A 53736-nucleotide genomic window follows, 5' to 3' on the forward strand; every position below is an offset into this window, starting at 1 on the left:
GCCGACGTCGATGGTGATGGCGGTGTCGGTGGGGGTGACCTTGAGTTCGCGGGCGGCGGCCTTGAGGGCGCTGTGGAAGCAGGCGGCGTAGCCGGCGGCGAACAGCTGTTCGGGGTTGGTGTGCTCGCCGCCGGGGCCGCCCATCTCCTTGGGCACGGACAGGTCGAGGTCGAGGACGCCGTCGCTGGAGCGGACGTGGCCCTGGCGGCCGTCGCCGGAGGCGGTGGCGGAGGCGGTGTAGAGCGCGGACATGGTGGTTCCTTTCAGGCTTGGGCGCCGCGGACGCGGCCGAGCAGGTGGTGCAGCTGCCGGAATTCGTCCTCGGTGAGGTCGGTGGCGCAGGCGATGCGCCGGGGCAGGTCGGTGAGCTGGTCGCGCAGGGCGGTGCCCTGGGGGGTGAGGCTGATCTGGACGGTGCGTTCGTCGGTGGTGCCGCGGGCGCGGCGGACGTGGCCGGCGGTTTCGAGCCTTTTGAGCAGCGGGGAGAGGGTGCCGCTGTCGAGGTCGAGGAGTTTGCCGAGGTCGCGGACGCTGGTGTCGCCGCGGTGCCAGAGGATGCGCAGGACGAGGTATTGCGGGTAGGTCAGGCCGAGCGGGTCGAGGGCGGGCCGGTAGACGGCGGTCATGGCGCGGCTGGCGGCGTAGAGCTGGAAGCAGACCATCTGCTCGAGTCCGGTGGCGTCGACCATGCGAAAACGGTAGCGCACAACCTAGTTGCGCACAACAGGAACGTGGCGTTGATCGCCACGGTGTGTGATCATGCCTGGCGTGCCGGATATCCGATTCGTACAGTTGTCCCCCGCGACGCTGGCCGCGCTGGTCGACGGCGACCTGGCGGCGGCGAGCGCGGCCGCGGGCATGCCGCTGACCCCCTACCTGGTGGAAGAGGCCTGGTTGTGGCGCATCCGCCTGGAGGAGGTGCGCGCGGAGCCGTGGCGGGCGGAGTGGATCGCGCGGGCGGCGGTGGCCGACCCCGAGGGGTACGTGGTCGGTCACGGAGGGTTTCATGGCCCGCCGGACGCGGACGGGGTCGTCGAGGTGGCGTACTCGGTCGCGCCGGAGCACCGCCGCCGCGGGTACGCCAAGGCGATGCTGCGCTCGTTGCTGGAGCGCGCCGACGCGCACCCGGACGTGACGGCGGTGCGGGCCAGCATCCGGCCCGACAACGTGGGCTCGCGCCGTACGATCGCCGGGTTCGGCTTCCGCAAGGTCGGCGAGCAGTGGGATCCCGTGGACGGTCTGGAGGACGTGTACCTGCGCCCGGCCGGCCGTGGCGGGTCTTAGCGGTCGAGCTGTACGAGCAGCGGCAGGTGGTCGGAGACGGCGGGGCGGGTGGTGGCGACCTGCACGACCCGGCCGAGGGCCTCGAAGCCGCGCCGGTCGGCGAGGATGTGGTCGAGCTGGGCGCGCGGCATCGGGCTGGGGAAGGTGGCGGCGCGGGCGAGGGTGCGCCAGCCGGTGACGGCGCGCACCGGGCGGGCGGGCATGTTGAGGTCGCCCAGCAGCACCCGCGGCGCGGGCAGCTCGCGCAGCGCGCGTACGGCGTGGCGCAGCTGGCGCAGGTTCCAGCCGGGCACGAACGACAGGTGGGTGGTGGCCACGGTCATCGGCCCGCGCGGGGTGTCCAGCACGGCGGCCAGCAGCACCCGGGGCTCGTCCTGCAGCAGCCGCAGCCCGTTTTCGGGGTCGTAGATCGGCGAGCGCATGGGCGCGCCGGGCAGCGAGGTGATCTGCCAGCGGGTGACCGGGTAGCGGCTGACCAGGGCGATGCCGTACAGCGGGTGCTGGTTGTCGGCGTCGCTGCGCCACGGCTGCCAGGTCTCCCCCGGCGTGCCGACCACGGCGGCGGCGAAGCGGTGGACCTGCGCGCCGAGCGCCTCGGCGGCGATGGCGGTCAGGTCGAGCAGGCCGCTGCGGGGCTGGGCCCGGTCGACCTCCTGCAGGCCGAGCACGTCGGCGTCGAGGTCGGCGACGGCCGCGGCGACGCGGTCGGCGTGTACGGTGCCGTCGGACAGCGATCGCCCGTGCAGCAGGTTGAAGGTGGCCAGGCGCACGGATACGTACTTAACCAGTTCGGAGCCGAAGATGTTCATCAAGGCCCTCTGCTGCTCCGCGATGATCTTCATCGCAGTGGCGGCGCTCGGCGTCTGGCTGCGGCGGCGGCGGGGCCGATAATGCCTGCCATGAGTGATGATCTGATCGCCGAGCTGCAGGCGCAGGAGGCCGAGCTCGAGCTGACCCGCTTCGACAACACCGACGCGTGGCGGCTGGGCAGCCTGCTGGTGGAGCTGGCCACGCGGCGCTCGCTGCCGGTGGCGGTCGACATCCGGCGGGGCACGCAGCAGCTGTTCCACGCGGCCCTGCCGGGCAGTGTGGCCGACAACGACCGGTGGATCGAGCGCAAGGTGCGGGTGGTGGAGCGCTTCGGCGTGTCGTCGTACCTGATGGGCCGGCGGCTGGCCGCCAAGGGTCAGGAGCTGGACGCGGGCATGGGCGTCGACCCGGCGCAGTACGCCACGCACGGCGGGGCGTTCCCGATCCGCATCCGCGACGTGGGCGTGGTGGGGGTGGTGACCGTGTCGGGTCTGCCCCAGGCCGACGACCACGCGCTGGTGGTGGAGGCGCTGCGCGCGTTTCGCTCCTAGCGAGAAACGCTTGGCCGGTGCCGGGCGTGGCGGGCAGGCTCGGGCGGCATGAGACTGCTGATCCTGGGCGGGTCCGGCTTCGTGGGCCGGGCGCTGGCCGACGAGGCCGTACGCCGCGGCGACGAGGTGAGCGTGTTCAACCGCGGCAGGCGGGCGGCGCCCGCGGGTGTCACCACGCTGACCGGTGACCGGCTCGGTGATCTGAGCGCGCTGCGCGGCGGCGAGTGGGACGTGGTCGTCGACACCTGGTCGGCGGCCGGGGACGCGGTGCGGCGCACCGCGCAGCTGCTCAGCGGCCGGGCCGGGCAGTACACGTACGTGTCGAGCCGCTCGGTGTACGCCGATCTGGACCCGGGCAGGCTGGTCGGCGAGGACGAGCCGGGGTACGCCGGGGACAAGCTGCGCGGTGAGCTCGGCGCGGCGGCGTTCGACGGGCCGGTGCTGCTGGCCCGCGCCGGGCTGATCCTCGGCCCGTACGAGGACGTCGGCCGGCTGCCGTGGTGGCTCACCCGGCTGGCCCGCGGCGGCCCGACCCTGGCGCCGGGGCCGCGGGAGCTGGCGTTGCAGTACATCGACGTCCGCGACCTGGCGATCTTCCTGCTCGACGCGGCCCGGGCGGGCGCCGGCGGCCCGGTCGACCTGACCAGCCGGTCCGGGCACACCACCATGGGTGAGCTGCTGACGGTCGCCAACGAGGTGACCGGCGGGCACGCGCGGCTGCGCTGGAGCGATCCGGCGGTGATCGAGGCGGCCGGGATCGAGCCGTGGACGCAGCTGCCGATCTGGTTGCCGCCGGGTGAGCTGCACGCGTTCATCCACGGCTTCGACGTGCGGCAGGCGTACGCGCTGGGTCTGGTCTGCCGCCCGGTGCGCGAGACGGTCGCCGACACGTGGGCGTGGCTGCGGTCGCTGCCCGGCGACGCGCCGCTGCGCCCGGACCGCACGCGCGTGGGTCTGGACCCGGCGGTGGAGGCGCGGGTGCTAGGCGAGCAGTTCGGCGAGGCGGGCCGCGCCGACGTTGCCCCCTGAGATGATCACGCCGATGCGCTGCGGTGGCGCCTCGACGCGCCCGGCGAGCAGCGCGGCCAGCCCGCTGGCGCCGCTGGGCTCCATGACCAGCTTGAGCCGGTCGACGGCGAAGCGCAGCGCGTCGCGCAGCTGCTCGTCGCTGACCAGCACGATCCGGTTGACCAGCCGCCGGGTGATGCTGAACGTCAGCTCGCCGGGGGTGGGGGCGGCCTGCCCGTCGGCGATGGTGCGCGGCACTTCGATGCGCACCCGCTCGCCGGCTGCCAGGGACCGCCGGGTGTCGTCGCCGGCCTCGGGCTCGACGCCGATGACCTCGATGCCGGGCTGCAGGCCCTTCGCGGCGACCGCGCTGCCGGCGATGAGCCCGCCGCCGCCGACCGGCACGACGATCGCGTCGAGCTCGCCGACCTCTTCGAGCAGCTCCAGCGCGGCCGTGCCCTGCCCGGCGATCACGTCGGGGTGCTCGTACGGCGGGATCAGCGCCAGGCCGCGCTCGTCGGCGAGCCGGCGGCCCAGTTCCTCGCGGTTGCCGGTGTAGCGGTCGTAGGTGATGATCTCGGCGCCGTAGCCGGCGACGGCGTCGAGCTTGGAGCGCGGGGTGTCCTCCGGCATGACGATCACCGCGGTGGTGCCGAGCTCCTGCGCCGCCAGCGCCACCGCCTGGGCGTGGTTGCCCGAGGAGTACGCGGCGATGCCGCGGGCGAGCTGGCCGGGGTCGAGCTTGCGGATGGCGTTGTAGGCGCCGCGGAACTTGAACGCGCCGATGCGCTGCAGGTTCTCGGCCTTGAGGAAGACCTGCGCGCCGACGCGGGCGTCGAGGGTGCGCGAGGTGACGACCGGGGTGCGGTGGGCGACTCCCTTGATCCGCTCGGCGGCGTCCCGGACGTCCTGCAGCGTGACCATAAGTCGTTTCCCTCCGGGTCGTCGGCGCCGGTAGCCTGCGCGGCGATGACGCTATCGCATGACGACGAGGGTTCCGGCCCGGCCGTGCTGCTGCTGCATTCCACGGTGGGCGACCGGCGCATGTGGGATCCGCAGGTGGCGGCGCTGACCGAGGCCGGGTTCCGGGCGGTGCGCTGCGACCTGCCCGGCTACGGCGACTCCCCCGTGCCCGTCGGTGAGCTCGACACGGCGGCGCTGGTCGCCGCCCTGCTCGACGAGCGCGGCGTCGGTGACGTGGCGCTGGTCGGGTCGTCGGGCGGCGGCCTGGTGGCCCTGGAGGTCGCCGCGCGCTGGCCGGGCCGGGTCGCCGGGCTGGCGCTGCTGTGCTCGGCGTCGCCGCAGCTGAGCCCGGGCCCGCAGCTGCGGGCGTTCTGGGAGCGGGAGCAGGCGCTGCTGGCGGCCGGTGACGTGCCCGGCGCGACCGAGCTGAACGTGGCCACCTGGCTGGGCCCGCGCGCCGGCGAGCAGACCCGCGCGCTGGTGCGGCGGATGCAGCGGCACGCGTTCGAGGTGCAGCTGGCCGCGGGCGATCCGGTGGAGGCGGGCCCGGCGTGGCAGCCGGACACGATCACCGCGTCGAGCCTGGTGGTGGCGGGCGCGCACGACCTGGACGAGTTCCGGGCGGTGGCCCGCGACCTGGCCGCCCGGCTGCCGCACGCCCGCCACGTCGAGCTGGACTGGGCCGCCCACCTGCCGAGCCTGGAGGACCCGCCGGTGGTGAACGCGCTGCTGCTGGAGTTCCTCGGCGGGCTCAGGCGGCGGTCCGCAGACCCTGCACGTCGGTGGCGCTGAGCCGCGAGGCCAGCGTCGAGCGGGCGGCGATCTTCGCGGCGTAGACGGCGCGGCGGCGGGCGACGACGCCGTCCTTGGCGGCGGCGCCGGTGTCGCGCTGCTCCATGTGGGTGCTCAGCCCGTCCTTGAGCAGGGCGAGGGCCTCGCTGCGCAGCTGCGAGACCCGCGACTCGGTGACGCCGAGCTCGGCGGCCACCTCGGCCAGCGGGCGCTCGCACAGAAACGACGCCTCGACGACGAAGCGCAGCCGCTCGGGCAGCACGGCGACGGCGTCGTGCAGGTAGCCGATGCGCTCGCGGTGCAGCAGCATCTCCTCGGGGTTGAGCGCCGTCTCGGCGATCATGTCGTCGGTGTTGCCGGCGGCGAAGCCCTGCAGCGACAGCACGGCGGCGCGCTGCACGTCGTCGTGCACACTGGCCAGCTCGCTGACGGCGACGCCCAGCAGGGTGGCCAGCTCGGTGTCGTCGGGGGTGCGGCCCAGCCGGGCGGTGAGCTCCTGGCGGGCCTGCTCGGCGCGGCGGGCGCGGGCGCGCACCGACCGGCTGGCCCAGTCCTGCCCGCGCAGCTCGTCGAGCAGGGCGCCGCGCACGCGGGTGGCGGCGAACCGGCCGAACGGCACCCCGCGCTCGGGGTCGAAGGCGCGGGCGGCGGTGACCAGCGCGGCGTAGCCGGCGGAGGCCAGGTCGTCGCGGTGCACGTGCGGCGGCACCTTGAACAGCATCTCGCGCACGAGGTGGCCGACCAGGGCCATGTTGTCGCGGACGAGCGTCTCGGTGGTGGCGTGCATCGGTGGTTCCCCCCTGTCGGTGCTGACAGGGAGGTACTTTTCTGGGCTGCGGGTGCAGGATCCGGTTACTGCCGGTTGCCGTACGGTTGCACCCGCGCCGGTTCTCTCAAGTGAGCAGCCAGCCGTTCTCCACGGCCAGCCGGACCGCCTCGGCGCGGGTGCGCGCGCCGGTCTTGCCGATCGCCGCGGACAGGTGGTTGCGCACGGTGCCCTCGGACAGGTGCAGCTCGCGGGCGATGTCGGCGACCGTGCCGCCGTCGCGGGCGGCGCGCAGCACTCCGGCCTCGCGGTCGGTCAGCGGGGACTCGCCCTGCGCCAGCGACTGCGCGGCCAGGCCCGGGTCGACCACGCGCAGGCCCTCGTGCACCCGGCGCACGGCGTCGGCGAGCTGCCGGGCGGGGGTGTCCTTGACGATGAACCCGCCGGCGCCGGCGGCCATGGCCTGGCGCAGGTAGCCGGCCCGGCCGAAGGTGGTGACCATCAGCACCCGGCAGCCGGGCAGCGCCTGCAGCAGCGCGCGGGCGGCGGCGACGCCGTCGAGGCCGGGCATCTCCACGTCCAGCAGCGCCACGTCGGGGCCGGTGGCCAGCGCGGCGGGCACCACCTCGTCGCCGCGGCCCACCTCGGCGACCACCTTCAGGTCGGGTTCCATGTCCAGCAGCGCGGCCATCGCGCCGCGCACCAGCGCCTGGTCGTCGGCGAGCAACAACTTGATCATGTCGGTACCTCCACGCGTACCCGGAAACCCGGCTCGTCGTCGCGGGCGCCGGCCACCAGCCGCCCGCCCAGGGCCTCGGCGCGCCGGCGCAGCCCCGCCAGGCCCTGCCCGGGCTCGCCGCGCCCGGTGGCGCCGACCCCGTCGTCGAGGATCTCGACGCTGCCGGGCGCCAGCAGCACCCGCACGTGCGCGGCCCGGCTGTGCCGCACGACGTTGGTGACCGCCTCGCGGATGGTCCAGGCGAACAGCTCCCGGTTGCGGGTGGGCACCTCGTCGGCGGCGCCGGGCAGGTCGGCCTCGACGTTGGCGGCGGCCAGGGCCTCGCGGGCGGTGGCGATCTCGCCGGGCAGGCTGATGCCGCGCACCCCGAGCGCGGTGGTGCGCACGTCGGCGAGGGCGTCGCGGGCCAGCGACTCCAGGTCGGCCAGCTCCTTGCGGGCGCGCTCGAGATCGACGTCGAGCAGCCGCTGGGCGAGCTCGGCCTTGACGGTGACCACGGTCAGCGAGTGCCCGAGGATGTCGTGCAGGTCCGCGGCGATGCGGGCCCGCTCGTCGGCGACCGCCCGGTCGGCGAGCTCGCGCTGCGCGGCGGTCAGGCGGCCCTGGCGTTCCCCGGCCATCCGGAAGCCGTAGGTGGCCAGCGAGCCGAGCAGCACGGCGAGCCCGTAGCCGCCGTCGGACCAGCCGTCGACGGTGCGCGGCAGGATCTCGGCCACGGTGAACAGCAGCAGCGCCGTCGGGATCGCCTGCCGGGCGGGCAGGTACACCATCGCCAGCGCGGCCACGTACACCAGGCAGGTCAGCGCGTCGTCGCCGGCGCCGGGCAGCTGCAGGCCGAACAGGGCCAGCATCAGCGCGATCGCCAGCCAGGTGTGCCGGGTCAGCTGCGGCGGGCGCTGGGTGAAGCGGACCGCCCGGGTGCGGCTGAGCATGAGCAGGTACACGCCGGCGAACAGCACGACCGCCGCCAGCCCGGTGACCCGCCAGTACAGGTTGGGCTGGGCGAGCAGCGCTTGGACGTTGTTGGCCAGGTAGTACAGCCAGACGGCGGCGAACAGCCACCCGAAGCGCCGGGGGCTGTTCGTCGCCGTCATGCTCCAGAACCTAGTACGGCTCACACGCGGGCCGTGTCGCGGCGGAAGCGCCACATCGCGCCGGCGGCGAACAGCGCCGTCCACGCCACCACGTTGAGCACCGCCAGCCACAGCGTGCCGTCGTGGGTCAGCGGATAGCGGGAGATCGCGCCCACCCCGTACACGGGGGTGAACTTCGCGATCGTGGCGAAGGTGTGCCCGAACTGGTCGACCGGGGCGAACAGCCCGCCGGCGAACGCGAGCAGCGCCAGCACCGGCCCGAGGATCTGCATGACGTTCTCGCTGGGCAGCAGGTAGCCCATGAACAGCCCGAACGCGGCGAACACCAGCGCGCACAGCCAGGCCAGCAGCCCGCACAGCACCCAGGCGGAGGCCGGCAGCTGCGCCCCCGAGAACGCGCCGACCACGAACGCGACGGCCACCGACACCGCACCGATGATCATGGCGAGGACCAGTTTCACGGCGATGTAGGCGCCCGGGCGCAGCGGGGTCAGCCGCAGCTGCCGGCTCCACCCGGCGGCCCGCTCGATCGACACCATCGCGCCGCCGGAGGTGGTGGCCAGCATCGCCCCGTACACGGCCATGCTGACCAGCACGTAGCCGGTGACGTTGCCGTCGCCCAGGCGCTGGCTGCGGTAGTCGCTGCTGGTGCCGAACAGCAGGAAGAACACGGCGGGCAGCACGAGGGTGAAGATGACGGTGCGCTTGTTGCGCAGCATCCGCCGCAGCTCGAGCGTGATCATGCCGGGGGTGAAGCCGCCCAGGCGCGGCAGGCTGCGGGACTCGACAACGGTCATCGGGGGGTCTCCTCGTCGGCGGTCAGGGTCAGGAACGCGTCCTCCAGGTTCCGGGAGGTGATCTCCAGGTCCCGGGCCCCGGTACGGGTGAGCAGGTGCCGGGCGATCTCGTCGGTGTCGCGCCCGTGCAGGTACACGGTGTCGCCGCGCACCTCGGCGCGTTCCACCCCGGCGATCGCGGTCAGCGAGGCCTCGTCGGCGCCGGGCAGCGTGGCCCGCACGGTGCGCCCGGCGGCCAGGGCCTTGACCTCGGCGGCGGTGCCGTCGGCGACGATGCGCCCGCGCCGCACGAACACGACCCGGTCGGCGTACGCGTCGGCTTCCTCCAGGTAGTGGGTGGCGAAGATGACCGTGCGGCCGCGGCGGGCGTCGTCGCGGATCGCGGTCCAGAACTCGTGCCGGCCGCCGACGTCCATGCCGGTGGTCGGCTCGTCGAGGATCAGCAGCTCCGGGTCGGGCAGCAGCGCCATCGCGAACCGCAGCCGCTGCTGCTGCCCGCCGGAGCACTTGCCGACCAGCCGCCCGGCGATCTCGGTCAGCCCGGCCCGGTCGAGGGCCTGCGCGACCGCCGAGCGGGGCTTGCCGAACAGCACCGCGGTCAACCGGACGGTCTCCTCGACGGTGTAGTCCTTGAGCAGCCCGCCGCTCTGCATGACGGCCGAGACCAGCCCGAGCGCGACCGCCTCCTGCGGGGTGCGCCCGTACACCTGCACCCGGCCGGCGTCGGGGCGTTGCAGGCCCAGCAGCATGTCCACCGTGGTGGTCTTGCCGGCCCCGTTGGGGCCCAGCAGCGCGACCACCTCGCCGGGGCGGATGCGCAGCGTGATGCCGTCGACGGCGGTCACCGGGCCGTAGCGGCGGACCACGCCGTCGAGGTCGACCGCGGCCACGTCGGCGGCGGTCGCAGGAGCGGTGGTGAGGGTCATGCGTTCATCGTGGGCCCGGCGGCGGCGCGCCCGGGCTGTCACGCGTCACCCGTCCGGCATGACATTCGTCAGGGGCCGGGCCTGGCGTACGGCGGCGGTTGCCCCGAGAATGCGGCGATGGAACCCTCGCGCAGCGCGCTGATCGTCGCCGTCGCCGAGGCGGAGCCCGTGGTGGCCGCCCACCGTGACCGCCTCGACCTGGCCGCGTCGTGGGGGGTGCCGGCGCACATCACCATCTGCTACCCGTTCCTGCCGCCGGCGGCCGTCGACGAGCGCGTGCTGGCCGGGCTGCGCCGGGTCGCCGCGGCGGTGCCTGCGTTCTTCTGCAAGCTCACCGAGGTCAGCTGGTTCGGGCAGCGGGTGGTGTGGCTGGCCCCCGACCCGGCCGAGCCGTTCCGGGCGCTGACCGCGGCGGTCGTGGCCCGCTTCCCCGCCGCGCGCCCCTACGAGGGCCGGCACGACGAGGTGGTGCCGCACCTGACGATCGGGCACGACCACCCGCCCGCCGACCTCAGGGCCGCCGCCGACGCGGTCGGGCAGCAGCTGCCGATCCACGCCCGGGTCGCCTCGATGCGGCTGGCCGCCGGCGGCACCGGCCCCGGCGCGAGCTGGTCGACGCTGGCGGAGTTCCCGCTGGGCTGAGCCCGCGCCGCGCTCAGGCGGCGGCCGGCTGGGACTCGGTGCGGCCCGGCCCGGCCGGCGGCTGCCAGGGCTCGCCGACCGGCGGGGGTCTGGCATGCTGGCCGGGTGGTGAGCGGGCGGGTCAAACGCGCGGACGCGCGACGCAACGAGGAGTCCCTGCTGGACGCGGCGGCGGCGGTGTTCGTCGCGGCCGGCGTCGAGGCCCCCGTGCGCGACATCGCCGCCAGGGCCGGCGTCGGCATGGGCACCATCTACCGGCACTTCCCCACCCGCGCCGACCTGATCATCGCCGTGTACCGGCACCAGGTGCAGGCCTGCGCCGAGGCGGGCCCGCGGCTGCTGCGCGAGAGCGCCACCGCGTACGCGGCTCTGGGCTCCTGGATCGGCCTGTTCGTCGACTTCCTGGTCACCAAGCACGGCCTGGCCGCGGCGCTGCGCTCCGACCAGGCCGGCTTCGAGACCCTGCACGCCTACTTCCTGGACCGGCTGCTGCCGGTCTGCGACCAGCTGCTGCAGGCCGCCGCGGCCGCCGGCGACATCCGCGGCGACCTCGACGCGCTGACCCTGATGCGCGGCGTCGGCAACCTGTGCATCGGCGCGGAGAACGACCCCGGCTACGACGCCCGCAAACTGGTCACCGTGCTGGTCGCCGGCCTGCGTCAGTAGTGCCCCACGGCCACGACCAGCGCGGCCACGGCGGTGACGGAGAAGACCGCCCAGCCGGTCAGCTTGCGCGAGCCCACCCGCAGATGCGCCACCAGCGCGCCGGCGAAGTAGAGCACCAACCCGGCCGCGGCCAGCACCCCCAGCAGCGGCACCACCAGACCGGCCAGCAGCCCCAGCGCGCCCGCGCCCAGCAGGGCGCCCAGCACCGGCATCCACGAATGCGGCAGGCGCTTCATGTCCAGCTGCGCCTTCGGATAGTCGTGCCCGATCAGATACGTGACGGCCGCGATCGCGGTGAACAGCGCGGCGACGACGGTGACAGCGACATGCACCAGGTTCTCCTCCCGTTTCCCCCCAGGACGAGCCGGCCCCGCCGGACGTGACACCGGCCGCCGCGCTCTTGTAGCCTGCTACCGGCCGTGACAGCCGTCCGAGGAGGTGAGACCCATGAACGCTGGACCGACGTGGGTGCTCCCCCGGGCCGTCACGGCCGGGCGGCCGAGGTAGCTGCCGCCGGGAGCGCCTGCACCCTGAGGCACCTCTCGGCGAAAGGCACCCTCCATGCCCACCCCCTTCGCGTACGACGTCGTCATCGCCGGCTGCGGGCCGACCGGCGCCATGCTGGCCGCCGAACTGCGGCTGCACGACATCGGCGTCCTGGTCCTGGACCAGCAGGCCGAACCCGAGCCGTACGAGCGCATCGTCGGGCTGCACATCCGCAGCCTGGAGATCATGGCAATGCGCGGGCTGCTCGACCGGCTCCTGCCGCACGGCCGCAAACGACCGGCCGGCAGCTACTTCGCCGGCATCGACAAACCCGCGCCGACGGGACTGGACACCCCGTACGCCTACCTGCTGGGCATCCCGCAACCGGTCGTCGTCCGGCTGCTCGAACAGCACGCCACCGACCGCGGCGCGCACGTGCGGCGCGGCTGCGCGGTGACCGGTCTCGAGCAGGACGACGACGGCGTGAGCGTCGAGCTGTCCGACGGCCGGGGGCTGCGCACCCGCTATCTCGTCGGCTGCGACGGCGCGCGCAGCACCGTGCGCAAACTGCTCGGCGTCGCCTTCCCCGGCGAGCCCGCCCGCACCCGCACGCTGATGGGCGAGATGGCAGCCGCCATGGCACCGGAGCAGATCACCGCCCGGATCCGCGCGCTCGGCGACACCGACCGGCGGTTGAGCCTGCGGCCCGCCGGCGCCGGCGTCTACCGCGTCATCGTGCCCGCCACCGGCGAACACGACCGCACCGCACCGCCCACCATCGACGACGTGCGCCGCAGCTTGCGCGCGGTCGCCGGCACCGACTTCGGCGTGCACTCCCCGCGCTGGCTGGCCCGCTTCGGCGACGCCACCCGGCTGGCCGAAAGCTACCGGGCCGGGCGGGTGCTGCTGGCCGGCGACGCCGCCCACATCCACCCGCCGCTGGGCGGGCAGGGCCTCAACCTGGGCGTGCAGGACGCCTTCAACCTCGGCTGGAAACTGGCCGCCCAGGTCCGCGGCCGGGCGCTGGCCGGCCTGCTCGACACCTACCAGGCCGAACGCCGCCCGGTCGCCGCGGACGTGCTGGACAACACCCGCGCCCAGAGCGAGCTGCTGTCACCCGAGCCCGGCGCGCGGGCCGTGCGCCGGCTGCTGGCCGAGCTGATGGACATCGACGCGGTGAACCGGCTGCTCCTCGAGAAGATCACCGCGGTGGGTGTCCGCTACGACCTGGGCGCCGGACCCGACCTGCTCGGCCGGCGCCTGCCCGACCTCGCCGTCACCGGCGGCCGGCTCTACGAGCTGCTGCACCACGGCCGCGGCCTGCTGCTGCAGCGCACCGGGCAGCTGAGCACCGCCGGCTGGTCGGACCGGGTCGACCACCTCACCGATCCGGCCGCGGCCCTGGACGCCCCGGCCGTGCTGCTGCGCCCCGACGGCCACGTCGCCTGGATCGGCGACGACCAGCACACCCTCGACGCCCAGCTCACCCGCTGGTTCGGCGATCCCACCCCGGACCGGTGAGGCCTGCCGGCGCCAGGAACTCGCGGGCGCCGCGCAGCCGGACCCGCAGCAGCGACTCGGCGCGCCGGGTCGTCAGCCGCACATCGGTCGGGCGGCCCGGCTGCACCTCGGCGCTGCGCGCGGCCGGGATCGACGCCGGGTCCAGGCCGTCGCGCCGCGCCACCAGCAGCCCCAGGTCGTACCGGCTGACCGCGTCCGGACCGGCGACGTTGAGCACCCCGCGGTACCCGTTGACCGCCAGCTCCAGCAGCGCGTCGGCCAGGTCCGCCCCGTGCACCGGCTTGCGGATCTCGTCGGTGAACAGGGCGCCGCGGATGCGGCCGCGGGCCAGCGCGTGGGTGAGCAGCTCGTGGGCGCCGCGCCCGTCGCCCAGGATGATCGAGGTGCGGACCACGGCGGCGCCGGGGTCCACCGCGCGGACCGCAGTCTCGGCGGCCGCCTTCGCCGAGCCGTACCGGTTGACCGGGTCGGGCGCCGCGTCCTCGTCGTAGTGCACGTCGCGGCCGGAGAACACTGCGTCGCTGGAGACGTGCACCAGCCGCGCCCGCACCGCCGCCGCGGCGACGGCCACGTGGGCGGCGCCGTCCGCGGTCGCCGCCCAGTCGTTACGGTCCCGGCCGGTCGCCGCGTGCACCACCACGTCGGGGCGTACGCGCCGCACCGTCTGGTGCACCGCCGAGCGGTCCCGGATGTCGAGCTGCTCGTCGCCGGTGTCCGCCGGGTCCGCGAAGTAGGTGCCGACCACGTCCCAGCCCGCCGCGCGCGCCCGCCGGGCGACGCTGCGCCCGAGCGACCCGGTCGCCCCGGTCACCATCATCCGTCCCGGCATCGGCTGCACGATACCGGGACGGATGCGGCCCCGTGGGCGGTGGCGCGGGTCAGTCCCGGCCCGGCACCAGCAGCACCTTGCCGGCGTCGCCGGTCAGCAGCTCGACGGCCTCGTCGACGCGGTCCAGCGGCATCCGGTGGGTGATCAGCCAGTCGAGGTCGAGGCGGCCGGAGTCCAGCAGCAGCATGGTCTGCTCCCAGGTGGTCCACAGCCGCCGGCCGAAGATGCCGCGCAGCGTGATGCCCTTCTTGTTGATGTGCGCCGCGATGTTGATCTCGGCGGGGCGGCTCGGGTGCCCGACGGTCACCAGCGTCGACTCGCGGTGCAGCGCCTCGAACAGCGGCGGTAGCGCGGCCGCCGCACCCGAGCACTCGAACGCGACGTCGAAGCCGCCGCGCCGGCCGGTCAGCTCGCGGCACCGTGCGATGACCTCGTCCCCGGGCGGCATCGCCTCGGCGCCGAGCTGCTCGGCCTGGCCGCGGCGGTACGGGTTGGGTTCCACCACGATGACGTGCGCGGCGCCCATCGTCCGCGCCAGGTGGGCGACGACCAGACCGACCGGCCCGCCGCCGCTGACCAGCACGGCGCGCCCGGCCACCGCGTAGTCGGCGCGCTGGATCGCGTGCACGGCGACGCCGGCGGCCTCCAGCAGCGACCCGGTCTCCAGGGAGGCGTCCGCGGGCAGCTTGACGCAGATGTCCTGCGGCGCGGCCATGTACTCGGCGAACACGCCGTCGATGTGCATGCCGATGATGCGGGTGCGTTCGCAGGTGTGCGCGTCGCCGGTGCGGCAGGGGAAGCACTGCCCGCAGATCAGGTGGCTCTCCAGCGCGACCCGGTCGCCGACGCGCAGCCCGCTGACGCCGGGCCCGACCTCCACGACGGTGCCCGCGCCCTCGTGCCCGAGCACGACGGGCAGGTCGAGCGCGAACGCCTGCGCCGAAGGTGTCCATTCGTACAGTTCCCGGTCGGTGCCGCACAGCGACGCCGCCGCCACCTCGATGACCACCTGCCCGTCGGCGGGCTTGGGGTCCGGGTAGTCGCTCACGTACTCGACGCCGCGCCCGGCGGTCTTCTTGACTACGGCCTTCACGATGCTTTCTCCGTTCGTCGTTGCGGGGGGTCAGGGGTGGGTGGTCCGGCCGGCGAAGCGGCGCAGGATGTCGGCGGGGCCGACCTGGCCGCCCTTGAGCAGCAGCCGGCAGCCGGCCACGGTGGCGTGCTCGTCGGTGCGGCAGATCGGCCCGGCGGTGACGAACTGGTCGGACACGCGCAGTTCCCGCACGCCCATGGCGATCAGGGCGTGGCTGGAGGTGTCGCCGCCGAACACGGCCACGTCGCGGGTCAGCCCCGCGGTGGCCATCCGCCCGGCCAGCGCGCCGATCAGCGAGCCGAGGTGGGCCGGGTCGACGGGGCCGGAGGTGACGTAGCGGGGGTCGCCCGTGCCGCGGGTGGCGTGCACGACCACGTCACGCCCGGCCGCCAGCGCCGCGGACACCTGCCGGTCGAGGTCGGCCAGCAGCGCGTCGTCGGGCCCGCGCAGCAGGCCGGCGGGCAGGGGGACGTCCTGCCAGCCGTGTTTCAGGGCGTCCTCGAGCTGGTCGGCGGTGACGGTGGAGGCCGACGCGCTGACCGCCAGGACGGGACCCGACGCCCGCTGGGGCCCGGGGGTGCGCGGCGCCTCGCCGGACGCGGTGCGCGCCAGCGCCGCCATGATGCCGCCCGAGCCCACCACCAGCGCGGGCCGGGCAGCGGTGCCGGGGTCGCGCAGGGCGCGGGCGATCGCGTCCATGTGCTGCTCGCCGACGGCGTCGACGACGAACGCGGTGGACCGCGGGTCGCCGCGCTGCTCGGCCCACCGGTCGCCGAACGTGCCGGTGTCGTAGCCGGGCAGGTGGACGGCGCCCACGGCCGCGCCGGCGGGCAGCTGCTCGGTGAGCACCCGCCGCAGGTCGGCCTCGTGCATGGGGGTGGACGGGTGCTGCGCCATCACGGGGTGCCGGTCCAGCCGGTACGTCGCCCCGGCGTACGCGGCGTAGTGGTCGCTGAACGCGGTGAACCGGCCGAACAGCGGCTGGGCCGGCGCCACCGGGACGGGCCCGTGGCCGGGGAACCGCTCGTGCAGCAGCTCGATGCCGCGGCCGATGCTGCCGACCGCCGGGGAGCTGTCGAAGGTGGAACAGACCTTGTACAGCAGCACGTCCAGGTCCAGCTGCGCGATGCGGGCCAGGTCGCGGCGCACCACGGCGTCGAACGCGGCGCCGCCCAGCGAGCGGGCGGGCCCGGCGATGCCGACGACGTCCACACCGGTCGGCAGCGGCGCGTCGCCGATGACCAGGGCCGCCTGCAGCCCGTAGCGGTGGGCCTGGGCGAGCACGTCACCGGCGCCGGTCAGGTCGTCGGCGACGAATCCGAAGGCCGGCATCACGCGCCGCCGAACTTCTGCACGGCGTGCAGCAGCGCCGGCTCGCCGGCGCCGGCCCGGCTGCGGGCGGCCTCGGCCAGCGGCACACCGGCGACCGCCGCCGCCCACGCCTCGCGCAGGCTGCGCACACCCGCGGCGGGACCGTCCGGGTGCGCGGCCACCCCGCCGCCGGCGAGCATCAGCAGGTCGGTCGAGCGCACCGCGGCGTACGTGGGGCCGGGGGTGGTGACGTTCTGCCCGGACGACAGGGTGGGCACCGGGGTGGCGGTCGCGCCCAGCGGCTCGAGCAGGCTGCGCACGTTGGCCGCCACCTCGTCGTCGCTCTCGTAGAACTTGCTGCCCAGCCCGCTGGCGTGCAGGTGGTCGGCGCCGGCCAGGCGGGCCAGCTGCTGCCACACCCGGTACGACATCCCGAGCGCGGGCGAGCGCATCGAGGCGGCCAGCCCGGCGCGGTGGCCGTGGATCGGGACCGCGGCGAACTCGCGCAGCCACGCCAGCGCGGGCAGTCCCATCACCGGCACGTTGAGCATCACGCACCGGCCACCGGCCTCGACGACCAGGTCGTGGCGCCGGCGCAGCCCCGCCAGATCACCGGTGATGTTGAACGCGTACATCGTGGGATGCCCGGTGACCTGCTCGGCCGCGCGGATCTCCTGCGTGGCGATCGCGACGCGCTGCTCCAGCGGCAGGTAGCCGGGGTCGGTCATCAGCTCGTCGTCCTTGATCACGTCGATCGAGGCGCGGGCGAGCTCGCGCACCACCGAGCGGAACTGCTCCGGCGCCAGGCCCACGTTCGGTTTGACGATGGTGCCGATCATGACGCCGTCGACGTCGCCGATCAGCCGCCGCGTCCCCGCGATGCCGAAGGCCGGCCCCGGGTGCGCGGCGACGAACTCCGCCGGCAGCTGCACGTCCAGCACCCGGCAGGCGAACAGCTCCTGCAGCTCGAACAGGTTCCCGGCGATCGTCGTCTGCAGCGTGGCCAGGTCGGCGCCGATGTTCTCCATCGGCCACTCGATGACCGCCAGCGCCGCGTGGACCTTCTCCGGCGACGTCCGCGACGGCAGCGACGGGCGCCGCCGGTCCCGATGCTGCACGTCCACGACCTGCGCGCCGTGCCGCTCGTGCAACTCAGCCGACTCGCCGGGCACCGCCACGAACGTCCCGCTGGACTGCTCCCCGGCCAGGATCGCCGCGGCCCGCGCCGGCTCGATCTGCGACTCCAGGTAGTAGGTGGCGCGTACCACCCGCCGGTCACGCATCGGCTTCCCGCTTCCCTCGGTCCCGGCGCAGGCCGCGGCCCGGGCGCCGGCGTCTGCGACCCTCCGGTGGATCGCTGTCGTCGAGCACCGTCAGGTACGCGGCCGCCAGCGCCGCCTCACCGGTGTCGGCGGGCACGTGGTCCAGGTGCGGATGCGCGTCGACCGCGGCGGCGTCCGGCTCCCGGCTGCCGCCGGCGGGCTGCTTGAGCACCAGCCGCGCCCACAGCACGGTGACGATCGGGCACAGGATCGCGGTGACCACGACCGACGAGGCGATCAGCACGGTGGCGCTCTGCGCGGCCGGGGCGTACACCGGGTTCGCCCCGGCGACGATCGTGGGCACGACGGCCGCGTTGCCCGCCGTGGTGGCCGCGGCCAGCCCCGCGATGCCGTCCCCGCCGGTCAGCTTGTCGGCCAGCAGCAGCACCAGACCGCCGACGAGCACCACGAACAACCCGAGCAGGATGCCGAGCAGCCCCGCCTTCCACACCGCGGTCAGGTTGATGGTCAACCCGAGGGTGAGCCCGAGGAACGGCACCAGCGCCGGCACCGCAGGGGCCAGGAACCTGCGCATCGCCGGGTCCAGGTTGCCCAGCACCATGCCCAGGATCAGCGGCAGGATCGCCCCGACCAGCGCCTGCCACGGGAACGCGGACAGACCCGCGATCCCCAGCGTCAGCATCGTCAGGAACGGGCCGGACTCCAGGCTCATCACGCTGTACGCGCCGACGTCGCGGTTGCGGCCGAACTGCCCCATCGGCGACATGTACAGCCCGCCGTTGGTGTCGTTGAGCGCCGCCACCACCGCCAGCACCGACAGACCGGCCAGCAGCCCGCCGGAGATCGGCGCCTCACCCAGGAGCCGGCCCAGCACGATACCCACGATCGCCGCGAACAGGATCTTGCTGCCGAGCAGCGCGCCGCCCTTCTTGGCGATGTACGGGGTGGCCTTCAGGTCCAGCGTGGCGCCCAGGCACACGTAGAACACGGCCAGGATCGGCGCCAGGCCGGTGAACATCGCCCCGGTGAACGACCCGAAGAACTTCCCCGCGTCCGGCGCCGCCGTGTGGATCACCGCTCCGACCAGCAAGGGAACCAGCATCAACCCGCCGGGCACCTTCTCGATGCCCGCCTTGATCCGTACCGCCATCTCACCCTCCCACCGCATGTTCGAACGAACATTGACTGCGGTGACAGTAGGGCGGCTCACTCGACCGAGTCAAGGGCCGAGTTTTCGCAAATCCGTTGATCTTGCCTGCTCAGAGCGGGTATCTATGAGCCGCCACCCCTCCACGTGGGGCCCGCATCTGGTATGTTCATTCGCACAGCAGCAGGGGGCAACCGACGTACGGGAGGTCACGTGAAGCCGGTACGCGAACGACAGGCCGCCGCCGTCGCGGGAGCAGGACCCGGTAGCGTTGCCCGCGTGTCGCAGGACAACGGCGCGGAAGACGCCCGCACGGCCCGGCAGCGCGAAATCCTCAAGACGCTGCAACAGGCCCGGCAGGTCGACGCCACCGAGCTGGCGCACCGCTTCGGCGTGTCCAGCATGACCATCCGCCGCGACCTCGCCGAGCTCAGCGAGGCCGGGCAGCTGCAACGCGTCCACGGCGGGGCGGTCATCCGCCGCGCCCCCGCCTACGGCTCCCGCGCCTCGGCCCGCGCCCCCGAGAAGGCCGCGATCGCCCGCGCCGCCGCGCAGCTGGTCGAACCCGGCGCCGCCGTCGGCATCGACACCGGCACCACCTGCCACGCCGTCGCCGCCGAACTGGCCCACCGCAGCGACCTCACCGTGGTCACCAACGCCCTGCACGCCGCCATCACCGTGCGCGAGGGCGGCAACCGGGTGATCGTGCTCGGCGGGCTGCTCACCCCCGAACTGAGCCTGGTCAGCCCCGGCACCACCCAGCAGGCTCCCCAGATCCACCTCGACCTGCTGATCCTGGGCTGCGGCGGCCTGGCCGTCGACCGCGGCATCACCTACTTCGACCCCACCGAGGTCGAGGTCCGGCGCCTGCTCGCCGGCGTCGCCGACCGGGTCGTCGTGGTGGCCGACCACAGCAAGTTCGACCACAAGAAGGCCATGGTCCTGGGCCCGCTCGACCTCATCGACGTGCTCGTCACCGACCGCACGCCGCCCGAGCCCCTCGCCGCCGCCCTCACCACCGCCGGCGTGGACGTCGTCGTCGCCTCCTGAGCCCGGGCGGCCTCAGCGCCCGGGGCGCCTCAACGCGCGCGTCGGTAGTGCATGGCCACCGCGCCATTGCGCAGCGGCTGCGCCGAGATCAGCTCGAGCCGGCGCGTGCTCGGCAGCCCGCCCTGGTACAGCGTCGGCCCGTGCCCCACGATCCGGGGATGCACGAGCAGCCGGTACTCGTCGATCAGATCCAGCCGGTCCAGCTCGGTCGCCAGCAGGCCGCTGCCCAGCAGCACCCCGTCCGGGGTCGCGTCCTTGAGCTGCTGCACACCCTCGCGCAGATCCCCGGCGATGTGGTGGCTGTTGGTCCAGGGGAACTGCGTACGCGTCGACGACACCACGTACTTGGGTTTCGCCTCCAGCTTGACCGCGCACTCCCGCAGGGCAGCAGGCGCCTGCACGTCGCCGCGGGCCACGGCCGGCCAGTAGCTCTCCATCATCTCGTAGGTGACGCGACCCCACAGCATCGCTCCGCCGCCGTCCATGAGATCGGTGAAGTAGGCGTGCGTCTCGTCGTCGGCGATGCCCTCCTGGTGGTCGACGCAACCGTCCAGGGTGACGTTGAGGCTGAAGGTCAGCAGTCCCATGGCCGGCGAGTCTAACGCCACCCCGGCACCGCGTCAGGCAACTCGCGCCGCCCACGAGCGCGATACAACATAGCAGTCATTATGGTGTGCGCTTCGTTATGTCCGTTTCGGCATTACCGGATTGCCGATATTAGTAATCCGGTAATGCCGAGACACTCCAGGGCGCCGTGGTGGGCTCAGCCGATGAAGAAGGTCAGGTGCACGCCGGCCCAGGACGCGGGGCCGCGGGGTCGGTCGTCATGCTGCGCCTCCGCCGAGGGTGATGACGACCTTGACGTCGTCGTCGCGCGCGGTGAAGGCGTCCGCGAACTGCTCGAGGGGCACGCGCCGGGTGATCAGCCGTTCCAGCCAGCCGGTGTCGGCCTCGGCCAGGGCGTCGGCTGCGGCGGCGTAGTGGGTGAGGTTGGCGTTGACCGAGCCGATGACCACGTCGTTCTCCAGGACGATGTCGCGGTTCAGGCGGCCGGCGTCCACGGAGAGCGTGTGTCCGGCCGAGGAGACGCCGGTGAGGCAGACGATGCCGTACGGGGCGGTGTTGGCCATCGCTGCGAAGATGACCGGCCCGGCGCCGGTGGCCTCGATGACGACGTCGGGTCGCAGTTTCGCCGCGACGTCGCCGGCGCTGCCGCTGTGGTAGGTCGCACCCAGGTCGCGGACGAGGCGAGGTTTGAGGCCGTCGGTGACCCGGTCGAGAACGTGCACGTCGAGGCCGCGCCGGGCGCCGAGCAGGGCGGCGAGCAGGCCGATCGGTCCGGCGCCGGTGACCAGCGCCGTCCTCGGTTCGTACCAGGCGCGGGCCCCCACCTTGTCGACTTCGTCCCAGGCCTTGGCGACCACGCTGGTGGGCTCCAGGAGCATGCCGACGTCGGCCAGGCGCGGGTCGAGTTTCACGGCGTAGCCGGCCTGCACGGTCCAGCTCTGGCTGGCGTAGCCGTCGAGCTCTTTGATGCCGCGCTCGGTGTAGCGGCCGTTACGGCACATGTCGAACTGAGCGTGCGCGCACGCCCCGCACGGCACCGGGTCCGGGCGCCGCACGACGCCGACGACGAGATCTCCGGCGGTGAATCCGCTGCCGGCGGGGGCCGTGCGGACCCGGCCGAGGGATTCGTGGCCGATGACCAGGCGGTCCCGGCCGGGCGGCGCCCAGCCGTACTCGCCGGCGGCGATCTCCTTGTCGGTGCCGCATACGCCGACGGCGAGGCCGTCGACGAGCAACTCGCCGTCGCCAGGTTGCGGGTCCGGCACATCGCAGACGGCGAGGGAACCTTCCTGCAGGGGGATCACGGTCAGGGCGCGCATCAGTGCTCACCTTTCCTGGTGTCGCAGGCGGGGCTGGTCGAGGACAGATGCCGGGCGGCGTTGACCAGCCCGACGTGGCTGAAGGCCTGGGGGGTGTTGCCCAGCTGCCGGCCCGTCGTGGGGTCGTACTCCTCGCTGAGCAACCCCAGATCGTTGCGCAGACCCAGAAGGCGTTCGAACAGATCGTGGGCTTCGTGTTCGCGGCCGATGCCGAACAGGGCGTCGGCCAACCAGAAGGTGCAGGTGATGAACGCGCCCTCGGTGCCGGGCAGGCCGTCGACGCCGCCGTCGGCGCGCGGGTCGTAGCGCAGCAGAAAACCGTCCCGGCACAGCTCACGCTGTACCGCATCGACGGTTCCGGCCACCCGCGGGTCGTGCCAGGGCAGGAAACCGACGCGCGGGATCAGCAGGAGTGCGGCATCGAGGCCCTGCGAGCCGTAGAACTGGGTGAACGTGTTGCGCTCGGCGTCGAAGCCGCGGTCACACACTTGCGCGTGGATGGCGTCGCGGGTGCCGCGCCATCGGTCGACGGGCCCGTCGAGACCGAAGCGTTCGACGGCTTGCACGGCCCGGTCCAGGCCGGCCCAAGCCATGACCTTGGAGTGCACGAAGTGCCGGCGATCGCCGCGGACCTCCCACAGCCCGTTGTCCGGGTCGGCCCAATGACCCTCCAGGTAGTCCAGCAGCGCGCGTTGCAGGTCCCAGGCGTCCTCGTCGGCCTGCAGGCCGGTCCGGCGGGCCTCGTGCAGCCCGTCGAGGACCTCACCCCACACGTCGAGCTGGAACTGACCCGACGCGGCGTTACCGACGCGGACCGGTGCGGCGCCTTCGAACCCGGGCAGCCAATCGAGGGTGTACTCCGTTAGCCGGCGGGTGCCGTCGATGCCGTACATGATCTGCAGATCGGCCGGGTCGCCGGCCGCCGCGCGCAGCAGCCATTCACGCCACGCCTTCGCCTCGGCGACGTACCCGGTGCCCAGCAGCGCCTGCAGCGTGAACGAGGCGTCGCGCAGCCAGCAGAACCGGTAGTCCCAGTTGCGGGGCCCACCCACCTGTTCGGGCAGGGATGTGGTGGCCGCCGCGACGATTCCGCCGGTCGGCGCGTAGGTCAGCGCCTTCAGGGTCACCAGCGAGCGGCGCACCGCCTCGTCCCACCGGCCGTCGTAGCGGAACCGGCCCATCCAGGACCTCCAGAACGCCTCCGTGTCGCGCAGCGCCCGCTCGGCGTCCACGGGCTCGGGTGTCGGCTCGTGGGAAGGGCGGTAGGTCAGCACGAACGGCACCCGCTGACCCGCCTGCACGCTGAACTCGGCATACGTGGTGAGATCCTCACCGCGCAGCGGCACCGGGCTGTGCAACCAGGCAGCGTCCGGGCCGGCGACCGCGGCGACCTGACCGTCCCGGTGACGTACCCACGGCACGATGTGCCCGTAGTCGAACCGCAGCCGCACCGCCATCCGCATCGGCACCCGCCCGCTGAGACCCTCCACCACCCGCACGACGTCGGCGGCCTCGCCACGCGGCGGCATCGTGTCGATCACCCGCACCGACCCCTCCGGCGTCTCCCATTCCGTCTCCAGGATCAGCGAGTCACCGCGGTAACGGCGGCGCGTGCACAGTCCAGCAGCGGCGGGCGCGAGGCGCCAGAACCCGGCCCGCTCACCACCGAGCAGCGCGGCGAAACACGCCGGCGCGTCGAACCTGGGCAGGCACAGCCAGTCGATGGACCCGTCACGGCCCACCAGCGCCGCAGTGTGCAGGTCACCGATCAGTCCGTAGTCCTCGATGCGAAGCGCCACCGCACGCCTCCCCAACGACCGTCGTGAACGTTCGCCCGGTACCCGTGCTCAGCGCACCTATGCGCTGGGCAAGGAACGGCTGGCGGATCGCACGGCCGGCCCACGCCCGGCGACGACCGGCCGCTGACTCGGACAGGTCAGGAGCCGGCGACGCCGTCCAACCGGTGACGCAGGAAAGCGCGCTCCGGCTCCGTGCCGGCAAGATCCAGAGCCCGGCCGTACGCCTCCGCGGCCTCGGCGGCACGGCCGGCCTGCTGCAACAGGTCGGCGCGGGCGATGTGCAAAGGCGCGTACGCCCGCAAACGCTCATCGCCGGCCAACCCGTCCAGCAGAGCCAGACCCGCGGCGGGGCCATCCCGCATCGCCACGGCGGCGGCCCGGTTCACGGCGACGACCGGGGACGGGCTCACCGCCAGCAACACGTCGTACAGCGCCACGATCTGCGGCCAGTCGGTGGTCTCCACCGACGCCGCCTCGACGTGCAGGGCGGCGATCGCGGCCTGCACACCGTACGGACCCACCGGCCCGCCCGCCAGCGCCAACGGCACCAGCCGCAACCCCTCGGCGATCAACGCGGCGTCCCAGCGCGACCGGTCCTGATCAGCCAGCAGCACCGGCGAACCGTCCCCGGCCGTACGGGCCTCCCGCCGCGCATGCACCAGCACCATCAACGCCAGCAGCCCGGCCACCTCACGCTCCGCCGGCAGCAGACCCCGCAGGATCCGCACCAGCCGGATCGCCTCCTCCGCCAGATCCACCCGCTGCAGACACGGGCCCGCGCTGGCCACATACCCCTCGGTGAAGATCGAATACAGCACCTGCAGCACCCCGGGCAACCGCTCCGGCAACTCGTCCGCACCCGGCACCCGGAACGGGATCCGCGCCTCAGCGATCTTGCGTTTCGCCCGGACGATCCGCTGCGCCATCGTCGCCTGCGGCACCAGATACGCCCGCGCCACCTCCGCCGTGCCCAGCCCGGCCAGGCACCGCAACGTCAACGCCCCCCGCACCTCGTCCGCCAGCGCCGGATGCGCACACGTGAAGAACAACTGCAACCGGTCATCCGGCAACTCGGCGCCCTCCGGCATCTCCGCGACGCTGTCCACCTGCAACAAAGCCAGCTTCGCCGCGTACGCCCGATCCCGCCGCAACCGGTCCACCGCCTTGCGCCGCGCCGTCGCCATCAACCACGCACCCGGGCGCCGCGGCACCCCCTCGGCCGGCCAGTGCACCAGCGCCGCCTCGATCGCCGCCGACGTGACCTCCTCCGCCAGATCCAGATCACCGAACCGGCGCACCAGCGCACCGAGCAGCCGGCCGTGCTCCTCACGGAACACGGCCTCCACCGCCTCGGACGTGCTCACGCCCCGAAGTCGGCAACCGGACGCACGACCACCGACCCGCTGCCCCGCGCCCCCGGGCACCGCGCCGCCCAGTCCAGCGCCACATCCAGATCCGGCACGTCGATCACGTAGAACCCGCCGAGCACCTCCCGCGTCTCGGCGAACGGCCCGTCCACCACGGTCCGCGCCCCGTCGGCGGCCACCCGTACGGTCGTCGCCGTCACCAGGTCGGCCAGCGACTCACCCGACACGTAGATCCCCGCGTCGCGCACCGCCTTGTCGAAGTTCATCCAGTCCTGCACGTCGCAGTCGCTCGCCGAGCCGTCCTCCATGATCGACCCGGCGTGGATCAGCAGCATGTACTTCACGGTCACCCTCTTCCCGACGGCGGCGGCACACCCGCCGCACACCCACACGACGAACGAAACCCGCCCCCGTCGACAACAGCCGGCGAGAAAGAATCAGGACTTCCGCTCGGCCTCACGACGGCCGCGCTTGCCCAACGGCACCTCGGCCATGTCCACCGTCTGCGTCGTCAGGTTCTTCACCGGATAACCGCGCGCGGCCATCCACGCCTCCGCCTTCGCCTGCGCCCGCACCCCGGCCTGCGGCACCTCGTCGGCGTCCGCCACCTCCTCGACGAACCGGAACGTGAAGAACGGCCGGCCCGGCAGGTCGTACGCCAGATAACCCTCCGGCGTGTACTGCGTGTTCAGAAAGTCGTGCCCGGCGCCGTCCGCCACCAGCGCAGCCAGCTGCTCCGCGCTCAGATTGTCGAAACTCCCGCGCACGGTCACCCGCACAGTCCGGCCCATCGTCGTTCCTTCCCGCTGCACACCGCCCCGGCGACCACCGGCACGCGCGGGCCAGTATCGACCCCCGCCGCACCGGCCGAAACCGGATTACTCACGGCCACCCGATCTCGTCCAGGAACTCGTCGATCGCCACCACCACCCGCGCCAGCACCGCGATCGTGTCCGTCAACGGCCCCGGAACGTACAAGCCGTGATCCGCCGCCGGCACCTCCACCACGTACGGCGACACCCGCCGCGCCAACCGGCGATCCCACAACCGATCGGCGGTGCCACCCACGAGAAGGAACGGCGCCGTCGCCCGCTCGAGCGCCGCCGGCACCCACGGCACGGTCAGCACGGGCGTCAACCACACCGCCGGCAGGCTGCGCTGCGCCGCGAGCCCCGCCGCGTAGCAGCCCATCGACTTGCCGATCAGCAACGGCTGCCCGCCGACACCGTCCAGCACCGGCCGCACCTGATCGTGCACCCACGTCTCGGCGGCCGGCTCGAACTCCGCCGGCGGCCGCGGCTCGGTCCACTCGTGACGGTGCACCGTCGCACCGCGAAACCCCGGCACATCCCCCGCGTACATCAGCAAACCCGCCGCGCTGCCGAAACTGCCGCCCGGAATGACCACCGCGTCCGCCATGCGCCGACGCTAACCGGGCACGGACCGGAACGCGATGCGCCGGCCACCGAACTGTTTCCGGTTTCTCGGGGTCAGGGGCGGCCCGCAGGGTCGCCTCCGCTGTGTGGTTGATCTCGACCTGTAAGGCATCCTAGGAAGATAGGAAACAGGTTCGGGACGGGTATGAGATGTGCCGCGAAGGCGGGCGGCGGGATCGACCGGTGGCGTCGCCGCTCCTACGGTGAGCGGGTGACAACCTTCAGCGAGGCGACCGCCCTGGCCGCCGACGGCGCCACCGCCGAGCTCGACCCGGGCTGGGCGGTCGGCGACAAACTGCACGGCGGCTACCTGATGGCGGTCCTCGGCCGCGCCGTCGCCGGCCGGTCCGAGCTCCCCCACCTGCTGGCGATGACCACGACGTTCCTGCGCCCGCCCGCTCCGGGACCCGCCACCGTGACCGTCGACCTGCTGCGCGCCGGGCGCACCGCCGGGCAGTACCGCGCCCGCCTCGAGCAGGACGGCCGGCCGTGCGCGGAAGCCCTGGTCACCCAGGGCACGCTCGACTCCTCCGCCGCCTGGTGGGGCCGGGCCAAGGTGCCCGACCTGCCCGCCGAGGAGGACTGCCTGCGGCTGACCGCCGAGGCGCCCGGGTCGCCGTTCACCGTGCCGCTGCTCGACCTCGTGGAGCACCGGCTCGACCCGGCCTGCCTCGGCTTCGCCGTCGGGCAGCCGTCGCAGGACGGACGGGTGGCCGGCTGGCTGCGCCTGGCCGACGGCGCCGACTGGGACCCGCTGAGCCTGCTCATCGCCACCGACCCGGCGCCCCCGGTGTCGCTCACGCTGGGCATCACCGGCTGGGCGCCGACGCTGAGCCTCACCGCGTACGTGCGGCGCCTGCCCGCGCCCGGCCCGGTGCGGGTCCTCATGACCTCCAGCGAGATCACCTCCGGCCGCATGGACGAGACGGTCGAGGTGTGGGACTCCACCGGCGCGCTGGTGGCCCAGGCGACCCAGCTCGCGGGCGTCCGGGTGTGACGCGAGTCGATTAAGGTGTGCGGGCTGCCACGCACAACGGGGGAACCATGAAAGCCGTACTCGTCCTGGCCGGGACCGGCCTGCTGCTGGCCGGGTGCCTACCCGCCGTCGCCGTCCGCTCGGCCCCCGCCGCCCCCGCCGGGACGGCCCCTGCCGTGTCCACCGGGACGGCGCCCGCCTCGGCCCCGCCCGTACCGCAGAAGACCGGACCCGAAGCCATCGAGGTGTTCCGGGCCGCGCTGCGCAAGACCCACAACGCCACCTACAAGTACAGCGTCAGCAGCCAGCTGCCCGACAAGCAGCGCGTCGCCGGCACCGGCACGTTCGACCGCCGCAGCCGCAAGCTGCAGTCCAGCATGAAGTACACCGGCGGCGCGAACCCGCACACGCTGCAGATGCTGGTGATCGCCGACGACCTCTACACCAAGGAGCCCGGCGAGTCCCGCTGGGTGCACCTGGACATGGGCCGGCTCAAGAAGGACAGCATGTACCGCGTCGACCTGGCCGACCCGGTCGGGCTCGCGGCGTTCAGCGGCGCGCTGCGCAAGGTGCGGCAGAGCGGTCCGCACACCTTCACCGGCACGTTCGACCAGAACCCGCCGGACACCGAGGAGTTCCTGCCGCTGGGCGCGCCCAGCATCATCGTGTTCGGCCTCGGCACCACCGAAGGCGCCTTCAGCGCCACCACCGACGCCCAGGGCCGGGTCACCGTCATCAACGCGAAGATCACCGCCGACGAGACCATCACGATGACGACGAGGTTCTCCGGGCACGGCAAGCCCTCGGGCATCACCAAGCCCCGGCGCACCGGCGAGGCGTTCGATTTCTACTACGACTGACCGGGTCACCGCCTGGGTGCCCGCGGGCGCGCCCCGGGTGGCCGTCGACGGCGTGGACGGCGTCGGCAAGACCACCTTCGCCGCCGAGCTCGCCCGGTCGCTGCGGGCCCGCGGCCGCGGCGTGCTGCAGGTCTCGGCCGACGACTTCCACAACCCCGCGTCCGTGCGCCATCGGCGCGGCCGGCAGTCCCCCGAAGGGTTCTGGCTGGACAGCTACGACTACCCCGCGCTGCTGTCCGAGGTGCTGCTGCCGCTGGGGCCGGGCGGGGATCGCCGCTTCCGCCGGGCCGTGCACGACGTGCGTACGGACGCGGTCCTGGAAACGCAGCCGGAGACCGCGCCGCCGGACGCCGTCCTGATCGTCGACGGGCTCTTCCTGCACCGTGACGAGCTGCGCGCGCACTGGGAGCTCACGATCTTCCTGGACGCGCCGTTCGAGGTGACCGTGCCGCGCCTGGCCGCCCGCGACGGCTTCCCGGCCGACCCCGCCCATCCCGCCGTGGCCCGCTACGTCGGCGGGCAGCGGCTGTACTTCGCCGCCTGCCGCCCGCAGCAGCGCGCCGACGTGCTGATCGACCACAGCGACCTGAGCCGGCCGCGGATCCTGCGGCACCCGTAGGTCTTGACCTTGACCCTGGGGCAACGCCCAGCGTGGGTCCTGCCGGTCGCGGTGACCGGCACGAGGAGGATGTCACCGTGGGCCTGCTGACGATCGGGGCGTTCGCCCGTGCGGCGAAGCTGACCCCCAAGGCGCTGCGGCTCTACGACGAGCTGGGCGTGCTGGCGCCCGCGGCGGTCGACGCCGAGAACGGCTACCGCTACTACGACGACTCGCAGCTCGCCCGGGCCCGGCTGATCGGCCGCCTGCGCGAGATCGGGATGCCGCTGGCGGAGATCCGTACGGTGTGCGACCTGCCCGCGGCCGAGGCGGCGGACGCGATCGGCGCCTACTGGCAGCGGGTCACGCTCGACACCGCGGCGCGCGCCCGGCTCACCTCCGGCCTCGTTCGGCACCTGTCCGGAAGGGACGACACCATGACCGAGTTCCGCTACGCGGCGGCCACCGACCCCGGCACCGCCCGCGACACCGGCGAGGACCGGGCGTACGCCGGCGACCACCTGATCGCGGTGGCCGACGGCGTCCGAGGCCCGTACGGCGCCGCCGCGGCCGGCGCGGCGATCGACGCGCTCAAACCGCTCGAAGGCGCCGGAGTCGAGTTGCTCTCCGCCATCGCCTCGGCCGTGACGGCCGCCGACCGTACGGTGCGTGACCTGTCGCCGGAGGAGCAGCCGGCCACCACGCTGACCGCGCTGCTGCGCGGCGGCTCCCAGCTGGCGCTCGTGCACGTCGGCGACACCCGCGCCTACCTGCTGCGCGGCGGCGAGCTGTCGCTGCTGACCCAGGACCACACCTGGGTCCGCACCCAGGTCGACCAGGGCAGGATGGACGCCGCGGAGGCCGCCGGCCACCCGCAGCGGGCGATCCTCGTGCGGGCCCTGGGCGCCGGCGACACCGTCGAGGCCGACCTGGCGCTGCGCACCGTGCTGCCCGGCGACCGCTACCTGCTCTGCTCCGACGGCCTGCACACGGTCGTGCCCCGCGACGACCTGCGCGAGACGCTCGCCTCCGCCACCGACCCGCAGCAGGCCGTCGACCGCCTGATCGCCCGGGCCAGGGCCGCCGGCGCCCCCGACAACCTCGCCTGCGCGGCCTGGTTCGCCGACGAAAACCCGTAGACCCCGGCCGGTACGCGCTGTCACCGTGCACCCATGACTCTGGGTGGCCTGTACGTCCCGCTCATCACCCCGTTCGCGCCCGACGGCAGCCTCGCGCAGGCGTCGCTGGAACGGCTCGCGCATGACGTGCTCGACGGCGGGGCGGCCGGGATCGTCGCGCTCGGCACCACCGCCGAGCCGGCGTCCCTGTCGCCCGCCGAACGCGCCGCCGTGCTCGACCTGCTCGCCGGCGTGTGCCGCGACCGCTCGGCGCAGCTGATCGTCGGCGCCAACGACGCGGCGGCGCTGGCCTCGGTGCCCGTCTCGGCGGCGGCCGCGCTGACGCTGGTGCCGCCGTTCGTGCGGCCCGGCGAGCAGGGCGTGCTCGCCCACCTGAGCGCGCTGGCCGCCGCGAGCCCCGTGCCGCTGGTGATCTACCACGTCCCGTACCGGACGGCGCAGCCCCTGTCGGCGGACACCCTGCGCAGCCTCGCGGCCGTTCCGGGCGTGGCCGGCATCAAGCTCGCCGCGGGCGGCATCGACGCCGACACGATCGCGCTGATGGCCGACCCGCCCGCCGGCTTCGCCGTCCTCGGCGGCGACGACGCGTTCATCTCCCCGCTGCTGGCCCTGGGCGCCCACGGCGGCATCCTCGCCTCGGCGCACGTGGCCACCGCCGGGTTCGCCGCGCTGATCGCCGCCTGGCACGCCGGCGACGCCGCCCGCGCCCGCACGCTCGGGCACCGCCTGGCGCCGCTGTCGGCGGCCCTGTTCGCCGAGCCCAACCCGACGGTCACCAAGGGTCTGCTGCACGCCACCGGCCGGATCCCCACCCCCGCCGTACGGCTGCCGCTGCTCGCCGCCGCGGAGCAGTCCGTCACCGCGGCGCAGGCGTCCGTCACCGCAGCCCTCCGCGCTCTCCCCCCGGCGTAGGCGCCATCTCCGCGGCCGTCTGCGCTCTCCCCCGCGGCGCGGCAGTCCGCCCCCGCGGAGCTGGCGGGTTCACCGCCGCACAGGCGTCCGCCGGAGCGGCCGACCGGGCTCGGCGGCTGTCCGGCCGACCCGCCACGGCAGGCGGCCGTCCGCGCTCTCCCCCCGGCGTAGGCGCCATCTCCGCGGCCGTCCGCGCTCTCCCCCGCGGAGCTGGCGGGTTCCCCGCCGCGCAGGCGTCCGCCGGAGCGGCCGACCGGGCTCGGCGGCTGTCCGGCCGACCCGCCACGGCAGCGCGATCCGCCCGGCTCACTCCCTCCAGGACAGGGTGAGCGCGAGGTTGTCCTGCCAGAGGCGCCGCGCCGCGGGCGGGCCCGCCCGGAAAAGCTCGACGAAGCTCTCGCACCGGGCCGCCATCGCCGCGTGGCGCCGCGCCCACGACGGGCGCACGCCGTAGCCCGCGAACAGCTCCCCGAGCGCCTCGACGGCCTCCGGATGGTGCCGCCGCACGATCCACTCGCACCAGGCGAGGTCCTCGGCCGGGTCGCCCGGGTGCGCCCACTCCCAGTCCAGCAGCGCCGTGACCCGGAACGTGTCCGGGTCGAACAGCATGTTGTTGGGCCCGTAGTCGCCGTGCACGAGCACCCACCCGGTGGCCGGGGCCGTGCCGGGGAAGACCGCGCTCACGTCGACCTGCTGGACCCGGCGCAGCAGGGCGCCGCAGCCGCGCAGCACCGGCCCGGCCAGGCCCTCGGCGATCAGGTCCTGCCCGTGCCTGCCGGGCAGCTGCTGCAACCGCAGCGCCCCCTCCGGCGCGTCGAGCACCCGCGGCACCGGCAGCCCGACCGGGAGCCGCTCGAGCACCGCCAGCTCGGTGCCGCGCCGCAGCGCCTGGTCGTGCCCGCCCCGGTAGCGCTTGAGCACCACGGACCCGTCGCCGCGGGTGTCGTTGGTGTAGCCGTGCCGCAGGGGCCGCATCGTCTCGCCCGCCGCTCGGCCTCAGCCGGCCCGGCCGGGCGTCGCAGCCCGCCAGCCGCGGCGGCGGCCCTGGCGGACGACGACGGCGGCCACGCCCAGCAGCAGCACCACGCCGGCGCCGACCGCGGCGACCAGCAGCGCCCTGTGCTGCGACCGCGCGCGGCGCGCGGCGAGGGCGGCCGCGGCGGGATCGTTCGCGTTCATCAGCTCGGGGACCGGCGCGGGGCGGGCCTGCGGGCCGAGGGTGGCGGTCAGCGCCCGGTACGGGTTGAGCGCGCCGAAGCCGTACGCGGTGCCGCGCCCGCCGGCGGGAACGGGGTCGGCCGTGGCGATCAGCCGGTCACGGACCTGGCCCGGGCTCAGCCGCGGGAACCGCTGCTTGATCAGCGCCGCGGTGGCCGAGACGAACGGCGCGGAGAAGCTGGTGCCCTGCAGCGTCCGGTGCCCGGAGATGAGGCTCGCCGCGGTCACCGGGTCGCCGTAGGCCACCAGATCGACGTAGTCGCCCTGCTGGGTGAACGAGGCGCGCACGCCGTTGCCGGCGATCGCGCCGACGCCGATCACGCCCGGATAGAGCGCCGGGAACGGGTCGGGGTTGCCCCGGTCGCCGTTGTTGCCCGCGGCGGCCACGACCACGACGCCGGCCGCGACGGCGCGGGCGACGGCCCGGCGGACGTCGTCGTTGTTCTCGGTCATCACCAGCGAGATGTTGATCACGTCGGCGCGGCCCTCGCCGACCGCCCAGTCGATGGCGTCGGCGAACTGCGCCGGGGTGCCGCGGTCCCCGACCGCCTTGCCGTCGATCTCCTGCTGCTCGCTGATGCGTACCGGAACGATCACCGCGTCGGGGGCGAGGCCCTGGAAGCCCGTGTCCTCGGCCGGGGCGGCGCCGATGATGCTCGCGACCGCCGTGCCGTGGCCGTTGCAGTCCTGCCGGCCCGAGCGCTCGTCGTGCAGGAAGTCGGCGCCCTGGACGACGTGTCCGCGCAGTTGGGGATGGGTGGCGTCGACCCCGGAATCGATCACGGCGACCCGCACGCCGGCGCCCGTGGCGAAGCTCGCGAGCCGGCGGGGGTCGTACACCTGATCCTCGACCGGCACCCCCGAGGCCACCGGCGACGGCTGGGCGACGGTCTGGCAGACCACGGCCGCGCGGGCCGGCGCGGGCACCGTCAGCAGCGCGGCGAGCACCGCCGCGGCGGCCACCACCCGGCGCCACTGCATCGTCCACCTCCGATACCGCGAGCCTGTTTCCGGGTTGGATCGTAGCGAGGCGGTGCGACAGTTCCGGTTGTGCGCCCAGGGACCGCACAGCTAGGTTGTGGGAACCATCTGCGGCGTCGTGAGGGAAACCGGTGAGAGTCCGGTGCGGTCGCGCCACTGTGAACGGGAGCCGTCGGTTCCCGTGAGTCAGGACGCTCACGCGTCGCAGCCTGTCGGACGGGACGCGTCATCCCGCAAGGAGGTTCCACCATGCCCAAGGTCACGACCGCCGGTCAGCTGAGCACCCCCGCCGTCTCGCGGCGCCTGCTCCTCACGGCCCTCGCCGTCGTCGCGCTGCTGCTGCTGGTCACCTATCTGGTCGCATTCGACCAGGGTGCCGTCTCGCGCAGCGGCATGTACCTGCACGAGCTGATGCACGACGGTCGCCACCTGCTCGGCGTCCCGTGTCACTGAGCCGCGGCTCAGCGTCCGGCTACGGCGCCCTGCTGCTGCGGGGCCTGCTCGCGGGTCTCATCGCCGGTCTGCTGGCCGGCACGTTCGCGTACGTCGCCGGCGAGCCCGCGGTGGACGCGGCGATCGCGATCGAGGAGGCCACCGCCCACGCCACCGGCGAGGCGAACCACCACGACGACGAGCTGGTCAGCCGCAACGGGCAGAAGGGCGGGTTGTTCCTGGCCACCGCGCTCTACGGCGCGGCCATGGGCGGGCTGCTCGCCACCGCGTACACGCTGCTGCGCCGGCGCCTGCGCACCCCGAGCGACACCCGTGCCGCGCTGAGCCTGGCGGGCGCCGCCCTGCTCGGGATCGTGCTGGTGCCGTACGTCAAATATCCGCCCGACCCACCCGCCGTCGGCAACCCCGCCACGATCAACCAGCGCACCATCAGCTACCTGGCGATCCTCGTGATCGGCCTGGTCGCGGTCTGGGCCGCCGTCGTGGCCAAGCGCACCCAGCCGGTCGAGTGGCGCCAGGCGGTCGCCGCCGTGGCCGCGTTCCTGGTCGTCGTCGTGGTCGGGTACGTGCTGCTGCCCGCCGTCGACGAGGTGCCCGACACGTTCCCGGCCGACCTGCTGTGGTCGTTCCGGCTCGCGTCGCTGGGCACCCAGGTCGTGCTCTGGACCGCTCTGGGCCTGGCGTTCGCCGCGCTGGTCTCGGTCACGGGGCGCCGCGGCGCCGCCCGCCGGGAGCCCGTCTCCGCCGCGTGAGCCGACTGCGCGTCGTCGCCGCCGCCCACACCCCGTCCCTGCGCCGGGCCGTGTTCGGCGGCGACGACGACCTCGACGAGGGCGGCCGCAACGCCGCTCTGGCGCTGTGCCCCTTTCCCACCGCCGGGCCGTGGGTGTGCGCGCCGTCCGCCGCCGCAGCCCAGACCGCCTCGGCCCTGGGCGCGACGTCGTTCGCCGTGGCCGCCGAGCTGGCCGACATCGACTACGGCGCCTGGACCGGGCGGGGCCTCGCCGATGTCGACCTGGCCGACTGGCTGACCTCCCCCGACGCCACCCCGCACGGCGGCGAGTCGCTCACCGCCGTGACCGCCCGCGCCGGCCGGTGGCTCGACGCCCAGGCCGGTCGCACGCTCACCGCCGTCGCCCATCCCGCCGTCGTGCGGGCGCTGCTCGCGTCCGCGCTCGGCCTGCCCGCCGACGGCATCTGGCGCCTCGACGTGGCGCCGCTGTCGGTCTCCTGGCTCACCCACCGCGCCGGCCGCTGGCACCTCGCCATCCGCTGATCTTCTACTGTCGGCTCGTGAAGGTCGCCGAGATCCGCCGCTACCCCGTCAAGTCCCTGCTCGGCGAGGTCGTGCCGGCCGCCGAGGTGGGCGAGCGGGGCCTCGCGGGCGACCGGTTGTGGGCGGTACGCGACCCGGACGGCAAGTTCGGCAGCGGCAAGAACACCCGCCGGTTCCGCCGGATGCCCGGCCTGTTCGAGCTGCGCGCCCGGGCGGCGCAGCCCGGCTCGCAGGCTCCCCTCGTCGAGCTGCCCGACGGCCGCCGCTTCACCGCCGACGACCCGCACGGGCACCGAGCCGTCAGCGACGTGCTCGGCCGGACGGTCACCCTCACCGCGGAGGCGGACGTCCCGCACCACGACGAAGGCCCGGTCAGCCTCATCACCACGGCCGCCCTGCGCCGCCTGGCCGAACTGACCGGCGGCACCGACCCCGAACCCCTGCGGTTCCGCGCGAACCTGCTGATCGACCTGCCCGGCAGCGGCTTCCCCGAGGACGACTGGCCGGGCAGCCTGCTGCGAGTCGGCCCGCAGGTCGTCCTGCGACCGGTCCGCCCGCTCACCCGCTGCGTCATGATCGACATGGCGCAGGACCGGGCGGCCCGCCGCGACGATCTGCTCAAGGCGCTGGCCGACCACCACGACCTGACCTTCGGCGTGTTCGCGACGGTGGAGCGGCCCGGTCGGGTCACGGTCGGCGACGCCTGCTCGCTGGCGTGACCCTGCGCCTCCGCCGGGACGGCCGGACCTCACCTGACCGGTCGGCGCCGCGCCGGTGCGACGCTCACAGCACCTCGTCGGCCCAGCGGGCGACCACGGACAGCACCGGGGCCCGCCCGGCCAGCATGTCCTGCACGCCGCGCGTGTCGTAGCTCGGCGTACGCCCCGTGCCCCGCACCGCGGCGGTCACCATCCGCGGCGCCAGCCAGAAATACTTCGCCGCGCCGCACGTCAGGATCGCCCGGCGCACCGTGGCGTCGTCGACCGCGCCGTCCAGCCCGCGCCGATACTGCTCGCCCACCACCTCCAGCACCTCGTCCAGCAGCCCGATGTCGATCAACCCGTCGAAGAACGTGTCCAGCGCCAGGTTCGCCGGGTCCTCCCCGATCGCCCCCGGCCCGCAGCAGGCCCAGTCCAGCAGCACCGGGCCGCGCGGCGCGAACACCAGGTTCATCGGCCAGACGTCGTGGTGGCACAGCGTCCGCGGCAGCTCGTCGGCCAGCGCGAGGACCTCCGCGCGGCGCTCCCACAACCGGCGCAGCCCCGCACGCAACGACGGCCCCCACGCCGCCGCCGGCACCGGATGGTCCCAGTCCGGCTCGGCGTCCGACGCGTTCGCCATCGTGTAGTCCCGCAACCAGTCCCGCGCGAGCCACGGCTGCTGCGGCGGGTCGCCCAGCCACCGCGCGTGTGCGCCGCCGAGCCGGAACGCCACGTCGCCCAGCTGGGCCACGCTCGCGTCCGTCCCGGCCGTGCCGGTCACGTCCTCCAGCCACATCGCCACCGAACCGTCGGGGCAGTCCACCTCCTCGTAGACGCGCGGCCCGGGCAGGCCGGGCAGACCGGTCGCGACAAGCCCGCAGGCGTACGCCTCGGGCTCGCGCCGCCAATAGTTGAAGTGTCCCGGGTCGGTGCCGGCCGCCAGGTGCGCGGCGGCGCCCTCTCTCCTCGGCGTCGCGATCTTGAGGATCGCGGTGCCTGCGTCACGGTAGACCCGCCAGACGCCGCCGGTCACCTCGTTCGCCGTGCTGTGGACAAGCTCCTCGGCGGTCCAACCGGGACGGAGCAGGTTTTCCACAGGCCGACAGTAATCGGCGCGAAATCGTCGGTGGCTGCCGCTACCTTTCCGCGCATGCCTGCATTCCTGCCCGGTCTCGAACTCTCCCGCCTCTTCTACGCCGAGGCCGTCCGGCCGCTGCTCGGCGCGCTCCCCCACGCGGCGGCGCGGCTGGGTCCCGGCTCCGACGTGCTCGGCCTCGACACGCCCCGCTCCACCGATCACGACTGGGGACCCCGGCTCGAGCTGTTCGTCGACGACGACACCGGCGAGCTGGGCGCCATGCTCAGCGAGATGCTGCCCCGGCGGTTCCGCGGCTGGTCCACCCACTTCGAACCACCCGGCGCGCGGGTGCGGTCGATGGCCGACACCGACGGGCCGGTCGACCACTACGTCACGATCACCCCGTTCCCCGACTGGTGCCGTGGCCTGCTCGGCTTCGACCCCGCCGGCGGCGTCGGCACGGCGGACTGGCTGGGCACGCCGTGGCAGCGCCTCGCCGAGGTCACCGGCGGCGCCGTCTTCCACGATCCCGGCGGCGCGGTCGGCGCCGTCCGCGAGCGCCTGCGGTGGTACCCGGCGGACGTCTGGCGCTACGTGCTGGCCTGCCAGTGGCAGCGCATCGCCGAGGAGGAGGCCTTCCCCGCCCGCGCGGCCGAGGCGGGCGACGAGCGCGGCGCCCGGGTGATCACGGCCCGGCTCTGCCGGGAGATGGCCCGGCTGCTGCTCCTGCTGTCGCGCCGCTGGCCGCCCTACACGAAATGGCTGACGGCGGCCTTGCCGCCCACCGCGGTCACCTGGCATCTGTCGGAGGCGTTACGCGCCGACGACGCCCGCGCCCGCGAGGACTCGCTCTGCGCGGCCCTGGAGGACCTCGCCGCGCGGCAGAACGCGTCCGGGCTGGCCGCCGACCTGCCGGCCACCCGCCGTGAGTTCTTCGACCGGGGCTACGCGGTGATCGGCGCCGACCGGTACGCCGCGGCGCTGCGCGAGGCGATCACCGACCCGGCTTTGCGGGCCCGCCCGCTGACCGGCTCGGTCGACCAGATCACCGACTCCACCGCGGTGCTGACCGACCCCGCCCGCTGTCGGGCGGTGACGAGCGCGGCGGGCGGCCCCTGACCGTGACGGTCGTCCCACCGCCCAGAATTCGGTTCGGGCGGCGCGAGCGGCGTGGATAGGTTCCGGAGGTGATGACGTTTGCTGCGCTGTGGTCCTTCGTCCTGGTGGTCGGGCTGCTCACCCTCACGCCCGGCATCGACACCGCCCTCATCCTGCGCACCGCGACGGTCCGGTCGGCGCGGCAGGCGTGGGGCGTGGTGCTGGGCATCCAGTCGGGCACCCTGATCTGGGGTGTGCTCGCCTCGGCCGGCATCACGGCGCTGCTCACGGCGTCGCACGTTGCCTACGAGGTGGTCCGCTGGGCCGGCGCGGGCTACCTCGTCTGGATGGGTGTGCGCATGCTGTGGTCCACCCGGCGCCCGGAGCCGGAGACCGCGGACGAGCCGGAACCCGTCGCGAGCTTCCTCGCCGGCTGGCGGCGCGGCCTGCTGACCAACCTGCTCAACCCGAAGATGGGCGCCTTCTACGTCGCGCTGCTCCCCCAGTTCATCCCGGCGGGCGCGACGCCGCTGCTCTACGGCATCCTGCTGGCGGGCGTGCACGTCGCCCTCGGCCTCGTCTGGTCGACCGTCCTGGTCGCCACCGCGCGCCGGCTGCGGGGGTTGCTGCGCCGCCCGAAGGCGCGGCGCGTGCTCGACCGTGTCACCGGCACGGTGATCGTCGCCTTCGGGGTCCGCCTCGCCACCGAGGCCCGCTGACCGAGGCGGAGGGCCGGACCGACGGCGGCCGTGCGCCGGAAGACGCCTACCGCGTCCGTTCACCCGCGGTGCCGCCCACCCGGCGATGCCGCTCGAAGGGCCGCCACCCCGTCCGCCCCGGCAGGCACCACTCCGCGGCGGCCGTCGCTCCCAGACGTCGGCGCACTCGCCTGATGGCGGACCCGATTGCCGCGCCGTCGGGTTCCCTCACCCGGCGCACGGGGCCGTCCGCCTCGAGACACTGACCGCTCCCGCGCTGGGCTCGCCCGACGCGCCTATCGAGGTGGCCGATCTGAACGGTCGGCCGCGGCGACGCGATCGAGTTGGCCGATCCGAACGGTCGGCCGCGGCGACGCGACCGCATCCGGGCCTGCCCGCCTCCGGTTCGACGACGTGCGGGCGGCGGGCTGAGGCCGTTTTCCGTGGGTGTCGTTGATTCCTTTGGCTTTTGTCGCGTGGTCGGTGAGCGGGCGCACATCGCGTAAAGCATCCTAGGATGAAAGGTGGTCGGCGGGTCGCGGTGGGGGCGGTGGGGGTGGCGCGCCTAGGGTTGACCTTGCGATGAACGAGAACGACACCACGGCCGAGACCCGGCCCTGCGCGCACTGTGGACGTCCGGTCCCTCAGCGGTCCTCGGCCGGGCGGCCGTTCCGCTACTGCCGGGACAACGACGGCGAATGCCAGCGCGCCTCGCGCAACGTGCGCATGCGGCACCGCTCCTCCCCCGGGCTGGCCGGCCAGGTGGCCCGCACGTGGGAGGTGGTCGACCGGCTCGATCAGCTCGTGGGCTCGCTCACCGAGGCGCTGCACTCCGAGCTTTCCCCGGCCGGCGTCGACCGGCAGGTAGCGGAGATCCGCGCGGAGACGTCGGGGCAGATCGCGGCCGCGCACACCGAACGGGACGATGCCCGCCGGGACGCCGAGCGGTCGGCGGCGGAGGCGGTCACGGCCCAGCAGCTGGCAGCGGCGGCGAGCGCCGAGCGGGACGAGGCGGTGCACCGCGCGGAGGAGGCCGAGCGCGCGGCGACGACGGCCGCCGCCCGGGCGGACGAGGCCCAGCAGGCCAGGCAGGAGGCGCAGCGCGAGGCGACGGCCGCGGCGGCGCTGCGGGAGCGGGCCGAGGCGGACCGGGACGCGGCCCGCGACGAGCTGGCGACGGCGCGGGCCGAGACCCTCGACGTACGCCGGGAAAGGGACGCGACCGAGCGTGAGCTCGCCTCGGCCCTGCGCGACGCGGAGGCAGCAGCGGCCCGCACCGAGGAGCTGCGCCGCGAGCGGGACGCGGCGCGCGAGGAGCTGCGCCGGGCCCGCGACGCCGCGCGCGAGGAGGGCCTGCGCGCCGAGGCGGAGCTGGCGGAGGTTCGCCGCGAGGCAGCCGAGCAGCGGGAGGCCGCGGAGCAGACCCGCTCCCAGGCCGCGGCGGCGCGGGAGGCCGCCGACGCCGAGCTGGCCCAGCTTCGCCGCGAGCTGGCCGACGCGCTGTCCGAACGGGACGCTCTGCTGCGCACGCGGGAGGAGCTGGACCGGGCGTCACGCGACCGCGCGGACCTGGAACGCCGGCTCGCGGCGGCGCGGGCGGAGGCCGAGACCGCGCAGACCCGGGCCGCCCAGCTGTCGTCGCAGGTGAGCGATCTGGCCTCGGCGCTGGCCAGCCTGGGCGGCGCGCGCCCGGCCACGCCGGCGCAAACCGGACCGGCGCAGGCCCGGAGTTGACCATCGAGACCGATGCATGATCCGCGCGTCGGCGGGCATCAAACCAGGCAGGAACAGGCAGCGGGAGTTCTCATCTCCGGCGACGAGCGGACGAACAATGGTCGGCGCGGAGCCGAACCCGGGGGCGATATGCGGACGACTCGACCGAGTGACCGAGATCGCATCACGTGGAGAACTCGCAAAGGCCGTAAAGTGGACCAAGGTCCACTACGGCAGGGGTTCGCGGTGCCGGGTAAGGGCCGCGGGCGGCTACGCTCGTAGCGTTAACACCACCGTCACAACGGTGGTCCCAGAGACCACGGCGACCGTAGGAATCCGACGGCCGCCCCTTTCGTTACACCAACGAGAGCAGCACCACGAGCGAGGGGAAGCCACCATGGGCGAACGCATGCTGCGCGGCAGCCGTCTTGGCGCAGTCAGCTACGAGTCCGACCGCAACACCGAGCTGGCGCCCCGGCAGACCCGAGAGTACCTGTGCGTGAAGGGCCACCAGTTCGAGGTGCCGTTCGCCGTCGACGCCGAGGTGCCCACCACCTGGGAGTGCAAGTTCGACGGCAGCGTCGCCCGCCTGGTCGACGGCAGCGAGCCGGAGCAGAAGAAGGCCAAGCCGCCGCGTACCCACTGGGACATGCTCCTCGAGCGCCGTTCGATCTCGGAGCTGGAGGACATCCTCAACGAGCGGCTCCAGGAGGTCCGGACCCGCCGGGGCCGCTGACCCGCACGAGAGAAGAAAAGGCCGTCCCCGAGCGGGGACGGCCTTTTGCATGCCGGGGCGCCGGTCAGCGCACGACCTCGCCCTCGATGACCTCACCCTCGATCGCGGCGACCGGCGTGCGCTGAGCGGGCGAGGCGGCGGGCTCGGCGACCGGCTCGCCGGGGTGCACCCGCACGTGGCGGGCGCCGAACAGGTCGGACGCCACGGCGCCGCCGACGCGGCGTTCGGCGTACCGCTCCATCTGGTGCCGGGCCAGCTGACGGCCCGGCGGCAGCAGCAGCACCAGGCCCGCGACGGCCGACACGAAGCCCGGAACGGCCAGCAGCAGGGCGCCGAGCAGCCCGGCCAGCGAGTGCGACACCTCACGGCCCGGCGGGCGGCCCTCCGCGGCGGCGGCCTGGAAGCTGCGCCAGCCCTTCATGCCCTCGCGGCGCAGCAGCGACAGGCCGGCGAGGCTGGCCGCGACGCCCAGCAGCATCGCCCACCCGAACCCGATGGCGTGCGCGACCGCGATGAACACGACGATCTCGACGACCGCCAGCAGTGACAGTCCCAGCGGCAGCAGGGCAAGTCCTCGACGACGCATGCTGTTCCTCCGTGTCAATCAGCCTCAAGCATGACACGGCCGGGCCCGTTCACGGCCAGGTGGAACCCTCGGCGGCGCGCTTGCCGAACCGCTTGCGGACCGCGTCGCGGCGCGCCTGCACACCCCACAGCGTGACCCTGAGCAGCTGTTCCTTGAAGATGTTGCCGCTCATCTTGCTGACGCCGTGTTCGCGCTCGGTGAACGTGATCGGCACCTCGGCGATGCGGTAGCCCGCCTGGTAGGTGCGCCAGGCGAGCTCGACCTGGAACGAGTACCCGGTCGAGGCCACGGTCTCGACGTTGATCGTGTCGAGGACCGGCATCCGGTACGCCCGGTAGCCGCCGGTCGCGTCACGGAACGGCATGCGCAGCGCCATCCGGATGTAGATGTTGCCGCCGCGCGAGAGCAGCAGCCGGTGCACCGGCCAGTTGTGCACGCTGCCGCCGGGGATGTAGCGGGTGCCGAGCACCGCGTCGGTGTCGATCAGCGCGTCGAGCAGCTTGGGCAGCTCCTCGGGGGCGTGCGAGCCGTCGGCGTCCATCTCGACGACCGCGTCGTACCCCTTGTTCTTGGCCCAGGCGAAGCCGGCCTTGTACGCGGCTCCCAGGCCCTCCTTGCCGGCGCGGTGCAGCACGAAGATGTGGTCGTCGGCCAGCGCGAGCTCGTCGGCGATGCGGCCGGTGCCGTCGGGCGAGTTGTCGTCGGCGACCAGGATGTCGACCTCGGGGACCGCGGCGCGCACCCGCCCGGTGATCAGGCGGATGTTGTCCGCCTCGTTGTAGGTCGGGATCACCACGAGCACCCGACCCACCCCGGGGTACCCTTCCGCCTCGCTCACCGTGCCTCCGCAGTCCGTTCGTCGCCGGCCGAGCGGCGAGCATCGTTCGTGGTGCGCCGGCGGCGACGCAACGGAAGCACACCGGCCAGGGCGACAGCCGCGAGGGCAGCCATCGCCATCTCGGGCCAATGGCCCAAACGAGTCGCCAGCGTAGTCGGCCCTCCCACGGCCATGTCACGCACCATCACCGCGCCGACGTTGAAGCCGCTCGAGTCGTGCACCTGACCTGCCGTACCCACGAAAGCGGACACGCCGACGGTGGACACCATCAGCGCCTCCCGGCCGTGCTCGACCGCCCGCAGCCGCACCATGGCGAGCTGCTGGCGGGCCTCGGCCTCGTTGAACGTCGCGTTGTTGGTCTGCACCGCGAGCACCTGCGCCCCGCCGGTCACAGTGTCGCGGACGATGTCGTCGTACGCCACCTCGAAGCAGATGACGTCGCCGACGGTGACCGCGCCGCTGTGCAGCACCCCCGGGTGGTCGCCGGAGAGCATGTTGCGCACCAGGTCGACCCGCTCGGTGACCAGCCGCGCGATCGAGCGCAGCGGCACGTACTCGGCGAACGGCACCGGGTGGCGCTTGACGTACTTCTGGCCCAGGTCGGGGCCCTGGCCGGGGTTCCACAGCAGGCCGGCGTTCTCGATGTCGCCCGGCTTGTCGGTGCGCAGCACGGTGCCGACCAGGATCGGCGCCTTGATCGCGTCGGCGGCCGCGGAGATCTGCTGGGCGGCGTCGGGGTTGCGCAGCGGGTCGAGGTCGCTGGAGTTCTCGGGCCAGACGACCAGCGCGGGCTGCTTCTGCCGCCCGGCGGCGACCTCGGCGGCCAGCCGCTCGGTGGCGGTGACGTGGTTGTCGAGCACGGCGCGGCGCTGGGCGTTGAAGTCCAGACCCAGCCGCGGCACGTTGCCCTGCACGATCGCGACGGTCTGCGTGGCGGCGGCGGGCTCGGCGACCGGCACAAGCAGCGGGCCCGCCATCAGCGCGACGGCGGTCAGCGACATGCCGGCGCCCTTGGTGGACCACCCGGGACGCAGCAGCAGGGCGGCCAACGCGCCGCCGGCCGCCGCGACGGCGAACGTGACCAGCGGGGCTCCGCCGTACGCGGCCAGGCGCAGCGCGGGCCCGTCGTCCTGGCTGAAGGCGAGCCGCCCCCACGGGAAGCCGCCGAACGGGGCCCGGTCGCGCAGCGCCTCCATGGCGACCCAGAGCAGCCCGAGCACCGGCGGCATGAGCGCGCGCCACCGGTCGAGCAGCGGCGAGACCCAGGCGGTGGCCAGGCCGAGCAGTCCCAGGTACGCCGCCTGCGCGAACGACAGCAGCAGCCAGGGCAGCCACCCGGCGCCGATCGTGGTCCACCACAGCAGCGGCACGAACAGCACCAGCCCGGCGATCGCCCCGAGCCCGAACGCGCGCCGCAGCCGGCGCCGGTGGGTGGCGGTCGCGAGCAGCGCCACGCCGATCGGGGAGAGCCACCAGAGACCGTACGGCGGGAGCGCGAGCAGCAGCGCGACCCCGGCCAGCACGGCGAGCAGCACCGCCCACCGGCGGCGCACCGGCCGCGCATGCTCGGACTGCGCCGTGACCTGCGGCGCAGCGGGGGTCTGCAGCGTCATCTCCACTCGCGGAAGGCTACCCGGCGGCGCCCGCCCGAAGGCGGACAGCCGTCCCGGCGACGGCATCGATAAGAAAACAATCTATCGCCTCCACCAGCCAGCCCACCCGCCCTGGGGGCCGCCACCCTACCCCGGGATCGGCCGCACGCGCGCCCGGCCGTCCACAGCCGCCGCTCGGCCCGTCGCCCGATCACCCCCACCAGCCAGCCCACCCGCCCTGGGGGCCGCCACCCTACGCGGAGTCGGCCGCACGCGCGCCCGGCCGTCCACAGGCCGCCCGACCCGTCCACAGCCGCCGCTCGCGTCGTCCACAGCCGCCCGACCTGTCCACAGCCGCCCGGCCGCTCACCGGCGCGCACCCCCCGCACAGGACGAGGCGCGGTCCGCCCGGACCGCGCCTCGTGTGCTCCCAGTCGTCCCGGGCACGGCCGGTGGGCCGCTCGCAGGTCCCGGACGCCTTCGGACCGGCATGCTCCGCGCCGGCTGCGCGGGTCAGGCCGTTGTCTACTGGCGCCGATCCCTGTTCGGGCCCACCGCGGCGCGACGGGTCCGCGCCGCCCCGCGACCCCCGCCCCCTGGACCTGGCTGAACGCGCGACCCCTGCGAGGACTGCGGCCAGTGGGCGTGGGAACGAAGCGAATAGCGTCGCTCGCCGTGCTCAGGATTCGACGACGGTACGTCCGTCCCCCGCGGTGCTGTCAACCGGCGCCCAGCCTTCGGGCGTGTCGCGTTCCCCGGCGTGTCATCGGGTGTACCCGTTCGGGCTACAGGGTGTTCACCAACGCTGCCGCGGCGTGACGGTGATCGATAGCCAACAGCCCGGCGGCGGCCAGGACGTACCGGGAGTCGATCACCGTGCGGGCCGCGGTGGGCGCCGCCCAGCCGCCCGCGTGATCCGACAGCAGGGCTTGCAGCACAGACGCGCCGCCGCCGTGGCGCAGCACCCCGCCGGAGCCGACCACGAGCCGGACGTCGCGCAGGTCGCGGCCGCCGGTGCGGGGCTGACCAGGACCGGACGAGTGGCCGCGGGCGTGCCTGCGCAGGGCGATCGTGGCGGCCGCCGACGCTAACTGAACGTCACCTGTGAGCGGTTGTGCCATTTTCTCGGCGACGGCGGCGGCCCGGGTGCCGTCGGCGCCCACCGCCACGCCGAGGTCGCCCTCCACGGTCCGTGCCCGCCACAGCGTGCCCGCCACGTCGCGGCGCGGGCCGTTCTCGCTCTCCGCGTCGGGCACCAGCGCCGAGTACACGTCGGTGGTCGCCCCGCCCACGTCGACCACCAGCACGCCCGAGCCGGTCGCGTCGGCCAGCAGTTCCACGCCGGCCAGCACGGCGTCGGGGGTGGCCGCGCGCACCAGCGAGGCGAACCGGCGGCCTTTCGACAGCCGCTTGCCGCCGATCACGTGCCGCAGGAACACCGAGCGGATCGCGGCGCGCGCGGGGCCGGGGTCGAGCACGCCGATGCGCGGCAGCACGTTGCCCGTGACGGTCACCGGGACGCGCCGTTCGGTCAGCCGCCGGGCGGCCTCGTCGCGGACGTCCGCGTTGCCCGCCACGACGACCGGCACGCGCAGCCGGGAGGTAGCCAGCCGCCGCGCGTTGTGCAGCAGCACCTCGCCGTCGCCGCCGTCGGTGCCGCCCACGAGCAGGATCACGTCCGGTCGCGACGCGCGCAGCGCCGCCACGGCTGCCCCGTCGAGCGGCCCGGCCGCCACGTGCACCACGCGGGCGCCCGCCGACAACCCGACGCGGTGCCCCGCCTCGGCCGTGACCAGCGACTCGTAGCCCACGACGGCGAGCCGCAGCCCGCCGCCGGCCGACGAACACACGTACAGCTCGCCACCCCCGCCGACCGCCTCCACCGCCTGATCGAGACCGGTCAGCACGTCGCTGCCGGCGGTGGTGGGCACCTCGGCGCGACGCACCAGCTCGCCGGCGTCGAGGTCGATCAGGGCAGCCTTCGTGTACGTGGAGCCGACGTCCACGCAGACCGCCGTGCTCACGGTTTGGCAGGGACGACGACCGTGCCCGTTGCGGTCACCGCGACGATCGGCTCGTCCAGAACGGAAGCGGCCGAGCCGCCGGAGCCGCGGCACACGACCCGCGACTCGAACGCGATCCGGCGCGAGCGGGTGCCCATGTGGGTCACCGTGGCGACGACCTCGAGCACGTCGCCGGCCTGGACCGGCGCCTTGAACTGCACGTCGTCGTAGGACGCGAACAGCCCCTCGTCGCCGTCGAGCCGGATGCACACCTCGGTGGCGACGTCGCCGAACAGGCCGAGCGAGTACGCCCCGTCGACCAGGTTGCCCGCGTAGTGCGCGTGCGAGTAGGGGACGTACCGGCGGTGGGTCACAGTGATCATGCAGGGCTGCCAATCAGAGCGTGGACGAGGTAGGAGGCGACTTCGCGCGGGGTGGTGCCCCGGCCGAAGATCCGGTCGACGCCGAGCTCGGCGGCCATCAGCTCGTCGAAGCGCGGGCCCCCGACGATCAGAAGCGGACGCCGGTCCGCGGGCAGGGCCTCGCGGAACGCGGCCGACATCGCCCGGGTGTTCTGCAGGTGGGCGTCGCGCTGGGTGACGACCTGCGAGACGAGCACCGCGTCGGCCCTGCGCTCGCGGGCGGTCTCGACCAGATCGGGGACGGACACCTGCGCGCCCATGTTCGTCACCGACAGCTCGCTGTAGTACTCCAGGCCCTTCTCACCCGCGATGCCCTTGAGGTTGAGGATCGCGTCGATGCCGACCGTGTGCGCGTCGGTGCCGATGCAGGCGCCCACCACGTTGAGCCGCCGCCGCAGCCGCCGCTTGATCGCCGCGTTGACCTCCTTGGCGCTCAGCAGCGGGAAGTCGCGCTCGACGACCTGCACCTTGTCGGTGTCCACGAGGTGGGTGACCCGGCCGTAGACGACGAAGAACGTGAAGCCGTCGCCCATCGGCTTGGCGTGCACGAGCATCGCCGGGTCCATGCCCATCTTGCCGGCGAGCTGCAGGGCCGCGCCCTCGGCGCGTTTGTCGTGCGGGACCGGCAGCGTGAACGACAGCTGCACCATCCCGTCGCCGGTGGTGTCCCCGTACGGGCGGACGATGCTCATGCGGCGCCCTCCAGCGCGGACGTGACCGGGTTGTAGTAGTCGTCCTCGTGCCGCGCGACGCCGTCGAGCCCCTTGCCGCGGTCGGCGGGGCGTTTCATGATCCCGAAGGTGCCGTCCGCGATCGCGGTCAGCAGCGAGTCGTCGACGATCCGCTCGAGCAGCTCGACGGCCTCGCCGAGAACGGCGTGGGCGCGCTGCTGGATGAAGCCGCCGGGGGCGGGCACGAAGTCCTCGTGCAGGTTCCCGGCGCCGCCCAGCACGTAGCGGACGTTCTGCAGGGCGATGTCGCGGTCGGACAGCCACGGCGTGACCACCGCCTCGGTCATCATGCCGACCAGCAGGATGCCCTGGCCGGTCAGCGCCCCGGCCAGGTTGAAGAACCCGTCGAGCAGGTTGCCGCGGAACACGTCGCCGGTCATGTGCTTGGTCGGCGGCATCCACTTGAGCGGGGCGTCGGGGAACAGCTCGCGGGCCAGCAGCGCGTGCGCGAGCTCGAGGCGGAACGAGTCGGGCAGGTCCGGGTTGATCTCGAAGGCGTGGCCGAGGCCGAGCTGCCAGTCGGCCAGCCCGGCCTCGTGCGCGAAGAACTCGTTGAGCAGCTGCGACACCGTGACGGTGTGCGCGGCCTCGACCGCGTCGGCGGTGGTGAGGTAGTTGTCCTCGCCGGTGTTGATGATGATCCCGGCCCGGGCGTGCACCTGCCGGGAGAACCGCTGGTCGACGAAGGTGCGGATCGGGTTGATGTCGCGGAACAGGATGCCGTACATGGAGTCGTTGAGCATCATGTCGAGCCGTTCGAGGCCGGCGAGCGCGGCGATCTCGGGCATGCACAGCCCGGACGCGTAGTTGGTGAGCCGCACGTACCGGCCGAGCTCCCGGGACGTCTCGTCGAGCGCCGCGCGCATCAGCCGGAAGTTCTCCTGGGTGGCGTACGTGCCGGCGAAGCCCTCGCGGGTGGCCCCCTCGGGCACGTAGTCCAGCAGCGACTGCCCGGTCGAGCGGATCACCGCGATCACGTCGGCGCCGGCGCGCGCGGCGGCCTGCGCCTGCGGGATGTCCTCGTGGATGTCGCCGGTCGCGACGATCAGGTAGATCCACGGGCGCTGCGGCGGGTCGCCGTAGCGCTTGATCAGCCGGTCCCGTTCGGCCCGCCGCCGGTCGACGAGCTTGAGGCCGTTGCCGGTCGCCCGTCGCGCGTCGCGGCGGGCCGTCGTGGCTTCCGCCTTCTTGAGGGGTACGGCGAACCGGACCGCACCCGCGGCGGCCTTCTGCGCGAGCGCGGTGAGGTCGTCGATCCCGGTGGTGCGCATGGCGTGGAACACCGGCACCGCGACGCCGTGGCCCAGCCCGACGTCGGCGCGCACGGCGTCGACCAGGCGGTTCACCCACGGGATGCCGTCGGGGTCGGCGCCGTGCACGCCGGCCAGCCGCAGTACCGCCCGCTCCACCGACACGGTGGTGTGCGAACGCGCCAGGTCGACCACCGGCTGTCCCGCCCTGGCCGCGAGCCGGCGCGCCGCGCGCACCACCCGCGGGTCGAGATCCAGCTTGCCCGCCACCCCTACCCCCGTCCGTCAGCCTTCGTAGATCGTTTCGCCGTGCAGCGTCGTGCGCCGGCACACCGGCCGCGCGGGCGCCTCGCCGTCGACGTCCGGCAGCAGCGCGGGCAGTCCCTCCCGTACGCCCGCAGGCGTCTCCCACACCGCGAACGACGCCGACTGGCCGGGGGCCAGCACCCCGGCGTCGCCCACCCCGGCCGCCCGCCAGCCGCCCCGGGTGGACGCCGCGAACGCCGCCCGGACGCTCATCCGGTACACCGGGTTGCGCGGCGCCGCGGCCGCGACCACCACCGCCCACGGGTCGAGCGCGGTGACCGGCGAGTCGGAGCCGAACGCCAGCTGCACCCCGGTCGCGTGCATCGCGCCGATCGGGTTGGACGCCATCGCCCGCTCGACGCCCAGCCGCTGCGCGTACATGCGGTCGGGCCCGCCCCACAGCGCGTCGAAGACCGGCTGCACCGAGGCGATCACCCCGAACTCGACCATCCGGGCGATCATCGCCTTGTCGATGAGCTCCACGTGCTCGATGCGGTGGTGGCCCTGGCGGACGGCGTCGACGCCGACCGACTTGGCGGCCAGCGCGAAGCCCTCGAGGACCGTCTCGATCGCGGCGTCGCCGATCGCGTGGAAGCCGCCCTGCACGCCGACCGTCACGCAGTCGAGCAGGTGCTCGGCGGCCTGCTCGGCGGTCAGGAACGCCTCGCCGCAGCCGCCGTGGCCGTCTAGGAACGGCTCGCGCACCGACGCCGTTCGCGAGCCGAGCGCGCCGTCGGCGTACAGGTCGCCGGCCGCGCCGACCGCGCCCAGCTCCTTGGCCTTGAGCGCGCCGCCCAGCTCGCCCCAGTAGCCGAACACCTGCGGCAGCCCCTGCCCGCTCAGCCGCAGCACCGACGCGAAGTCGGCCTCGCTGGACGTGCCCGGGCCGCCGCACTCGTGCACCGCGGCGATGCCCAGCGACGCCGCCTTCGCCAGCGCGGCCCGCTGCGTCGCGGTGCGCTGCTCCGGGGTGATCGAGCTCAGCGCGATGGCCCGTACGGCGTGGTGGTCGTGCTCCTTGACCAGGGCCACGCCGGTGGGCAGGTCCGCGGCGGCGAGCAGCGCGGTCGAGGCCAGCGCGGAGTGCACGGAGGCCTGCGACAGGTACACCCGGCGGCCCTCGGCGGCCCGGTCGAGCTCGGCGGCGGTGGGCAGGCTCTGGTCGGGCCAGAACGACTCGTCCCAGCCGTGGCCGTGCACCACGGCGCCGGCCGGGCGGGTGCGGGCGAACGCCGCCACCGCGTCGAGCAGCTCCTGCCGGCCGCGCACGGCGGACAGCTCGAGGCCGTCGACGGCCAGGCCGGTGTCGGTGGCGTGCAGGTGCGCGTCGACGAACGCCGGGGTGACCAGGCCGTTGCCGAGGTCGACGGTGCGGTCGGCGGCAGGGGCGTCGCCGGCGTCGCCCAGCCAGGCGATCCGGCCGTCGCGGACCAGCATGGCGGTGGCCCGCGGGTCGGCGGCGGAGTAGAAGCGACCGTGGGAGTACAGAACCTCACTCATGGGCGTCAGTCTCTCGCGAGCCGGGCCTCGAAGAGCGACCGGACCGCCGGGTCCCGGCGCAGCAGGTCGACGGCGAACGCGGCGTGGCCGGGGACGTAGCCGTTGCCGATCAGCATCGTGACGTCGGCGGCGAGCCCCTCGGCGCCCAGCGCGGCGGCCGGGAAGCTGGTCGCCATCGAGAAGAAGATCACTGTGCCGCCGGGGGCGGTGGCGAGGATCGCGCCGTGCTCGCAGCCGGGGACGTCGACGCAGACGACCGTGACCGTGGCCGGCTCCCCCACCGCGGCGGCGACCTCGACGGGGTTGCGGGCGTCCGCTACCGCGACGACGTCGGCGATGCCGGCCGCGCTCAGCGCCGCCCGCTCCCGCTCGTCGCGGACGATCCCGACCGTACGGGCACCCGCCAGCCGCGCCGCGGCCAGGGCGAGCGAGCCGCTCTTGCCGGCGCCGCCCAGGACGGCCACCCGCGCGTCCGGATACTGCCGGACGATCCGGTCGGTGAGCGCGGGGGCGCCGCACACGTCGTACACCGCCAGGGCCAGCTCCGGGGCGAGGTCGTCGGGGAGGACGCCGACGATCGAGCGGCCGAACAGGATCGCGGTGCCCTCGGCCGGGACCTGCTCGCCGCGGCCGTCCCAGCGGGCGAGGCCGTCGGTGATCCGCAGCGGGGTCAGGGTCAGCGAAACCAGCGTGGCGACGCGGTCGCCGGGCTTGACGCCGAGTGGCGAGCGCGGGCCGGCCTCGTCGACGACGCCGATCAGCATGCCGCCCGAGCCGGTGACCGGGTTGTGCATCTTGCCGCGGGTCTCGATGATCTCGAGGACCTCGGCGCGGATCGCCGCGCCGTCGCCGTCGTGCTTGCCGGCCAGCTGGCGGTAGCTCGCGGCGTCGAGGTTGAGGCGCTCCACCCGTACGCGGACCTCGTCGTCCTTGATCTGCGGGCTCGCGTCCAGGCGCCAGGCCGCCTGCGGCAGCACCCCGGCCGGCTCCACGACCCGGTCAAGACCGACAGAAGTCGTCATTCACCCCACCCATCCCAAGAAATCAAGGCCGCTGTGCGTATCCATACCGTAAATCCTCCGGCGACAGGTTTACCAGACCGGAAATCCTCCAGTACGTTGAGACGGCCCGAACGAACGATCAGGGAGGCCCGAGGTGACCCAGCCCGCCGGACAGCCGTACGAGTACCGCCGCCGCACCCTGGTCGAGCCGGACTGGCGCCGCTTCCCCGGCTGGCGCGACGTGACCACCGAGCAGTGGCAGTCCGCCCAGTGGCAGCGGGTCAACTGCGTCAAGAACGTCAAGCAGCTGCGCGCCGTCCTGGGCGACCTGCTCGACGAGCGCTTCTACACCGACCTCGCGACCGACCAGCAGCGCCTCGCGACGATGTCGATGCTGATCCCGCCGCAGATGCTCAACACGATGGTGCCCGACTCGGAGCCCGACACGGAGGCGTTCTACGCCGATCCGATCCGCCGCTACATGCTGCCGGTCGCCACGGACCGTCACCTCGACTGGCCGTCACACCCGCACGCGACGCGCGACTCGCTGCACGAGCACGACATGTGGGTCGCCGAGGGCCTCACCCACCGCTACCCCACCAAGGTGCTGGCCGAGCTGCTGTCGACCTGCCCCCAGTACTGCGGGCACTGCACCCGCATGGACCTGGTCGGCAACAGCACGCCGACGGTGGACAAGCTCAAGCTGACGCTCAAGCCGGTGGACCGCTACGACGCGCACCTGGCCTACCTGCGGCAGCACCCGGGCGTACGGGACGTGGTGGTCAGCGGCGGCGACGTGGCCAACGTGCCGTGGAAGCAGCTCGAGGCGTACCTCATGGGTCTGCTCTCGGTGCCCACCGTGCGCGACATCCGGCTCGCCACCAAGGCGCTCATGGGGCTGCCGCAGCACTGGCTGCAGCCGGACGTGGTCGAGGGGCTGCAGCGGGTCGCGATCACGGCGCAGCGGCGCGGCGTCAACCTGGCCGTGCACACCCACGTCAACCACGTGAACTCGCTGACGCCGCTGGTGGCGCGCGCCGCGCAGACGCTGCTCGAGGTCGGCGTGCGCGACGTGCGCAACCAGGGCGTGCTGATGCGCGGGGTCAACGCGACCACGCCCGACCTGCTCGACCTGTGCTTCGCACTGCAGGGCGAGGCCGGCATCCTGCCGTACTACTTCTACATGTGCGACATGATCCCCAACGCGGAGCACTGGCGCGTGCCGGTGTGGCACGCCCAGCAGCTGCAGCACGACCTGATGGGCTACCTGCCCGGGTACGCGACCCCGCGCATCGTCTGCGACGTGCCGTTCGTCGGCAAGCGGTGGGTGCACATGGTCGCCGAGTACGACCGTGAGCACGGCATCTCGTACTGGACCAAGAACTACCGCACGTCGCTGGAGCACGACGACGACGAGGCGCTGTCCAAGCTGTACGCGTACTACGACCCGATCGACACGCTGCCCGAGTCGGGTCAGGACTGGTGGCGCAAGCAGGAGGCCGCGCTCACCGTCAGCTGAACGCGTCGCGCACGTTCTTGCCGGCGTCCTTGAGGTGCTCGCCCGCCTTCTTCGCGCGGGCGGACGTCTCCTGGGCCTGCCCCTCGGCGACGAGGCTGTCGTTGTCGGTCGCCCGGCCCACGGCCTGCTTCGCCTTGCCGGTCAGCTCGTCGGCCTCGTTCTTCACCTTGTCGCTGAAGCTCATCGGTCCCACCCTCCCGGGGTTTCGCTGTGCCCCGGAGATGCCCGGCGCTCCGGGCCCCGAAACTCACACCGCCTAGAGCATCCTAGGAAGTTATCCGCGCCGACGGGCCCTCGACCGAGGAGATGGATAAGCTCGTGATCGTGAACGGTGATCGTGCGGCGCACGCCGCCTCGTTCGGGCCGGCCGCCCAGACGTACGAGCGGGGCAGGCCGTCCTACCCCGCCGCGGCGCTCGACTGGCTGCTGCCCGCGGGCGACCCGCGCGTCGTCGACCTGGGCGCGGGCACCGGCAAGCTCACCCGGCAGATCCGCGACCGCGGGCTGAGGGTCACGGCCGTCGACCCGTCGGAGGGCATGCTCGCGCAGCTGCGGACGTCGGTGCCCGGCGTGACCGCCTCGCAGGGCAGCGCCGAGCACATCCCGCTGCCCGACGGCTCCGCCGACGTGGTGCTGGTGGCGCAGGCCTGGCACTGGGTCGACCCGCGGCGGGCGGCGCCCGAGGTGGCGCGGGTCCTCTCCCCCGGCGGGCGCCTCGGCCTGCTGTGGAACGTGCGCGACGAGCGGTGCGACTGGGTGCGCCGGCTCGGCGAGGTGATGGGCAACCAGGAACGGGACCGCGACACGACGGTGGGCGCGCCGTTCGGGCCGGTGCGGACCGCGCGCTTCGAGTGGACGGACGTGGTCGGGCCCGAGCGGCTCATCGACATGGTCGCGTCGCGCAGCTCCGTGATCCTGCTGCAGCCGGACGAGCGGGCGGCGCTGCTCAGCGAGGTGCGCAAGCTGATGGCCACGCACCCGGACCTGGTGGGGCGCACGGAGTTCCGGCTGCCGTACGTCACCGAGTGCGCCCGGGCGGACCTGCCGGCCTAGCCGGTGGGCAGGTCCGTGGTGATGCGCGGCGGGCGGTTCTCGTACGGGGTGGAGAGGACCACGGTCGTGCGGGTGGTGACGTTCGCGGCCGTACGGATCTCCTGCAGCAGCCGTTCCAGATCGGCCGGGCTGCCGACGCGCACCAGCAGCATGTAGAAGTCCTCCCCCGCCACCGAGTAGCACGAGTCGATCTCGGGCAGGTGCGCGAGCCGCTCGGGCGCGTCGTCGGGCTGCGACGGGTCGAACGGCCGG

The 53736-nt window shown here is 74.0% G+C and carries 59 protein-coding genes and 1 riboswitch (2 of these 60 running past the window's edge); of the genes, 23 read left to right on the top strand and 36 right to left on the bottom strand.

The genetic code is table 11. From position 1 onward, the window contains the following. Positions 1 to 252, bottom strand: partial view of an organic hydroperoxide resistance protein gene (locus ACSNN8_RS20765; protein WP_436650937.1) — the 5' portion only. It extends 174 nt beyond the left edge of the window; only the first 252 of its 426 coding nucleotides appear in the window; its start codon is at positions 250 to 252; the stop codon falls past the left edge of the window. An 11-nt stretch (positions 253 to 263) separates the two neighbouring features. After that, a complete protein-coding gene (locus tag ACSNN8_RS20770; RefSeq protein WP_436650938.1) occupies positions 264 to 689 on the bottom strand; it encodes a MarR family winged helix-turn-helix transcriptional regulator in 426 nt (141 codons plus the stop codon). A gap of 70 nt (positions 690 to 759) precedes the next feature. Here ACSNN8_RS20770 and ACSNN8_RS20775 point away from each other — a divergent pair, with 70 nt between their 5' ends. Then, on the top strand, positions 760 to 1284 hold the full coding sequence (locus ACSNN8_RS20775; RefSeq protein WP_436650939.1) for a GNAT family N-acetyltransferase: 525 nt from the start codon (positions 760 to 762) through the stop codon (positions 1282 to 1284). On the opposite strand, the gene ACSNN8_RS20780 is transcribed toward ACSNN8_RS20775, so the two are convergent. Next, a complete protein-coding gene (locus tag ACSNN8_RS20780; protein WP_436651090.1) occupies positions 1281 to 2054 on the bottom strand; it encodes an endonuclease/exonuclease/phosphatase family protein in 774 nt (257 codons plus the stop codon). The two genes, ACSNN8_RS20775 and ACSNN8_RS20780, sit on opposite strands and share 4 nt — an antisense overlap. A 129-nt stretch (positions 2055 to 2183) precedes the next feature. On the opposite strand from ACSNN8_RS20780, the gene ACSNN8_RS20785 reads away from it, so the two are divergent. Beyond that, positions 2184 to 2645, top strand: a complete 462-nt coding sequence (locus ACSNN8_RS20785; protein WP_436650940.1) for a heme-degrading domain-containing protein — start codon at positions 2184 to 2186, stop codon at positions 2643 to 2645. A 48-nt stretch (positions 2646 to 2693) separates the two neighbouring features. Beyond that, positions 2694 to 3674, top strand: coding sequence for a reductase (locus ACSNN8_RS20790; RefSeq protein WP_436650941.1), 981 nt, complete (start codon positions 2694 to 2696; stop codon positions 3672 to 3674). On the opposite strand, the gene ACSNN8_RS20795 is transcribed toward ACSNN8_RS20790, so the two are convergent. After that, a complete protein-coding gene (locus tag ACSNN8_RS20795; protein WP_436650942.1) occupies positions 3627 to 4577 on the bottom strand; it encodes a threo-3-hydroxy-L-aspartate ammonia-lyase in 951 nt (316 codons plus the stop codon). The two genes, ACSNN8_RS20790 and ACSNN8_RS20795, sit on opposite strands and share 48 nt — an antisense overlap. Before the next feature lie 45 nt (positions 4578 to 4622). On the opposite strand from ACSNN8_RS20795, the gene ACSNN8_RS20800 reads away from it, so the two are divergent. After that, complete coding sequence (locus ACSNN8_RS20800; protein ID WP_436650943.1) at positions 4623 to 5408, top strand: alpha/beta fold hydrolase; 786 nt, start codon at positions 4623 to 4625, stop codon at positions 5406 to 5408. Here the strand turns inward: ACSNN8_RS20800 and ACSNN8_RS20805 are convergent. From ACSNN8_RS20805 to ACSNN8_RS20825, 5 genes are all read right to left on the bottom strand, one after another. Continuing rightward, positions 5368 to 6195: a sigma-70 family RNA polymerase sigma factor gene (locus tag ACSNN8_RS20805; RefSeq protein WP_436650944.1), complete on the bottom strand. Its 828-nt coding sequence runs from the start codon at positions 6193 to 6195 to the stop codon at positions 5368 to 5370. The two genes, ACSNN8_RS20800 and ACSNN8_RS20805, sit on opposite strands and share 41 nt — an antisense overlap. A 106-nt stretch (positions 6196 to 6301) precedes the next feature. Then, a complete protein-coding gene (locus ACSNN8_RS20810) occupies positions 6302 to 6913 on the bottom strand; it encodes a response regulator transcription factor (protein WP_436650945.1) in 612 nt (203 codons plus the stop codon). After that, positions 6910 to 8007 carry a sensor histidine kinase gene (locus ACSNN8_RS20815; RefSeq protein ID WP_436650946.1) on the bottom strand — a complete coding sequence of 366 codons (1098 nt, stop codon included), beginning with the start codon at positions 8005 to 8007 and terminating at the stop codon, positions 6910 to 6912. Before ACSNN8_RS20815 ends, ACSNN8_RS20810 begins: the two co-directional genes overlap by 4 nt. Before the next feature lie 20 nt (positions 8008 to 8027). After that, on the bottom strand, positions 8028 to 8804 hold the full coding sequence (locus ACSNN8_RS20820; RefSeq protein WP_436650947.1) for an ABC transporter permease: 777 nt from the start codon (positions 8802 to 8804) through the stop codon (positions 8028 to 8030). After that, positions 8801 to 9730: an ABC transporter ATP-binding protein gene (locus ACSNN8_RS20825; protein ID WP_436650948.1), complete on the bottom strand. Its 930-nt coding sequence runs from the start codon at positions 9728 to 9730 to the stop codon at positions 8801 to 8803. The genes ACSNN8_RS20820 and ACSNN8_RS20825 overlap by 4 nt, the downstream gene beginning before the upstream one ends. A gap of 117 nt (positions 9731 to 9847) precedes the next feature. Between ACSNN8_RS20825 and ACSNN8_RS20830 the strand changes: the two genes are divergently transcribed. Continuing rightward, positions 9848 to 10372, top strand: a complete 525-nt coding sequence (locus tag ACSNN8_RS20830; protein WP_436650949.1) for a 2'-5' RNA ligase family protein — start codon at positions 9848 to 9850, stop codon at positions 10370 to 10372. Between the two features lie 105 nt (positions 10373 to 10477). Further along, positions 10478 to 11038 (top strand): TetR/AcrR family transcriptional regulator, encoded by a 561-nt coding sequence (locus tag ACSNN8_RS20835; RefSeq protein ID WP_436650950.1) that lies wholly within the window; start codon positions 10478 to 10480, stop codon positions 11036 to 11038. Here the strand turns inward: ACSNN8_RS20835 and ACSNN8_RS20840 are convergent. Next, complete coding sequence (locus ACSNN8_RS20840; RefSeq protein WP_436651091.1) at positions 11032 to 11373, bottom strand: DoxX family protein; 342 nt, start codon at positions 11371 to 11373, stop codon at positions 11032 to 11034. The genes ACSNN8_RS20835 and ACSNN8_RS20840 overlap by 7 nt on opposite strands. A 226-nt stretch (positions 11374 to 11599) precedes the next feature. On the opposite strand from ACSNN8_RS20840, the gene ACSNN8_RS20845 reads away from it, so the two are divergent. Then, positions 11600 to 13045 carry an FAD-dependent monooxygenase gene (locus ACSNN8_RS20845; RefSeq protein ID WP_436650951.1) on the top strand — a complete coding sequence of 482 codons (1446 nt, stop codon included), beginning with the start codon at positions 11600 to 11602 and terminating at the stop codon, positions 13043 to 13045. Here ACSNN8_RS20845 and ACSNN8_RS20850 read toward each other — a convergent pair. From ACSNN8_RS20850 to ACSNN8_RS20870, 5 genes are read right to left on the bottom strand one after another with little or no spacing between them, the layout of a single operon-like run. After that, complete coding sequence (locus ACSNN8_RS20850; protein WP_436650952.1) at positions 13008 to 13874, bottom strand: sugar nucleotide-binding protein; 867 nt, start codon at positions 13872 to 13874, stop codon at positions 13008 to 13010. The genes ACSNN8_RS20845 and ACSNN8_RS20850 overlap by 38 nt on opposite strands. Before the next feature lie 49 nt (positions 13875 to 13923). Beyond that, on the bottom strand, positions 13924 to 14967 hold the full coding sequence (locus tag ACSNN8_RS20855) for an alcohol dehydrogenase catalytic domain-containing protein (protein WP_436650953.1): 1044 nt from the start codon (positions 14965 to 14967) through the stop codon (positions 13924 to 13926). Between the two features lie 30 nt (positions 14968 to 14997). Next, a complete protein-coding gene (locus ACSNN8_RS20860) occupies positions 14998 to 16299 on the bottom strand; it encodes a four-carbon acid sugar kinase family protein (RefSeq protein ID WP_436650954.1) in 1302 nt (433 codons plus the stop codon). Beyond that, positions 16299 to 17561, bottom strand: coding sequence for a RuBisCO large subunit C-terminal-like domain-containing protein (locus ACSNN8_RS20865; RefSeq protein WP_436650955.1), 1263 nt, complete (start codon positions 17559 to 17561; stop codon positions 16299 to 16301). Before ACSNN8_RS20865 ends, ACSNN8_RS20860 begins: the two co-directional genes overlap by 1 nt. Further along, positions 17554 to 18711 (bottom strand): 2-keto-3-deoxygluconate permease, encoded by a 1158-nt coding sequence (locus ACSNN8_RS20870; RefSeq protein WP_436650956.1) that lies wholly within the window; start codon positions 18709 to 18711, stop codon positions 17554 to 17556. The genes ACSNN8_RS20865 and ACSNN8_RS20870 overlap by 8 nt, the downstream gene beginning before the upstream one ends. Positions 18712 to 18987: 276 nt before the next feature. On the opposite strand from ACSNN8_RS20870, the gene ACSNN8_RS20875 reads away from it, so the two are divergent. After that, a complete protein-coding gene (locus ACSNN8_RS20875) occupies positions 18988 to 19758 on the top strand; it encodes a DeoR/GlpR family DNA-binding transcription regulator (protein WP_436650957.1) in 771 nt (256 codons plus the stop codon). Between the two features lie 29 nt (positions 19759 to 19787). On the opposite strand, the gene ACSNN8_RS20880 is transcribed toward ACSNN8_RS20875, so the two are convergent. The 7 genes from ACSNN8_RS20880 to ACSNN8_RS20910 all read right to left on the bottom strand — a co-directional run bounded on the left by ACSNN8_RS20880 (position 19788) and on the right by ACSNN8_RS20910 (position 26229). After that, the gene (locus ACSNN8_RS20880) at positions 19788 to 20345 is read right to left on the bottom strand and encodes a dihydrofolate reductase family protein (RefSeq protein ID WP_436650958.1); all 558 of its coding nucleotides are present in this window, start codon (positions 20343 to 20345) and stop codon (positions 19788 to 19790) included. A gap of 237 nt (positions 20346 to 20582) precedes the next feature. Continuing rightward, the gene (locus ACSNN8_RS20885; protein ID WP_436650959.1) at positions 20583 to 21644 is read right to left on the bottom strand and encodes a glucose 1-dehydrogenase; all 1062 of its coding nucleotides are present in this window, start codon (positions 21642 to 21644) and stop codon (positions 20583 to 20585) included. Further along, complete coding sequence (locus tag ACSNN8_RS20890) at positions 21644 to 23443, bottom strand: glycoside hydrolase family 15 protein (RefSeq protein ID WP_436650960.1); 1800 nt, start codon at positions 23441 to 23443, stop codon at positions 21644 to 21646. Before ACSNN8_RS20890 ends, ACSNN8_RS20885 begins: the two co-directional genes overlap by 1 nt. 137 nt (positions 23444 to 23580) lie before the next feature. Then, on the bottom strand, positions 23581 to 24807 hold the full coding sequence (locus ACSNN8_RS20895; RefSeq protein ID WP_436650961.1) for an RNA polymerase sigma factor: 1227 nt from the start codon (positions 24805 to 24807) through the stop codon (positions 23581 to 23583). Beyond that, the gene (locus tag ACSNN8_RS20900) at positions 24804 to 25145 is read right to left on the bottom strand and encodes a YciI family protein (protein WP_436651092.1); all 342 of its coding nucleotides are present in this window, start codon (positions 25143 to 25145) and stop codon (positions 24804 to 24806) included. Before ACSNN8_RS20900 ends, ACSNN8_RS20895 begins: the two co-directional genes overlap by 4 nt. Positions 25146 to 25247: 102 nt before the next feature. Further along, entirely contained in the window at positions 25248 to 25601 is a 354-nt protein-coding gene (locus ACSNN8_RS20905; RefSeq protein WP_436650962.1) for a DUF6204 family protein, read from the bottom strand. A gap of 91 nt (positions 25602 to 25692) precedes the next feature. Then, entirely contained in the window at positions 25693 to 26229 is a 537-nt protein-coding gene (locus ACSNN8_RS20910; RefSeq protein ID WP_436650963.1) for an alpha/beta hydrolase, read from the bottom strand. A 228-nt stretch (positions 26230 to 26457) separates the two neighbouring features. Between ACSNN8_RS20910 and ACSNN8_RS20915 the strand changes: the two genes are divergently transcribed. The 5 genes from ACSNN8_RS20915 to ACSNN8_RS20935 all read left to right on the top strand — a co-directional run bounded on the left by ACSNN8_RS20915 (position 26458) and on the right by ACSNN8_RS20935 (position 30731). Then, complete coding sequence (locus ACSNN8_RS20915) at positions 26458 to 27243, top strand: thioesterase family protein (RefSeq protein ID WP_436650964.1); 786 nt, start codon at positions 26458 to 26460, stop codon at positions 27241 to 27243. A 47-nt stretch (positions 27244 to 27290) separates the two neighbouring features. After that, positions 27291 to 28082, top strand: coding sequence for a hypothetical protein (locus ACSNN8_RS20920; RefSeq protein WP_436650965.1), 792 nt, complete (start codon positions 27291 to 27293; stop codon positions 28080 to 28082). 16 nt (positions 28083 to 28098) lie between these two features. Next, positions 28099 to 28701 (top strand): uridine kinase, encoded by a 603-nt coding sequence (locus ACSNN8_RS20925; protein WP_436650966.1) that lies wholly within the window; start codon positions 28099 to 28101, stop codon positions 28699 to 28701. 77 nt (positions 28702 to 28778) lie between these two features. Continuing rightward, positions 28779 to 29819: a MerR family transcriptional regulator gene (locus ACSNN8_RS20930; protein WP_436650967.1), complete on the top strand. Its 1041-nt coding sequence runs from the start codon at positions 28779 to 28781 to the stop codon at positions 29817 to 29819. 33 nt (positions 29820 to 29852) lie between these two features. Then, positions 29853 to 30731 carry a dihydrodipicolinate synthase family protein gene (locus ACSNN8_RS20935; protein ID WP_436650968.1) on the top strand — a complete coding sequence of 293 codons (879 nt, stop codon included), beginning with the start codon at positions 29853 to 29855 and terminating at the stop codon, positions 30729 to 30731. A gap of 306 nt (positions 30732 to 31037) precedes the next feature. On the opposite strand, the gene ACSNN8_RS20940 is transcribed toward ACSNN8_RS20935, so the two are convergent. Both ACSNN8_RS20940 and mycP read right to left on the bottom strand, forming a co-directional pair. After that, on the bottom strand, positions 31038 to 31706 hold the full coding sequence (locus ACSNN8_RS20940) for a phosphotransferase family protein (protein ID WP_436650969.1): 669 nt from the start codon (positions 31704 to 31706) through the stop codon (positions 31038 to 31040). A gap of 21 nt (positions 31707 to 31727) precedes the next feature. Beyond that, on the bottom strand, positions 31728 to 32930 hold the full coding sequence (gene mycP / locus ACSNN8_RS20945; protein WP_436650970.1) for a type VII secretion-associated serine protease mycosin: 1203 nt from the start codon (positions 32928 to 32930) through the stop codon (positions 31728 to 31730). Positions 32931 to 33025: 95 nt separating this feature from the next. Then, positions 33026 to 33175: riboswitch (adenosylcobalamin (AdoCbl) riboswitch) on the top strand. A 4-nt stretch (positions 33176 to 33179) separates the two neighbouring features. Between mycP and ACSNN8_RS20950 the strand changes: the two genes are divergently transcribed. From ACSNN8_RS20950 to ACSNN8_RS20965, 4 genes are read left to right on the top strand one after another with little or no spacing between them, the layout of a single operon-like run. After that, complete coding sequence (locus tag ACSNN8_RS20950) at positions 33180 to 33383, top strand: CbtB domain-containing protein (RefSeq protein WP_436650971.1); 204 nt, start codon at positions 33180 to 33182, stop codon at positions 33381 to 33383. Next, entirely contained in the window at positions 33374 to 34135 is a 762-nt protein-coding gene (locus ACSNN8_RS20955) for a CbtA family protein (RefSeq protein ID WP_436650972.1), read from the top strand. Before ACSNN8_RS20950 ends, ACSNN8_RS20955 begins: the two co-directional genes overlap by 10 nt. Further along, entirely contained in the window at positions 34132 to 34659 is a 528-nt protein-coding gene (locus ACSNN8_RS20960; protein WP_436650973.1) for a histidine phosphatase family protein, read from the top strand. The genes ACSNN8_RS20955 and ACSNN8_RS20960 overlap by 4 nt, the downstream gene beginning before the upstream one ends. A gap of 17 nt (positions 34660 to 34676) precedes the next feature. Continuing rightward, on the top strand, positions 34677 to 35378 hold the full coding sequence (locus tag ACSNN8_RS20965) for an MOSC domain-containing protein (RefSeq protein ID WP_436650974.1): 702 nt from the start codon (positions 34677 to 34679) through the stop codon (positions 35376 to 35378). A 64-nt stretch (positions 35379 to 35442) separates the two neighbouring features. Here the strand turns inward: ACSNN8_RS20965 and ACSNN8_RS20970 are convergent, their stop codons facing one another. Then, a complete protein-coding gene (locus ACSNN8_RS20970) occupies positions 35443 to 36456 on the bottom strand; it encodes an aminoglycoside phosphotransferase family protein (protein WP_436650975.1) in 1014 nt (337 codons plus the stop codon). A 54-nt stretch (positions 36457 to 36510) separates the two neighbouring features. Here ACSNN8_RS20970 and ACSNN8_RS20975 point away from each other — a divergent pair, with 54 nt between their 5' ends. From ACSNN8_RS20975 to ACSNN8_RS20990, 4 genes are all read left to right on the top strand, one after another. Continuing rightward, positions 36511 to 37557 (top strand): DUF4037 domain-containing protein, encoded by a 1047-nt coding sequence (locus ACSNN8_RS20975; protein ID WP_436650976.1) that lies wholly within the window; start codon positions 36511 to 36513, stop codon positions 37555 to 37557. Between the two features lie 71 nt (positions 37558 to 37628). Next, on the top strand, positions 37629 to 38255 hold the full coding sequence (locus ACSNN8_RS20980) for a LysE family translocator (protein ID WP_436651093.1): 627 nt from the start codon (positions 37629 to 37631) through the stop codon (positions 38253 to 38255). Positions 38256 to 38816: 561 nt separating this feature from the next. After that, positions 38817 to 39968, top strand: coding sequence for a serine/threonine protein kinase (locus tag ACSNN8_RS20985; RefSeq protein ID WP_436650977.1), 1152 nt, complete (start codon positions 38817 to 38819; stop codon positions 39966 to 39968). A 376-nt stretch (positions 39969 to 40344) separates the two neighbouring features. Then, positions 40345 to 40683: an RNA polymerase-binding protein RbpA gene (locus tag ACSNN8_RS20990; RefSeq protein ID WP_020517072.1), complete on the top strand. Its 339-nt coding sequence runs from the start codon at positions 40345 to 40347 to the stop codon at positions 40681 to 40683. A 64-nt stretch (positions 40684 to 40747) separates the two neighbouring features. On the opposite strand, the gene ACSNN8_RS20995 is transcribed toward ACSNN8_RS20990, so the two are convergent. The 9 genes from ACSNN8_RS20995 to ACSNN8_RS21035 form a co-directional block, all read right to left on the bottom strand. After that, positions 40748 to 41269: an FxsA family protein gene (locus ACSNN8_RS20995; RefSeq protein WP_436650979.1), complete on the bottom strand. Its 522-nt coding sequence runs from the start codon at positions 41267 to 41269 to the stop codon at positions 40748 to 40750. Positions 41270 to 41318: 49 nt separating this feature from the next. Then, complete coding sequence (locus ACSNN8_RS21000) at positions 41319 to 42107, bottom strand: polyprenol monophosphomannose synthase (RefSeq protein WP_436650980.1); 789 nt, start codon at positions 42105 to 42107, stop codon at positions 41319 to 41321. Beyond that, the gene (lnt, locus tag ACSNN8_RS21005; RefSeq protein ID WP_436651094.1) at positions 42104 to 43720 is read right to left on the bottom strand and encodes an apolipoprotein N-acyltransferase; all 1617 of its coding nucleotides are present in this window, start codon (positions 43718 to 43720) and stop codon (positions 42104 to 42106) included. The genes ACSNN8_RS21000 and lnt overlap by 4 nt, the downstream gene beginning before the upstream one ends. Positions 43721 to 44484: 764 nt before the next feature. Beyond that, positions 44485 to 45723, bottom strand: coding sequence for a glutamate mutase L (locus ACSNN8_RS21010; RefSeq protein WP_436650981.1), 1239 nt, complete (start codon positions 45721 to 45723; stop codon positions 44485 to 44487). Then, on the bottom strand, positions 45720 to 46085 hold the full coding sequence (locus ACSNN8_RS21015) for a hotdog domain-containing protein (RefSeq protein WP_436650982.1): 366 nt from the start codon (positions 46083 to 46085) through the stop codon (positions 45720 to 45722). Before ACSNN8_RS21015 ends, ACSNN8_RS21010 begins: the two co-directional genes overlap by 4 nt. Continuing rightward, on the bottom strand, positions 46082 to 46816 hold the full coding sequence (locus ACSNN8_RS21020; RefSeq protein WP_436650983.1) for an OAM dimerization domain-containing protein: 735 nt from the start codon (positions 46814 to 46816) through the stop codon (positions 46082 to 46084). The genes ACSNN8_RS21015 and ACSNN8_RS21020 overlap by 4 nt, the downstream gene beginning before the upstream one ends. Further along, the gene (locus ACSNN8_RS21025; protein ID WP_436650984.1) at positions 46813 to 48375 is read right to left on the bottom strand and encodes a lysine 5,6-aminomutase subunit alpha; all 1563 of its coding nucleotides are present in this window, start codon (positions 48373 to 48375) and stop codon (positions 46813 to 46815) included. The genes ACSNN8_RS21020 and ACSNN8_RS21025 overlap by 4 nt, the downstream gene beginning before the upstream one ends. A gap of 15 nt (positions 48376 to 48390) precedes the next feature. Continuing rightward, the gene (locus ACSNN8_RS21030) at positions 48391 to 49911 is read right to left on the bottom strand and encodes an amidohydrolase (RefSeq protein ID WP_436650985.1); all 1521 of its coding nucleotides are present in this window, start codon (positions 49909 to 49911) and stop codon (positions 48391 to 48393) included. A 5-nt stretch (positions 49912 to 49916) separates the two neighbouring features. After that, positions 49917 to 50933 carry an L-erythro-3,5-diaminohexanoate dehydrogenase gene (locus tag ACSNN8_RS21035; RefSeq protein WP_436650986.1) on the bottom strand — a complete coding sequence of 339 codons (1017 nt, stop codon included), beginning with the start codon at positions 50931 to 50933 and terminating at the stop codon, positions 49917 to 49919. Between the two features lie 133 nt (positions 50934 to 51066). On the opposite strand from ACSNN8_RS21035, the gene ACSNN8_RS21040 reads away from it, so the two are divergent. Beyond that, positions 51067 to 52431, top strand: a complete 1365-nt coding sequence (locus ACSNN8_RS21040; RefSeq protein ID WP_436650987.1) for a KamA family radical SAM protein — start codon at positions 51067 to 51069, stop codon at positions 52429 to 52431. Here ACSNN8_RS21040 and ACSNN8_RS21045 read toward each other — a convergent pair. Further along, entirely contained in the window at positions 52424 to 52615 is a 192-nt protein-coding gene (locus ACSNN8_RS21045) for a CsbD family protein (RefSeq protein WP_436650988.1), read from the bottom strand. The two genes, ACSNN8_RS21040 and ACSNN8_RS21045, sit on opposite strands and share 8 nt — an antisense overlap. Before the next feature lie 140 nt (positions 52616 to 52755). Between ACSNN8_RS21045 and ACSNN8_RS21050 the strand changes: the two genes are divergently transcribed. Then, entirely contained in the window at positions 52756 to 53484 is a 729-nt protein-coding gene (locus ACSNN8_RS21050; protein ID WP_436650989.1) for a class I SAM-dependent methyltransferase, read from the top strand. Here the strand turns inward: ACSNN8_RS21050 and ACSNN8_RS21055 are convergent. Then, on the bottom strand, positions 53481 to 53736 hold the 3' portion of the coding sequence (locus ACSNN8_RS21055) for an Lrp/AsnC family transcriptional regulator (protein WP_436650990.1). The gene runs 206 nt beyond the window's last position; 256 of the gene's 462 nt are visible here — the last part of the coding sequence; its start codon lies off the right edge, out of view; its stop codon occupies positions 53481 to 53483. The two genes, ACSNN8_RS21050 and ACSNN8_RS21055, sit on opposite strands and share 4 nt — an antisense overlap.

The sequence above is a fragment of the Actinoplanes sp. URMC 104 genome, assembly GCF_051386375.1.
Classification (GTDB): domain Bacteria; phylum Actinomycetota; class Actinomycetes; order Mycobacteriales; family Micromonosporaceae; genus Actinoplanes.

What these genes read in the sequence shown, in the direction of transcription:
- ACSNN8_RS20770 (WP_436650938.1), bottom strand. Translation starts at nt 689, where the DNA reads ATGGTCGACGCCACCGGACTCGAGCAGATGGTCTGCTTCCAGCTCTAC.
- ACSNN8_RS20775 (WP_436650939.1), top strand. Translation starts at nt 760, where the DNA reads ATGCCTGGCGTGCCGGATATCCGATTCGTACAGTTGTCCCCCGCGACG.
- ACSNN8_RS20785 (WP_436650940.1), top strand. Translation starts at nt 2,184, where the DNA reads ATGAGTGATGATCTGATCGCCGAGCTGCAGGCGCAGGAGGCCGAGCTC.
- ACSNN8_RS20790 (WP_436650941.1), top strand. Translation starts at nt 2,694, where the DNA reads ATGAGACTGCTGATCCTGGGCGGGTCCGGCTTCGTGGGCCGGGCGCTG.
- ACSNN8_RS20795 (WP_436650942.1), bottom strand. Translation starts at nt 4,577, where the DNA reads ATGGTCACGCTGCAGGACGTCCGGGACGCCGCCGAGCGGATCAAGGGA.
- ACSNN8_RS20800 (WP_436650943.1), top strand. Translation starts at nt 4,623, where the DNA reads ATGACGCTATCGCATGACGACGAGGGTTCCGGCCCGGCCGTGCTGCTG.
- ACSNN8_RS20805 (WP_436650944.1), bottom strand. Translation starts at nt 6,195, where the DNA reads ATGCACGCCACCACCGAGACGCTCGTCCGCGACAACATGGCCCTGGTC.
- ACSNN8_RS20810 (WP_436650945.1), bottom strand. Translation starts at nt 6,913, where the DNA reads ATGATCAAGTTGTTGCTCGCCGACGACCAGGCGCTGGTGCGCGGCGCG.
- ACSNN8_RS20815 (WP_436650946.1), bottom strand. Translation starts at nt 8,007, where the DNA reads ATGACGGCGACGAACAGCCCCCGGCGCTTCGGGTGGCTGTTCGCCGCC.
- ACSNN8_RS20820 (WP_436650947.1), bottom strand. Translation starts at nt 8,804, where the DNA reads ATGACCGTTGTCGAGTCCCGCAGCCTGCCGCGCCTGGGCGGCTTCACC.
- ACSNN8_RS20825 (WP_436650948.1), bottom strand. Translation starts at nt 9,730, where the DNA reads ATGACCCTCACCACCGCTCCTGCGACCGCCGCCGACGTGGCCGCGGTC.
- ACSNN8_RS20830 (WP_436650949.1), top strand. Translation starts at nt 9,848, where the DNA reads ATGGAACCCTCGCGCAGCGCGCTGATCGTCGCCGTCGCCGAGGCGGAG.
- ACSNN8_RS20845 (WP_436650951.1), top strand. Translation starts at nt 11,600, where the DNA reads ATGCCCACCCCCTTCGCGTACGACGTCGTCATCGCCGGCTGCGGGCCG.
- ACSNN8_RS20850 (WP_436650952.1), bottom strand. Translation starts at nt 13,874, where the DNA reads ATGCCGGGACGGATGATGGTGACCGGGGCGACCGGGTCGCTCGGGCGC.
- ACSNN8_RS20860 (WP_436650954.1), bottom strand. Translation starts at nt 16,299, where the DNA reads ATGCCGGCCTTCGGATTCGTCGCCGACGACCTGACCGGCGCCGGTGAC.
- ACSNN8_RS20865 (WP_436650955.1), bottom strand. Translation starts at nt 17,561, where the DNA reads ATGCGTGACCGGCGGGTGGTACGCGCCACCTACTACCTGGAGTCGCAG.
- ACSNN8_RS20870 (WP_436650956.1), bottom strand. Translation starts at nt 18,711, where the DNA reads ATGGCGGTACGGATCAAGGCGGGCATCGAGAAGGTGCCCGGCGGGTTG.
- ACSNN8_RS20880 (WP_436650958.1), bottom strand. Translation starts at nt 20,345, where the DNA reads ATGGGACTGCTGACCTTCAGCCTCAACGTCACCCTGGACGGTTGCGTC.
- ACSNN8_RS20885 (WP_436650959.1), bottom strand. Translation starts at nt 21,644, where the DNA reads ATGCGCGCCCTGACCGTGATCCCCCTGCAGGAAGGTTCCCTCGCCGTC.
- ACSNN8_RS20900 (WP_436651092.1), bottom strand. Translation starts at nt 25,145, where the DNA reads ATGCTGCTGATCCACGCCGGGTCGATCATGGAGGACGGCTCGGCGAGC.
- ACSNN8_RS20905 (WP_436650962.1), bottom strand. Translation starts at nt 25,601, where the DNA reads ATGGGCCGGACTGTGCGGGTGACCGTGCGCGGGAGTTTCGACAATCTG.
- ACSNN8_RS20910 (WP_436650963.1), bottom strand. Translation starts at nt 26,229, where the DNA reads ATGGCGGACGCGGTGGTCATTCCGGGCGGCAGTTTCGGCAGCGCGGCG.
- ACSNN8_RS20920 (WP_436650965.1), top strand. Translation starts at nt 27,291, where the DNA reads ATGAAAGCCGTACTCGTCCTGGCCGGGACCGGCCTGCTGCTGGCCGGG.
- ACSNN8_RS20935 (WP_436650968.1), top strand. Translation starts at nt 29,853, where the DNA reads ATGACTCTGGGTGGCCTGTACGTCCCGCTCATCACCCCGTTCGCGCCC.
- ACSNN8_RS20940 (WP_436650969.1), bottom strand. Translation starts at nt 31,706, where the DNA reads ATGCGGCCCCTGCGGCACGGCTACACCAACGACACCCGCGGCGACGGG.
- mycP (WP_436650970.1), bottom strand. Translation starts at nt 32,930, where the DNA reads ATGCAGTGGCGCCGGGTGGTGGCCGCCGCGGCGGTGCTCGCCGCGCTG.
- ACSNN8_RS20950 (WP_436650971.1), top strand. Translation starts at nt 33,180, where the DNA reads ATGCCCAAGGTCACGACCGCCGGTCAGCTGAGCACCCCCGCCGTCTCG.
- ACSNN8_RS20975 (WP_436650976.1), top strand. Translation starts at nt 36,511, where the DNA reads ATGCCTGCATTCCTGCCCGGTCTCGAACTCTCCCGCCTCTTCTACGCC.
- ACSNN8_RS20980 (WP_436651093.1), top strand. Translation starts at nt 37,629, where the DNA reads ATGACGTTTGCTGCGCTGTGGTCCTTCGTCCTGGTGGTCGGGCTGCTC.
- ACSNN8_RS20985 (WP_436650977.1), top strand. Translation starts at nt 38,817, where the DNA reads ATGAACGAGAACGACACCACGGCCGAGACCCGGCCCTGCGCGCACTGT.
- ACSNN8_RS20990 (WP_020517072.1), top strand. Translation starts at nt 40,345, where the DNA reads ATGGGCGAACGCATGCTGCGCGGCAGCCGTCTTGGCGCAGTCAGCTAC.
- ACSNN8_RS20995 (WP_436650979.1), bottom strand. Translation starts at nt 41,269, where the DNA reads ATGCGTCGTCGAGGACTTGCCCTGCTGCCGCTGGGACTGTCACTGCTG.
- lnt (WP_436651094.1), bottom strand. Translation starts at nt 43,720, where the DNA reads ATGACGCTGCAGACCCCCGCTGCGCCGCAGGTCACGGCGCAGTCCGAG.
- ACSNN8_RS21015 (WP_436650982.1), bottom strand. Translation starts at nt 46,085, where the DNA reads ATGATCACTGTGACCCACCGCCGGTACGTCCCCTACTCGCACGCGCAC.
- ACSNN8_RS21020 (WP_436650983.1), bottom strand. Translation starts at nt 46,816, where the DNA reads ATGAGCATCGTCCGCCCGTACGGGGACACCACCGGCGACGGGATGGTG.
- ACSNN8_RS21030 (WP_436650985.1), bottom strand. Translation starts at nt 49,911, where the DNA reads ATGAGTGAGGTTCTGTACTCCCACGGTCGCTTCTACTCCGCCGCCGAC.
- ACSNN8_RS21035 (WP_436650986.1), bottom strand. Translation starts at nt 50,933, where the DNA reads ATGACGACTTCTGTCGGTCTTGACCGGGTCGTGGAGCCGGCCGGGGTG.
- ACSNN8_RS21045 (WP_436650988.1), bottom strand. Translation starts at nt 52,615, where the DNA reads ATGAGCTTCAGCGACAAGGTGAAGAACGAGGCCGACGAGCTGACCGGC.